We start from the raw sequence: 57,671 nt of genomic DNA, 5'->3' as shown, positions 1-57,671 counted from the left end.
TGCACTAATCTGGGCAACATAGTCAGCGACAGAGAATGTGCCGCCGCTATTTTGATATTGGGTACCCCAAGCAGGTTGTGCCCACTTAGCTCATCCAGATTGCATTCCAGCTGTTGCAGCAGACTACGGGTTTGTGAATGAAATAGCTTACCCTCCTCCGTGAGTTGCAGTGGGCTCGTCGTGCGATCAAAAAGCTGTACCCCCACGGCTGATTCGAGCGCCTTGATCCGCCTGCTAAATGCCGGTTGCGATATATTGCGTTCCTCAGCCGCCTGGGAAAAATGACGACACGCCTCCAGCGTCAGGAAATCATATAACCATTTTGTCTCAATATTTTTCATGCCTGTCACGCGGATGTTTAAATAGGGGTGATTAACCTAAAACATCATGCCAGAGGTGTTCCAGAGATGATATTGGCGATTAGCCACCGATGATTCGTTTTTTGCATCGAACCTTCGTTTTTGGCATTACCGTGCCTCCCTCCCCCTCGGCCACGACCGCTCACCTGCCGCGTATTGTCGGACCTCAGGCTCAATATCGGCCTGCTGAGGTGACAAACGAAGCCAAATCCATGCAGTTTTTGCATTAAACAAAACATTATTGCATTTCTCCTCTCGACTCGCTGCTGTTAAACATTAGGGCAAGACAAACACAGCCTGAATATTATTTAACGGTGAATTGAGGTATATATCGTGAAAGGTTTAATTGGCGTACTTGGTGGTATGGGTCCGGCGGCAACCGTCGATCTCTTTAATAAATTCGTCACCTTTACCGCGGCACAACGTGACCAGGAACATATCCCATTAATTATTTCATCTATTCCTGACATTCCTGACCGAACTGACGCGTTAATGCATCATGGTAATTCTCCACTCCCGGCAATGCGCGATTATATGCATAAACTCGAAGATGCTGGCGCTGAGTGTATTGTGATCCCCTGTAATACCGCCCACTTTTGGTTTAATGAATTAAAAGAGTGCTGTCACACAGAGCTGCTCAGTATCGTTGAAACGACCATCAACGAGGTCAAGAACTGTGGGAAATCACGTATCGGACTGCTGGCAACCAACGCCACGTTGTACATGGGTCTCTATCAAAAAGGCATTGAATCTCTTGGGCTAACCTGCATCAGTCCTGACTCTGCCAGTCAGGAAAAAGTGATGGAAAGCATCTATTGCTTAAAAGCCGGTGATGCTAAGCGGGCACAAATTCTAATGAATGAACAGGCTCAGGCACTCTTCTCTCGCGGCGCACAAGTTATCGTACTGGGCTGTACGGAAGTCCCCGTCATCCTGGCCGACGCGGTCAAACAGTCACCTGATAAATATATCGACTCAACCGGTTCGTTGGTTCGCGCCGGTATTAAATGGTACGAGAAACGCGTGGGTAAAAATCACCTTTTGGTGCAATGAAAATCTATGCCTGGCTAATTATTGCATTACATAAACACCCATTTTAATAACGAATTATTCTCTGGCGGAGGCCATTATGATTTGGCTGGAAATTATCGTAGTGTTAGGGGCAATATTTTTTGGTATCCGCCTCGGCGGAATTGGTATCGGTTTATGTGGCGGGCTGGGGCTGGCTATATTAACGTTGGGATTTGGGCTGCAAATTGGTTCGCCGCCCGTTGACGTTATTCTTATTATTATGACGGTTGTCGTGGCAGCATCGGCGCTACAGGCCGCAGGTGGTATGGATTATCTGGTTCGCGTTGCCGGGAATTTTATGCGGCGTAACCCTAAATATATCAATATCATTGCGCCCATTATTACCTGGTCGATGACCATTATGGCGGGGACCGGATTTATTGTCTTTTCTACCCTACCGGTCATTGCCGAAGTAGCAAAAGAGTCCGGTATCCGCCCCTCACGCACGCTCGCAGGGTCCGTCGTCGCCTCCCAGGTGGCAATATCCGGCTCGCCGATCAGTGCTGCGATGGCCGCAATGTTAACCATCATGGAAGGAAACGGCGTTAGCTTTATACAGGTCATGGCGGTATGCCTGCCCGCCTCGTTCGTTGCCGCAATGGTAGCCGCATTAATCGCTTCACGCCAGGGGTGCGAGCTACAGGATGATGAAGTGTATCTGGAACGCCTGCAAAAAGGTCTGGTCCGTAAATATGAAAGCCAGAGTAGTACGACGCCAGGTGCTGTGCTTTCCGTTGCCCTGTTTATGCTGGCAACCATCGTCATTGTCATCCTTGCCGCCTGCCCTCAGCTACGTCCAGGATTCGACGTCGGTAGTCCGATGAATACGCGGGATATTATTATTATCTGCATGCTATCTGCCGCTTGCCTGATGGTCGTGCTATGCAAAACATCTACAGATGCCATTGTACTGACATCCACTTTTCGGGCAGGGATGAGTTCACTGGCCGTCATTCTCGGCATTGTTACGCTGGGAACCACATTCATTGACGCACACTTAGCGGAAATTAAAGATATCGCGGGTAATATTCTACAGGCCTACCCAATGCTGTTGGCTCTGGTACTGTTTGGGACCTGTGCGCTGCTCTATTCGCAGGGAGCCACCACGCCGTTGATTATCCCGCTTGCCGTCGCGCTCGGCGTACCCACCTGGGCCATTCTGGCTTCTTATGTGGCAGTGACTGGCGTGTTTGTTCTACCCACCTACCCCACTTCACTGGCGGCAATGGAGTTCGACACCACCGGGACAACACGCGTGGGTAAGTATGTCTTAAACCATCCGTTTATGTTGCCCGGACTCGGCGGCATCATCGCTGGCGTTGCCTTTGGTTTTATCATTGCCCCAATGATTGCTTGAGATAATAAATGACGGTTTACATTGCGGTGATGTAAGACCGCTAGTCTCAACGACAGGAATGTGCAGATCAAAAAAAGGGCAGAGAAATCTCCGCCCTTTTATCCGTATTTAATTATGCCGCTTTAGCAACTGCATCCACTTCCGGGCGCTTCAGCACCGCGTAGGAGAGACCTGCCACCAGCGTACCGGCAACAATCGCCAGCAGGTAACCAAGCACAGGGGTAATGGCGCCGGGGATCAGCAGTACGAACAGTCCGCCGTGTGGCGCCATCAGCTTCGCGCCTACAGCCATTGAAATTGCCCCCGTCACCGCGCCACCGACGATACAGCATGGCAGAACACGCATCGGATCGCGGGCCGCGAACGGAATTGCACCTTCGGTGATAAAGCACAAACCCAGTACCAGCGCCGCTTTGCCACCTTCTTGTTGTGCTTTGTCGAACTTACGACGCGCAACCAGTGTAGCCAGGCCCAGAGCCAACGGTGGTACCATGCCTGCCGCCATAATGGCTGCCATCGGTGCATAAGTTTGCGTACTCAGCAGACCCACCCCAAAAGCGTAGGCCGCTTTGTTCACTGGACCGCCCATGTCGGTACACATCATGCCGCCAAGAATGGCACCAAGCAGAACCGCATTCGCCGTCCCCATGGTTTGCAGCCAGTGGGTCAGGCCTTCCAGAATGCCCGCAACCGGTTTACCAATCAGGTAAATCATTGCCAGACCCACTACCAGACTCGAAAGCAGCGGAATAATCAGAATCGGTTTCAGCGCTTCCATACTCTGTGGGAGTTTCAACTTCGTGCTGATGATCTTCGCCACATAACCGGCAAGGAAACCGGCGATAATCCCACCGATAAAGCCAGAACCGGTGCTCACTGCCAGCATACCGCCGATAAGACCCGGCGTCAGGCCAGGACGGTCAGCGATAGAAAATGCAATATAACCAGCCAGAACTGGCACCATCAGTGCGAAGGCCGATCCCCCACCAATCTGCATCAGTGCTGCAGCCAGCGTACCTTGCTCTTTGAATGCTTCAATACCAAAGGCGAATGACAGCGCAATACACAGGCCGCCCGCAACCACCATCGGCAGCATGTAAGACACACCGGTCAACAGGTGACGATACGCGCCCGCGCCCTCTTTTTTTCCTTCTGTAGCCGCAGCCTGATTCTTCCCGGCAGGCTGATACGGGGTCGCTTCATCCAGCGCTTTATCCAGTTCCTGCTTCGTTTTCTTCAGCGCCAGGCCCGTAGACGTGCGATACATCGGTTTTCCAGCAAATTTCGCCAGATCAACCTCAATATCAGCCGCCACAATCACCAGATCAGCCTCGGCAACCTCTTCCGGCGTAATGGCATTACCTGCCCCTACTGAGCCACGGGTTTCCACTTTCACCCACCAGCCACGTTTTTTCGCTTCGGTTTCAATGGCTTCAGCAGCCATAAACGTATGTGCGACACCTGTTGGACAAGCTGTCACTGCCACCACACGTTTTGGACCATTGCTTGCCACTGGCGTTGTCACAACCGGCGCGCTATATGGCTGCGCATGGCCTTTTGCTTCACTGAGAAAAAGCTCAGGATGCGCAACCGCGCGACCGATGTCACCCAGCCAGACCTTTTTGCCGTTCAGGGAACTGTCGACAGGCAGCTTATCGCCCAGGACAATGGCCAGCTCTGCATCATTTGGATTATCGATAATCTCCAGATGCGCTTTCTGTGCCGCCGCTCCAAGCAGGGTTTTCGCCATATAGGCGCGAGCCTGGCCGAGATTAGCGTCAATAATCAGCAGCGTTTTCATTATGCCTCTCCTGCTGTCAGTTAAACGGTTTTAAGTCGACACGCGCCATCATTGCGGCCAACTGAGGACGATCGGTAATGCCCACATTACTTTGGCTTACCGCCAGGGCGGCAACTGCCGTCGCCAGACGCAGGGTATGTTCGCTGGATTCACGCATCAGCAAGCCATAAATCAGACCGCCAACCATCGAATCACCCGCACCTACAGTACTGACCACCTCAACTGACGGTGGTTTAGCAATCCATTCACCCGAAGCGTTAACCCATAACGCGCCTTCCGCACCGAGTGAAATCACCACGTGTGCAATGCCTTGTTCACGCAGAGCATGTGCCGCATCGATAACATCTTTCATTTCTGGCAGCTTACGGCCAGCCCAGATTTCCAGTTCACGACGGTTTGGTTTCACCAGCCACGGAGCCGCTTTCAGGCCGGCGACCAGCGCTTCACGACTACTATCAAAGATAATGCATGGACACTGACTGCGCAGGCGCGTCATCCAGTCAGTGAATGCTTCAGGGCTCACGCCGGTCGGCAAGCTGCCACTGACGCACACCATATCGAATTGCCCCAGCCAGCTTAGCGAGTCATTCACAAAGCGTTCCCAGTCAGCCGGCGTGACTTCAAAACCGGAAAAATTGAAGTCAGAAACTTCACCATCTTTTTCAGTCAGCTTGACGTTAATACGGGTACGCCCCTGCACCACCTGAAAACGGTTAGCGATGCCCAGTTCACTGAACAACTGCTGAAAACCATCCTGGTTGTCCTTACCCAGAAAGCCGCCGACCGTTACGTCAATCCCCAGGTCCTTAAGCACTTTGGCGACGTTAATCCCTTTTCCCGCCGCATGCAGACCGGTCGTTTTCACCAGATTGACTTCACCGCGTTCAATTTCCGGGCAAAAACCGACCAGATCATAAGCTGGATTCAGGGTGATAGTTGCAACACGTCTGCTCATTATGCGCCCTCCCCAAGACCCGCCGCGATGGCATCGCCAATGGCCTTCAGCGCCTGTTCAGCATCTTCTCCCTGTGCGGTAAAGCGCAGGTGGTGTCCTTTTTTCACGCCCAATGCCACAACTTTCATCAAACTGCGTCCATTTGCCGGTTTTCCGGTTCCATCAAGATTTGTCACGGTTATTTCACTATTAAATTGTTTAATCGTATTCACCAGCATGGTGCCCGGACGGGCATGTAAACCATGCTCATTACGCACTACAAACTCGGCACTCAGTACATCATCAGTTAATGCATCATCGCTGGTCAGCAGCGCCAGCACAGTCGCAGCATCAGCCTTCAGCAAACGGTCAGCTTTATTGCTCAGCAACAGATCACCAAGACGCTTCAGCACCGCAACGGGTTGGTCATCATTCATCGCGACAGTAACCAGCAGCGCAGCCGCTTCGCCCTGCACGTCAAATGCGCTTGCCGCACGACTGACCGCGACGGCGCTGCGCACATTGCCTTCAGCACAGTCATTCAGCCAGATGCCCTGCCCAAGATTCATTGGTTGTTCGTTAATTGCTCTGGCCACAAAGGTGGCATCTACTGCACCGACCTCTTTCAGACGCGCGGCGTTTAGTGCCTGCAGCGTCACCAGCGAATTGGCGACGACGTCCAACGACAGCGTTTCGTTATCAAGCTTCAGTTGCTCGCTCTGCTTTTCGCCCATCAGCAATGCACGCAACTCTTCTGCCGTGGTGGCGGATTTCAACTGTTCCGCTACCGAGTCATCACTCAATACATGAGTCAGCTGACGCAGCAACCCAAGGTGCTCATCTGAGCTGGCTGCAATGCCGATCGCCACATACGCAACCTGACCTTCGCCCCACGTCACACCCTGCGGAAACTGAAACACCTGCACCCCGGTTTTCAGCACCTGATCGCGTGTGTCTGTCGTACCGTGAGGAATGGCAATACCATTGCCGAGAAACGTCGATGTTTGTTGTTCGCGCGCCAGCATGCCATTGACATAGCCGTCCGCAACGTTGCCCGCTTGCACCAGGGCTGCGGCAACCTGCCAAATAGCCTCTTCTTTATTCCCGGCCTGTTCGCCCGGGTGAATATCCTGAACAGATAACTGGAACATGATTCTCCTCTCCTGCCGAATTGAAACGATTCAGCTAACATGAGAAAAAAGGCGTCACCCGACTCCATCAGTTAAGGCAAGATGACGCTGAAACGTTTCAAGGAGTTTGGATCTTTCTGCTTCAGCACGCAAGTAAAGTTAACAATTAACTTGCTGAATTTAGATATGCCGCACATTTTCTCGGCATTTCTTTGAAACAAGCTGACGCAAAAACGTGTTCAGCTACTCAACTTCAGCATCGTCAGCATGTGGACTTCTCAGACTGAAATGACATTTTGATTTTCCATACCGATTTTGATTTAGTGCCCTGTTTATTTTCTGGCGAGCAGCGTAAACTCCGCCTCTCTTCACTCCACTGATAGCTAAACATGCATAACACCCCCGTAGCCGCCACACCCAAGGCGTTTGATTTAACGTCTTCGGCGTTCCTGCTTGTCGCTTTTCTCACGGGTATCGCCGGGGCATTACAGACCCCCACGCTCAGCCTTTTTCTGACCGATGAAGTCCATGCTCGTCCGGGAATGGTGGGGTTCTTTTTTACCGGTAGCGCCGTCATTGGCATTTTGGTAAGTCAGTTTCTGGCCGGACGCTCTGACAAAAAAGGCGATCGTAAAAACCTGATCGTTTTTTGCTGTGTACTGGGCATGCTGGCCTGCGTGCTGTTTGCCTGGAACCGTAACTATTATATTTTGCTGTTTGTCGGCGTATTCCTCAGTAGCTTTGGCTCCACCGCCAACCCGCAAATGTTTGCTCTCGCCCGTGAACATGCCGATCGCACGGGTCGGGAAGCCGTCATGTTCAGCTCTATTTTACGTGCTCAGGTTTCACTGGCCTGGGTGATCGGCCCACCGTTGGCCTACGCGCTGGCCATGGGGTTCAGCTTTACGGTGATGTATCTCAGCGCCGCGGTGGCATTTATTGTCTGCGGCGTGATGGTGTGGTTTTTCTTACCATCAATGAACAAAAGCATCCCTCTCGCGACAGGTGCGGTTGAAGCTCCACGCCGTAATCGTCGTGATACGCTGCTGCTTTTTGCTATCTGCACATTAATGTGGGGCACCAACAGCCTCTATATCATTAATATGCCGCTGTTTATCATCAACGAGCTGCATCTACCTGAAAAACTCGCCGGTATCATGATGGGTACCGCCGCAGGGTTGGAAATCCCAACCATGCTGATTGCCGGATATTTTGCGAAACGTCTGGGCAAACGTCTGTTGATGAGAATTGCCGCCATCGCCGGGTTCTTTTTTTATGCAGGCATGCTGTTGGCACATTCGCCAGCGGTTTTGCTCGGCTTACAGTTGCTGAACGCGATTTACATCGGCATCCTCGGCGGGATTGGCATGCTTTATTTTCAGGATTTAATGCCGGGACAGGCGGGATCAGCAACAACGCTGTACACCAATACCATCCGCGTAGGCTGGATTATTGCCGGGTCGTTGGCAGGTATTGCTGCAGAAATCTGGAACTACCACGCTGTATTCTGGTTTGCGCTGGTGATGATCGTCGCGACGGTTGTATGCCTGGTGCGCATCAAAGACGTTTAAGGTGCAGTCAACGCTTCAAGCTCAATAAGGTACAGCATGGCCTGGTGTGTCGTTTTACCGCACATTTCCGCACTGGGTTGCAAACCGGCACACACTTTTGGGCGCAACGGAGACGCAAAAATCTTACAGCGCAGGGATTCATCTAGCTGAACGCATGGCGTATTGGCGGGCTTGCCTAACATATAATTATTCACTGTTTAAAATTCACATTCCTGCTGTTAGCATCAGATCTATCTGATCAATCAATGCCATCCGAAGGGAATCTCAATCAATGAAACCCAAGCTGTATTCGTACGTGCGTTTTTCATCTGTGAAACAACGGGAAGGTAACTCCTTGGAGCGTCAGCAAGATACCGCTCTAAAAATTGCGGCCCGTTACAATCTCGAACTTGATACAACGGCTTTCCACGATCTCGGCATGTCCGCGTTCAAAGGTAAAAATGCTCATGAAGGGAAGCTATCTGAGTTCATCAAACAGATTGGGGGTAAAGTTCCCGTCGGCTCGTGGCTGGTCGTCGAAAATCTTGACCGCATTAGTCGTGATGACGCCTGGAGCGCGTTGGATATATTCAAGAACATACTTAGCAAGGGGATAGTCGTTGTTACTGGCATGGATGAAAAGGTCTATAAGTACGCTGACGTAAAGAATAATCCAACCGATTTAATCATTTCATTGTTGATGTTCACACGCGCCCACGACGAATCGTTGACAAAAAAGAATCGGGTTGAAGCCCAAGCCCGTTCGCTGATACGGCACAACCTGACAAGAGAACCGGGAACGCCAGCAAAAGCAATAGAATCAGTCGGTCAGAATGTTTGGTGGGTAGATACAAAATCAGGATTCGTTACTCCACACCCTATATATTTTACCGCAGCTCAGAAGATTATCGAACTTAAACAAAACGGTGAAACTCTTCTTGGAATCCAACGATATCTTAACGAACATTATCCAGCCCCTAAAAAGAGGGTTTATAAAGACCAGACAGGTCAAGCACTGAAACCCAAAACTGAACAATGGGGTAAACATTTGATCAGGACCTTTTTGAACCCCACTGTTCACGGACAAAAAACTTTTACGCTGGATAAACGCGATGAATCAGGTGCCATAATATACGATTCCGAATCAGATGAGCCGTTGAAAGAAATCTTCATTATTCCTGATTACTACCCCGCACTTATGCCGGAGGTGGATTACTTGACTCTTTCGAAATTAGATCGACACCGCGCCATCACTCGTAATTCATCAAAATATCCAGCAGGTAACCCTGAGCCAGAAATTCCGCTACTCTCAGGTATCGGTATTCTTTTTTGCGGCAAATGTGGTTCTTTTATGTTCAAATCTGGTTCATGTGAAAACAAGTACCGTTATATATGTGGTTCAAAAATTGTTCAGGGTAAACCTTGCGGTAAAAAAGGTTTTACGGCATACCAGCTTGAGCACACTGTTTTGCAACTAATCGCTGATCACGTCTGGAACAACCACAAAGAAGATAAAACGGCCTGGTACGAATATGAGATTGAAAAGGCATCTGAAGCTGTTAAAAAGCTGTTAAAGCTGGCAACTTTGACAGATGAGCTCGAAGAATTGGCAGATCAGATTAATGCCAATAAACAAAAAAAAATAACGCTTGAGCGAGAATTTCAACAGTACAAAATCAGCCGTTCAGAAATTCAAACTGCTGGCTGGGAGCAATTCCGAAATTTCGATGTTCATGACACTAAAAACCCTGACCGTAAGCGAATTAGGCTGAAGGTAAAGCAAGCTATCAAACGTATTGATTGCTATGACATTGATAGGCGGCATGGTCATTTTGAAGTAACTTTCGCCGACGAGACAAAACAAAGGATAGTGATTAAATTCAATCGAAACCGATCACCTGGTGTTGCGTATGTAGAAGTACAAACAGTTAATGATCATGACTTACTTAAAATGCAAGGACTTGTATTGCACTCATTCATTGATGAACTGATTTCGCCTGATAAATTTGCGCAGCATATTAAGGAAAAACACGAAGTAAGTCTTCTTAACCCAATGTATATCACCGAGTTAGAAAACGGCACAAGCCAAGATGAAGGTAATGGAATGGCTATCATAGTGGATGGATCTACAAGTAAAACTTATGCAACTGTGAACGGCACTAAGTACGAGATTAACTCCCTGGAAGACTTAGAAAAACTCTCACACTGAACAACTTTCCCCTTGCCTACCCGACAAGGGGAATCCCCTCAAAAACCCTACCATTTTTTCATTAAATTCGATGCAGTCTCAGAACTCTCACGCCCCAATCGATCGTTATTATAGATCAATAAAGCAATATTGATAGATTTTACAGATCGATGTAAGATCGAGTTTTCCAACCAGACTTCGATTCACAACCCACCAATTTTCGTCTTCTGAAGAAGAACAGTTTTTCGATAGCACAAGGAAAGACTTTGAAATGAAGCCAATAAAACTCATTAATATCATAATGTTGAATGCATTCTTATTGTCAGGCACCGCTACAGCAATCCCCGAAAACCGCATCAACTTCCATAACATGGATACTGTAGATGGCCTTCTGGCGCTCCCGGCAAGTGAGCTTTGTCTGAATGGTGGCCCTACATCAGAAGACATAGAACTCATATTGCTAAATGGCCCTCTGGCACGTTCTATGTATCAAAATGACCCTATGGCAGCACGGATGGTCATTAATGAACAGTCCGCAAACATTAAAGCCAGAATCAAAGAAAAGTGCTCAAATCCTGATAAGCCCGTGCATAAGTTAACAAAAGAATTGTTTAAAAATGAAGATGCCATGTGCAAACGTGGAGCACCGACGATAGAAGAAGTTAAGGTATTCATTAAAGAATCTGACGCCCCTGAACTGAATATTTATAAACAATTGCAAGCCATCCCTTATGACAATCGCTTGATAATGGAAGAAGGTGCGAAATTAAAAGGATATACCCTTCGTGAAATGATGATTGAAGACATAGCTACGAAAGTCTCAAAAAGTTGGGAAAGAACATGTGCTGATAAATCATATTTTCAGAAGAAAGCAAACAACATCACAACCGATCATGACAAGCTAACAACACCATTTTCCCCGGAAGAAGATTATCGTATTGCTGATAAAAAGCTTAATGATACATGGAAAGAACTGCCAACTGAAAAACGAAAATATTTACTACCATCTCAGCGGAAATGGATAAAACAACAAGCCATTTGCAACCAAGATACTCAATGTTTAATTGACATGACTAACGATCGCATTCGTGAACTGGAGTCTGAACATGGAAAATAATGCGCTGGCTTTGGTTTTAAAAAACGATTGGGTAGCTTTATCTTCTTCTAATGTCTATACCGGAAAATTCACGGTTGGACGGTTTCACCTGACAGAAGCGTTCATCGTTGAGTATATGAAACTGATACATGGAGTTGAAATACCTGATTCATGGATCAGTAGCAGCTTCACTAACATACCAGATACTAATACCCGTAGAGTTAAGTATATGGAAGGCTGCGATATGTTATCGAAAGATACAATGACCGAAATCCGTAATGCGGTGAAGTCCCCATCTGACAACATAAAAATATACCGCAATGGCAATCATGTTACCAAAATAGAATTCATGGAAGAACTAAATGAAATCAAATTATAAATGTTATATTAAAAGAACAGTCATAACCGTTGCTATAGCCTACGGCGTCTATCTCCTTTACGGGCTCGCGACTACCCCATATCAACCTAAAGCCCCCGAACTGAAAGTCGCGGTAAATCCGGATACCGAGACTCAGCAACAACCTGAGAAACAATCCAAACCATCGATAATCGATATACTTCCGAGGATGTACACTGCCGGGGAAGTTTATGCGCGGTTTGAACAAAATGAGTTCAGGGCAACAAATGACTTCAAAAAATGTCAGTTAATGGTAACAGGGAAAATAACTGATATCGGTACTGTTACTTTCAGTAAAAATCCTCTAGTAACCTTGGGTATTCCCAGTTCAGATGAAGGCCTGAAGTTCATATTTGAAGATACGAATTACAATAGCGAAAGAGTTGCTGCATTAAATATTGGGGATTTGATTGTACTCGCAGGGAAGAATGCACGACCAGGAACCTTTGGCGGTGTCTTTCTTGATGACTCGAAGATCATGACTGATATGATTTCAAAGAACAAAAGGCAAATGCTGGCTTTAAATGGTGGGGTTTATGACCGAGAGATCTGTCATAAGTAGCATTTTTATCGTCTAATATTATAAATAGTAGAAATCCACCTTCATAGAAGGTGGCATATACTCCTCCCTAGATAAGTATTGCAAACAGCTAAAAAGAAGTCTCTGCCAACCCTGTAAAGTTTTAGTATAAAATAGAAAAACCCAGAATCAAAACCAGCGAAAAATCACGACCTATAGGATTGATTACAAGTTGATAAAACAAAGGAAATAGAATTTTCTCTTTCAGAATAAAAACCCTTAATTTTAGTGAGTATGTGTTCATTGGCTATATTCACCACTTATCGATGATAACAAATTATTTCTTCTATCTTTTGCATAGGAACGCCAAGCCTAATCAATAGTGCCAGTTTTGTAAGTATCTCCGTAGCCTGCATATGTTTATAGATTTTGCTTGGTGTTTCTGAAAATAATGGCTGGTGTATAATTTGATTTCGTGACTTACATACTTCATTGATACTTATTTTTTTAAGATCTAACTTAATAACAACCGATTCAGGAAGGCTTTTTATAAAATGATGGATGCAACTTTCAGTATTATGCTTACTCTTATTTGTTCTCTTTATCGCACGAATGAAATCACTAAGTGGTGCGTCTGGAAATTTCTTGGCTAATAAACACCTTGATCTATTCAACAATTTTGATAATAACTCTTCATCGACATAACATGATTTTCTTATCGTCATGGATTCAATCATCCTATAAAAACCAAGAAACTTTTCTTCATTGCTGTGAACCATGGAGTAAGTCACATATTTTTTAACCAGTTCTTTGATCTCGTGGTTTTCAGGATTAAAATATCCCTCCCAAACAGAATCAGGAAAGTTTTTCTCTGAGTCATCGTGGTATATAGTCGAATAGGTTAAAAACATACCAGTATTGATAGTTTTATGATCTTCTTTTTTTTCTTTTATGTAAATCTGAATGTCTTCTCGCCCAAAGTTAGAAACACTATTAGTTTTGATATTTGATATCATTAGCGAACCACCAATGAAGAACCTTAATATCATATATAAATCAATATAGTTTTCGATTAACCTATCAAGTCCAACAGGCTTTTCAAAGGTAACCGTAACATGAGGTTCAACGTCCATTCCAACTGTATGCAAACCACTTAAGCCACCGTATCTATATGAATAATACAATCCAATCTTTCCGAGTCTGTCTATATTTTTCTCAAACTCAACACAATCATCATCATTAGGTAATTTATTTGAAAACCTAAGCCCACATTCTATTATTTTATCTAACTTACGAGTACTGCCAGACCATTTTTTTATGTTTTCTCCATGAATGCTTACACTGGTAAATAAAGAGTTAGTATTTACCCTTGATTTTGAATATAAGAAACCCTGAGCGGAGAATGTATAAGTATTGAATCTTCCATCAACCCCCATTCTCATAAAAGTGCTTTCATGTAATTCCAAACCAAACAAAAGATAATAGCGAGTGCCTTTCTGAAACAAAATTGAATTCAATGCCATAACTTCTGAGTATGCACGATTCATTTTACTATTAAAATCAAGCAATCGAATTTCTATTCCATCATCATCTATTGACAATTCTGAAACATAATTACCTCCATCTATTGTCACATACCCTGTAAGACACTCATTGACATTATCTGTATAATAATCAATCTCATCCATAATCAATCATCCTGTTCATGCATCAAACTTTAAACTCGTTAGATTATGTTTATAACAATAGCACGTAAAGATCATCACTTTTGATGATTTTAGTGAGAATAAACCCGTTGCTACACACAGAAGACAGCATCCCAATATTGATTTGTAGACATTATGAAGTATCTCGCTCATGTTTTATCCCATTGGCTATTTTAGCCAAGATTCAAACGGAAGTTGCTCATGATCACAAGATATCAATAGGGTATACCTGATAAAGACCATGACACAAAGTCTCAATAGGGTTAAATTCAACCCTATTGACAGCAAAACAACGTGATGTATCATATGGGTATTGATTTTATACTTAAAAGATAATCCATGATGAATGTCCGTATCTACTGCCGTGCATCTACTGAAGGCCAACATGCTGACCGTGCATTAGTTAGCGTGCGCGAATTTGCGCAAAGCAAAAACTGGTCGGTTGCCGGAGAATACATTGAGAATGCAAGTGGTGCGAAGCTAGAACGTGTTGAACTCATGCATCTACTGGCTGAAGCACAACCCGGTGATCTACTTCTTATTGAATCGATTGACCGTCTTAGTCGTCTTCAATATGAAGAATGGGCTGAACTCAAAGCTAAGCTGAACAGTAAAAGACTGGTTATTGTATCAATGGATTTACCAACAAGCTGGCAGATGGTTGAAATGTCCGGTAACGACCTTACCAGCAGCATTCTTCGGGCAGTCAATGCTATGCTGATCGATATCCTTGCGACAATGGCACGACAAGATTATGAGACCCGGCGTAAACGTCAGGCGCAGGGGATCGCGAAAGCAAAACAGGCAGGTTTGTATAAGGGGAAAGAAAAAGATCTGGAAGCCCGTGAGACAGTTCGCGAAATGCTGGTGCAGAACGTTAAACCAGCTCACATAATGAAAGCGGCAGGTATCAGTCGCGCCACGTTTTACCGAATCAAGAAGGAGTTAATAAGCTAATTATTTTAGCTCGGACTCGAACTGACAGTTTTAGCAGTCAAACTGCAATCAAATCTAACCGCCTACAATGAGTGATGAGCAGTCAGACTTTTCTATTGAATAGATTCTAGTTGGTGGCATCACTTAATAATGAAGTGAAGCAGACCAACGAATCGTAGTGGTCAACAAAAACTGGACACACCTTTAGTGTTTCCAGAAGAATCGTTCTGATTCATTCGGCCTCAAGCCACAATTACCTTTCAGTAATCGAAATTTGGTGAATACTTCACAGGAGACATTGACCCTTTCTTTCTGAGGTCATCAGGGATCTTCTTACCAAGATAGAGCTGTGCAACTTCAGGAGATGCTACGCCTCCCCGAAAACCAAAGCGTGAACTTTGAGTAGGTTCAAACTCATCATCTTCATCCCATTGGCGCATTTCAGGAAAGTTATCACGGGTAGATTTTAACCACTCATCAGCTATATATACCCCCCTGACAATTCCTTTTACTGTAGCCAGGATAACTTCAGCTTTGCTTGCGCGTTCGAGGTTTACACGCCAACTGAAGCGTACTGCGTCATAGAGATCAATATCCTTTGAACTTCTGTTAACAGATATCACCAGAGCTTTGTGCTTAAACTCAACTGTCTCAGGCTGGTATACTGCGATTAGTTCTTTGATATGTGCAGCACCATACTCGTTACTGCCAGCACCATTCATGATGTTGGTCAAACCTGGGTAAGCATCGATTAGAGCAGCCTCCACCTCGTAAGCAGTCTTTTCATCGGCAATACCATGCCGATGGATGACATGGATGACCTCCAGACCAGCTAATCTAATCTCACGAAGTTGCTTGAGTTTGTTACTAAGTAGTTCATCATCAGCGGCAGCCACTTCACCGCGCATGTGAGCAAAAACGCGATTACCTTTCCCCTTACCCACGTAAAAAGTACTTCCATCTCTTGGATCAATCAGTCGATATACATACCAGCCAAGATGTTCGATTACTCCCGGAGGGAACTCATTGATATCCATATCACAACACCTATCACTTAATTAATGGAGTATAAGTTATACTTTCAGCTGCCAATTGGCAATTTGTAAATCATCCTCCGGCGTTGTCACGTTCTGATAGCATCACCCTAACCAAGTCGCTATATCTGCCTCCCTTTCTCCTGGGGCGAGAGTCTTAAAAGGACTTACTTTTGAGATTATCAAATCACAACAGTGGCATGCGGCGCACATATGTCTTAAAAGTTTGATTTATCATTTCACCAGTGGTATAGCTTCTGGTTTACCTATTCCTGAAACGAAGAACAACCCATTATTAGAAAAAGAGCTAATTAGGGAATTTAAATTATTAGGTAAATATAACCCACTAATCATCAAGAGAATTAATATTAGAAATTTTGTTCAACTCTGTCAAAAAATCTGGCTTATGCTTTAGAAGCCACTGTAGGATTTTTGGGTTATCGAGCAGGCTAGTAATATGTGTTTTTACAATTACTAACTTGAGGGTGTTCACACCATAAGTCTCCTTGAGTTTCTGGGTGTCAACGTGAATTTGAGCCATTTCTCTTTCAAGCCTGTCTAACATCTTTCTGCGACCAGCAGTATCAGTATCTAAATTTCCAGATCGTTTCATTAACAAATTAGGAGGTGTATTATGAAGCAAAGAAAGTGCAAAATTACTACTAAAATTTTCAACATTCATCATTAATTTTGAACACTCAATCTGCCTCATTGGCTTCATTTTTTTCAGAATATAGAATGTTGCTTTAGGGACGTGGTGATTAGCGAATGTATGAATAACCTCGGGAGATATACCATTTAGCACTCTTATTTTCCCTCTAATAGCATCTACAGATATGTTTAGTGCCAGGCTTAATTTTTCGATTGGTATTCCGGAATTAAGAGCTTCTTTAATCATCCTCTGCTCTTGTATAATATTTATTCTATTTACTCGGCTATTAGGTGTGAATGTATCATAAACGCTTGATATTATACACTTAACTTTACTTTCACCTAAATCTTTCAGAGCCTCAACTCTGAGGTGACCATCAAGAATTTTCATATGATTTTGCACACTATCGACAAAAATAACTACAGGCTCTACCAACCCAACCACTTCTAGCGAGGATTTAATCTGCATATACTTTGTGCTTAGCTTAAAGTTAGAAGGAAGGACTTTAGTCTGTATAAGTGATTCAAGTTTGAAAAAAACTGCGTCATTATGAAAGCAGTAATTAATCATAATCATAATTCCTCATGTTTACTATTAATTATTAAGTTAACGTGCTCAAGCATACCTTCCTCTTTTACCAACTTTAGGAATCCTCCGTCATTCATAATCTCATGAATTATTTGTTGAGCTAGAATTATATTCCCCTCAACAAACAATGCCTTTTTCTTTATTTTCTTATGACTCTCAATGTTCTCCTGATAAAGTTTTGTTAGGTCGTCCGTTGTAAGCTCCCTCTTCTTCTTTCCATATCCAAAACTTGATCCAATAAAACCTTTCAGACCTTCATTTCTGGCATCAAGAATAGCTCGTATTTTTATAATATCTTTATGTTTTATCTCACCCTTTTCAAAGGCCTGGACAAAAAGTTCCTGTGCTCCTTGATGGTCTGTTTTAGCAATTTCTACAGCCAGAGAAATTGGTATTTTCCCTGACTCAACAGCAGCAAGTAGTTTGTTCTCCGCTTTATTAATGAGCATGGTTATACTGCTTATCCACCCATATGAAAACCCCGTAACTGTTGATATTGCTTTATCGGTTAACCCTTCTGCTTTCATCTCTTTAATTCGATTGAACTGTTCGCCAGCTCTTGGATTAACACGAGCCATATTTTCAATCAAACTCATTAGGTATGCCGTTTCATCATCAATATCGATGATGAAAGCCGGGATCATCTCCTCATTTAGATTAATCACAGCCTCAAGTCTCCCCTGACCACATACCAAGGCGTATTCATAATTTTTATCATTAATCCTTCTGACAGTAATTGGTTTTCTTAAACCACTCTTATCAATACTTTCAATTATCTCTCTATGTTTGAATTTATTCCTTGAGCGTGGATTTATAATTTTAATTAATGATGTTTTTATTAATGCAATTTCTTCAGGATGGTTATTCATCATGCTGCCCTCATAGGATAATGAGATAATAAATCTTTTAGAATGTGAAGGTCATCAAAACGAAATAACTCGAGTAAAAAACTGTTATTCTCTTTCAAAGAAAGGAGGTTTTCTATTTTTTCCAAATGAGGGAGGATGTAATAATCAACAACTTCAGTATTACGTTCATTCATTCTCATCACAATGCTGATATCAGGTGATAAGCTTCGCTCCAGCCTAACTACCCAAGTAAGCTTCCCTGACTTCATTGCCTTGCACCTAGATGGCACGACAGATATTTTAAGGTTACCGTTAATAGAAATTAAATTATCAGTAGTTACACTTATATTACGCAAGGATAAAAAATCATATATCTTTTTGATTTCTTCAGAGTGAAACTCACGCAGATTTTTATTAACACGAAGATAGCTATAATCCTTTTCTGGTGTATAACCTATCAACTGATAGGCATTAATCAAACCACCAAAGCGATGTGATATAGTGCAACTCGAAGGTCCAGTTGGATCTTCATTAATAATAAATCCAGAGAGTTTACCATGTTGCCGTAATTTATCCTTCAGGTAATCAAGTATATCATTATCAGAAAGATGGGCACTTCTATTAAAAATAATATGCTGTGCTAATTGAAATGTTTCTTCAGAAATTATAGGTTCTAAAAAACCTTCGTATTTAACCCATTCACTTTCAGGGTTAATTACCCGCTTGCTTTTCAATTTAGACGAAGCTTTGTTGTAAATATAGTCCCCAGTCAGTCTACGATTAGTCAATATTGCGTGAACCTTACTACGAGTCCACAACCTAGTCTCACAGCGAGTGCGTTCCTCACGATTAAGGGTTTCAGCGATAAGGTATTCATTAAAAGAATCAAGAATAAAGAGGTTGAATATTTTTTTTATGATGTTTATTTCTTCATTTGGACCATGTACCAACACGACTCTGTCGGTTTGCAGGCTTTTTCTTTCTCCAGCCTGGAGTACAAATTTATCTTTCCTTTCACTATCGACCAGTTTGCGTCGCAGCCCATAACCAGGTACCCCTCCCTGATAAAAACCTCTCCGGACCAAGTTTACATGTCCGGCAAAAACCTTGATAGATAAGTTTCGGCTGTAGGCTCCAGCAGCATACCTTAAAGCAGGTAGAGTAAGCATCTGAATTTCAGGCGAGTTTTCTGGCAGATTTTCTGCACAATAAATGATTTTTACACCATGAAACTTTAGAAGATAACTATAATATCCAGCTTCATCGTTGTCCTGAAACCGTCCGAATCGGCTGACATCATACACAAGAAGGGCTCCGACGTTTAATTCTCCGGTCACAACGTCTTTGATAAGCCTTTTGAAGTTATCTCTTCCGATAGCAGAGACACCGCTTTTGCCTTCATCATCATAGATCCTGACAATGTTCATATTGTGATCATCCGCATATTTCTGGATGAATTGGATCTGATTATCAATTGAATATTGTTGATGTTCAGTAGACATCCGAAGATAGGCAGCAACTTTAATACTTTGTTTATTATCACTTTTTATACTCATATCGCCAATCCTAACTTCATAGCATGCTGTGGGTTCAATTAAAAATTGATCATTTTTTAATCTATTGCAAATTTTTAAACCCAGTAAATCTTCACGAAGGCAAATTCACTACAAAAAGCCGTTCCTAGAACAACCAATACTGTTCAAAAACAGAGATCAGACCAAAACATCATCTAAGCTCCTGTCTTATGTGGGCCTGATGGGAGGTGAAATAGTTCACAATGTTCACAGATCTGATACCTAAGCATCTTGTTTTCGGTAGCAGCAGGCAACGGATAGTAGGCTATATGTTGCTGTATCGGGCGGCTTTACATGCCAGAGATGATGACTTCATATGCTGATGTTCAGGGAATGACTAGATAAGAGAAGATAGAACGCAAAGCTGATAATCGGTGCAACGATGAGGAATCGGGCGTAGTTACCGTCTGGAGTTCTGTATTTAGTACACCCGTTCAATGCCGCTCTGCATACGGAACATACTTCAGTCGCATTAGAGTACCTGTGGTGCTTCACGTTACACACAAGATATAATTCGTAACAGTGGTAACGGACCGATCATTATTTTTACCTCGATACGCCACCAGCCCACGATTCACTTATCAACCTGATTTCAGATATCGGAATTTCGATATGCGCTTTGTTGTGTAATAACGTTTAACGTTATGGGAAGTTGGCCTTGGTGAACACAAATTTTCGTATGCAGAGCTGATTGATTTATGCTTCTGCTCCTGATTAATCGGCCGGTATTAGTGACACCGCTAGAGCCATCTCTTTGCCGTTCCTCAGAAGTCGTGCGGGATGTTTAGCCAGAAGGTCAGAAAGGCCCTTTCGCCAAAGAGAGTAGTGAAAAGATCATTGACGATACCGGAAGCAAGTGCTGTAGTCTGCCTTCTTATAATCTTAGGGCGCAAGTCTACCCGATACTTGTATCTATACCTCGCTCAAAACAGACAACACGCTCTTTCATCAGATAGCCAAGAATGAACAGGTTGCTGCAAACTAACCATAATCGAAGATAAAGCAATGCTAACGTGTTATTCCCTTTTCTCTTAAAAATCATGTGTGGTTAACATTTTTTCGATAGGATTTCAAATCTAAGTCAATAATAAATATTGACTTTCCGATTTGACAATGTCCCCTTATCGCTCATATCCTATATACCAACAACGTAATTTTCACGGGGCGCAGCAACCTCTCCAAGCTGGACTGTGATGCCAGGAAGTGATGACCTGGTCCAAGGGAGCAAACTTATTGCTTCTCGTAGTACACGATGTACTACTGTTTATCCGCAACTCCCTTCTATTGATCCCTTTCTAGATCAGCTTTCTTGACCTTAACGGTAAACCCTTTGCCTTTATTGCGTCTTGAAATCAGCGAATGAATAATCTTTACAACAACATTTTATTCTTATCACTGATCTGAACGATGTTTTATATCTTTTTTCGTTTTTTCCCGAAAGGGGGGGGAGGGGCAAGAGAAGAAGGGACACCAGTAATATGTTGCATAAATACTACTAACAAACTATCGGAAACCCGTGTATAGCAAGGCCTCCAGCCCATTTCACGGTTTTGTAAAACGAGAATGTAATATGAACCTGAAACCACGAAACTTTGATGAAGTCATTGAAACTGTATTAGTTGATAAAGGTGTTTGCACTTCTGAGGTATTGAATAGATATTCAAAAAAAGAGAAATCTTATTATTTCAATCAATTTCTGATCGGAGCCGTCAACAGGCGAAAGCATCCCAAAGATGAGTACGTTTTCTCACTTTATTCCTATGAAAGACGAAAACATATACCGAGCGCTTCTAGATTTGAGGACATGATAAAAGATATTCCTTTAATCACAAAAAGTTGTAATTACTGGGCAGATCATTGGCCTAACGGATATAGAGTGACTAGTGCTGGGTATGACATTTTTTCGGCATGTTGCAATGCAGTTCCTAGCAAATGTGGTCTCTATAACGAAGGAAAACCATACAACCCACCTCGGAATGGCATACGCTCCCAATTAAAAAATAGCAATAAATGTTATGTAGAAGTCAAGGTTCCTAAAGAAATTCCTCTTAATGAGATGTCTCTTTGGCGATACATGAAGAGACTTAAGCAGAGCGGCAACCATAGAAATATGGTTAGTCAAATTGAATACCTATTAGCGCTTACGAAGTCGAGTAAAAGTGGTTTATTACCGATAACATATGTGCAAAGTAATGGGGGACGGTTGTATGCAGAAGGCCCTGTAAATCTTCAAAATTGTAAGAGAGAGATTCGTAAAACTGCGTTGACTGGCATGTTCGATGTGGATATCGAGAATTGTCACTACAACTTACTAGAACAGATGTGCGATCGGATCGGTATAAAAACGCCCTACATAAGCCATTATGTCCGTAACAAAAAACAGGTCCGTAAAGAAATAGCCTCTACGTTACAATGCGCAGAAGAACAAGCAAAGGTGGTTTTGATTGCTCTTATCTATGGCTCAAATCTCAGTCCTCGCGGGGTGCTAAAAAAGCTGGGTATTGATACCAGTAAAGTGACTTTCAAGGATACTTGGATTAGTAAACTAGCTCAGGAGATCACCAATGTGAGACGTTATGTGATTGAAGATTATACAGCACGGACTAGAGGGAGTTGCAAAATCAAAAACGACGCAGGGATGATTGTAAAGACCAGAACAGAAAATGGAGAATGCGTTAAAGAGTCAAAATTATTAGCACATCTTCTCCATGGTGCGGAATCACTGATACTTCAACACATAATTAACTTTCTAGGTGATAATGTTGTTTTGCTTCAGCATGATGGTGTCACTTGCCCCAATCCTGTAGATACAGATGAACTCAGTGATTATATTGCAGAGAAAACAGGCTATCGTGTTCAATTTGATATTGAGCAGCTGAAACCAGACTTTAATGTCGATGCCACTGATAGAATTCAACAAAATGAATTGGAAGACATTTTTGAAAGTGAAATGGCTGCATGATAGCTATCCTATAAGAGAATGAGAGCCCCCTTATCTTATTGATATAAAGACAAAATATGCTTCACCGGAAATTGTGTGCTACAAATAATTATGGTGTTGTACTGGACTCCAAATGAAGCAGATAAGTCATAGCGGCATCACGGTCCGTTGAACACATATCTAGTGAAGGCTGAAGATTACCGCACACTTTTGGTCGTAGTTCCGAACCGAAAATATTACATAAGTTGTCATCAGTTAATTGAACACACCTTACATTTGCGGGTTTCCCCTCAGGCATGCCAGGAATTGGGCTTGATATAGAAGGAGCAATACAACAAGCCCCACAATCAATACGACACTGCATTAGACATGCCTCACGCTACCTTGTACTTCCCATGACATTAACAGAAGGCCTCATAATCAGATAGTCTAACCATACATGCCAGTTGCATACTATGAATAATTGACAATTAGGCTGCCGTCAGGCATTCAGGGGATGGGTTTGAGATGGACGGCGCGGAGCAACAGGCCCCACTGTCGATTCGGTATTCTATGAGGACCTCTCAATTTCTCTGAATTTGAATTAAACATTAACACACTACACAATCGGATCGATAGCATGCAACCAGCATCTATTCCTCTATAAATAATCATCGGCCCTCTTACATGGCTTAATGTTCCTTTAACATTGCAGTAAAATTGATGAGTTACACCGCCCGAGATTAGGATGAATAAGCCCCTCGTTTTACAAGGAGTTACTATGAGTTTCTACATAAAGAAAAGCATTCGCGTTGGACCAATGAGATTTAACCTATCCAAATCAGGAGTCGGTGCATCTATTGGTATTAAAGGACTTAGGCTTGGTACTGGCCCAAGAGGAAATTACATCCACATCGGTGCTGGCGGAGTCTATTATCGTGCTTCGCTTTCACCAAGCCTTGTCCCACAGAACAGAAAGAAGGTTCAACATGTTTCAGACGAATTTCCAATAGAACATGACACTACACATGCGTCTCTTGAGGAAATCGAGTCATCCCATATCTCGGAAATCGTTGATTCAAGTTCCCGAGAACTGCTTGAAGAGTTGAACAGCAAACGTAAGAAGTCACAAATATGGCCATTGGTCATGTGCTTTTCAATTGCGCTGTTACTTTACGGTTTTTCACAGGCATTGCCTGAGTGGTGCCTCGCTATAGGACTTATCGTAGGGGTAGCAATCTCTGTTTTTACTTACATGTACGATCAGCTAAGAAAGACTACTGTTCTTTTTTATGACTTTGATGATCAAATGATGGCATGTTACCAGCAACTTCATGATAGTGGAGCCAAGCTCGCAAGCTGCTCAAAAGTATGGCATATCGAAGCTTCTGGTGCCGTTTATGACCCCAAGTATCATGCCGGGGCTGGTAACTTATTACGCAGAAAAGTAACCTCTATCAGCAAATCAAAGCCTCCCTTTGTGAAAACAAATATTGAGACGATTGCTATCAATGTCGGCCGCCAAACATTACATTTTTTTCCAGACAGAGTACTCGTTTATGACCGTGAAGGTGTAGGCGCTGTTGGTTATAACCAGCTATTCGTTAATGTTGGTGATAGTCGATTCATTGAAAGCGAAGGTGTACCTGGAGATGCCATAGTCGTTGGCAGGACATGGAAGTATGTGAACAAGTCTGGAGGCCCAGACAGAAGATTTAAAGACAATTCAGAACTTCCTATATGTCTGTATGAAAACCTTTCGTTTACAAGTCATTCTGGACTAAATGAGTTATTACAACTGTCTAAAATTGGCTATGGAGAAAGCTTTTCACATTCAATTGAAACACTTAGCAAAAAAGTCATTTCTGCTTAGCTATGTCATTTTTATACTGCGAATAATTGACTATTAGGCTTGCCATCAGGCATGCCGGGGATAGGGCTGGAGATAGAAGGCGCAGTGCAACATGCGCCACAATCCGGACGGCATTCCATACAGTATTCTCTTTAGCGTAAACCATCGGATTGTTCAGGTAGCGAACAGTATACACAAATTCATTCGGCGTGCCTCAAGATGGCAGACGCACAGCCAACAACGAGGCAACCAGAAGGGCGAAGTGTATACCCCCTTTTTTGCACCAGCAAAAGTGTGAATTCCGCTTGCCTGAATGCCCCGGCGCGAGTAGTTTGACGCGATATTTTAGACACTCCTCACTACAGGATTTTTTCGATGCCAAGAGCGAACGAAATTAAAAAAGGTATGGTACTGAATTACAACGGCAAGCTGCTGATTGTAAAAGATATCGATATTCAATCACCGTCCGCACGTGGTGCAGCTACGCTGTACAAAATGCGTTTTTCTGATGTCCGTACGGGTCTGAAAGTTGAAGAGCGCTTCAAAGGCGACGATATTGTAGATACTGTCACCCTGAGCCGCCGCGGGGTTGATTTCTCCTACGTCGATGGCAACGAATATGTCTTTATGGATAAAGAAGACTATACCCCGTATACCTTCACCAAAGACCAGATTGAAGAAGAGCTGCTGTTCATCCCGGAAGGCGGGATGCCGGACATGCAGGTACTGCTCTGGGACGGCCAATTACTGGCGCTTGAACTGCCGCAGACCGTAGATCTGGAAATCGTTGAAACCGCACCGGGTATTAAAGGTGCTTCAGCGAGTGCGCGCAACAAGCCAGCAACTATGAGCACCGGCCTGGTGATCCAGGTTCCTGAGTATCTGAGTGCAGGTGAGAAAATCCGTATTCATATCGAAGAACGCCGCTATATGGGTCGCGCAGACTAATACCTCTGCCGCACAGTGACGTTCAGGGACAGCACAGGCTGTCCCTTTGTCATTTTCAGCGTTGGCTACTGAGATAAAAATCATCCATCAACAGTGATTCCAGATACTGCTCATCTTCCCGTATAAAACCCACAATTACGCTAACCGCCCGCGCATAGAATCCCTCCTCATCACGCTGCTGGCAGCTATCACGAAACAAGGGTGCCCAACACATAATGTGATGATGCAAAAAGTAATATTGTGCAGATAGCGTTTCCTCTTTGGTCACCATCCTCGCCATCAACGCCAGCTGTATAGCGATATGATCTGAGGGCTCATTTTCCTGCACAGCCAGTCCGTGTTCAACCAACAGTACATTCATTTGTCGACGTTCTTCAGCCGCCGTTGTATGCGGATAATGTCCCGCATACGGGGAAACACCGCCAGGCGGCACCAGCAGAAATAACGTTGCAAAATCTGCGGCCAGCTCCAGTTGTCGGCTTTCACGACGCAGAACCTGCGTAAGGCTGCGTTCCAGTTTTTTGACATCCAGCGAAAGCCCGGGGATACCCGCCAGCGACGCAAGCCACTGCCGGTTTTCCTCGCTTGCAAGACGAGCGAGTTGTTTCTGGTCCAGCTCACGAAACAGCAATTGCGAAAACCACTGATAGACCGCGGCACGTTGCTGACAAATAAGGTTATGCTGCATTTTCCCCCTCCTCTTTCACTCTCTCCGGCCCACCAAATCCCGTCACCGGTGGAACGTGTTGCTGATAGCGCTCAACATCCACCAGCACGGTATGCGCTGAAGGCCCTTGCGCCAGTTGAGACGTACCAATATCCGCGCTCAGAACATTAGGATCGCCATAGGTACAGAGCGTCCCTGCTTTCCCACCTTCCCGTGGGGAATACCATGCCCCTTCATGAATGCGGATCACGCCAGGGGTAAAATCAGGGCTAATCACCACCCCCGCCAGCACCTGACCGCGCGCGTTAAAGACCCGCGCAATATCCCCGGCTTTTAACCCCCGCGCGGCAGCATCTTGCTCGCTGATGTAAAGCGGTTCTCTTCCGGCTACTGCATATGTGCTGCGAAACGCATCACTTGAGCACAACTGGGAGTGCAGACGTTTATCCGGGTGACAGGATTGCAGGTGCAGTGGATATTTGTCTTTCCTGCCCTGATGGCTACGTTCAAACGGCTCCATCCACACCGGATGCCCTGGGCAATCCTCATACTGAAAACCAGCGATCGTTTTGCTGTAAATTTCAATCAGACCTGATGGTGTACCCAGAGGATTAAGATCGGGCTGATCGCGAAATTCGCCATGACGAACCCACGGTTGTCCCGCGGGATATTCAACATACCCTTCACCTTTCCAGAACGTGTCAAAGTCTGGCAACGTGACACCGAGCGAGGCCCCCATTTTGACCCCTTCGTCATAGAGTGTTTGTACCCACTGCATTTCATCGCGGTTTTCCCGGTATACCGCCTCCTTGTCAAAACGTTTACAGAGTCCGGCAAATACGTCGAAATCATGCCGCGCTTCATATTGCGGTTTGACGATCTGATGCAGTGCCATCAGTCCCTTATTCGAATGAGTGCCAAACTGCTCAATATCATTGCGTTCAAAGCGTGTAGTCACAGGCAGGACAATATCGGCAAAACGACAGGATGCGGTCCATTGGTGATCTAACACCACCACAGTCTCCAGTTTCTTCCACGCCTCGATCATTCGGTTACGATCCTGCTGGGCGTGGAACGGGTTAGCCGCGCTGAAGATCGCCATTTTGATGTCAGGGTAGATTAACGTCTCACCGTTAAAGGCGATTTTTTTGCCCGGTTCCAGCAGGCAATCAACAATACGTGAGGTAGGAATATGCTCAGATACACCGCGAAAATCCGGTTTATACTTCGCCTCTGGCGGATTGTTAATGCTCCCCAGCCCAGATAGTACCGGTCCGGCTGACGTCACCGTCCCTCCGCCGTTGTAGTGCCAGCCGAACCCCACACCACCGCCCGGTAAGCCAATTTGACCGACCATACTGGCCAGCACCACCAGCATCCAGGGATACTGTTCGCCGTGGTGCATACGCTGTACGCACCAGCCGCCCATAAACTGCGTCCGGCCTTTCACCAACAGCCGGGCAAAATCACGGATCTGATCCGCCGTCAGCCCACAGATTTCCGCGGCCCACTCGGCATTTTTCGGTTGCTTGTCTGTTTCTCCCATCAGGTAGGGTAAAAACTGCTCGAAGCCGACGGTGTAGTCGTTAATGAATACCGTGTCGTACAGTTTTTCTTCATACAGGGTATGTGCGAGTGCCAGCAGTAACGCAACGTCGGTTTGTGGTCGTAACGCCAGCTGTTCACACCCCAGAAAATTTTGCGATTTGCTCCGCACCGGATCAACACTGATGACGCGCATTTTGCCTTGGGCGACGGCCTCTTTGATCTGCTGCCAGTAGCCAAACGCGTCGTGATCGGGAACCAAAAATTCAATCTGCAAATTCTTAATGGGATCACAGCCCCACAGTACGATGGTATTGCTGTTCTCGATAACCAGCGGCAGCGAGGTTTGCTGTTCATAGACTTCAAGCGAACCAATAACATGAGGCAAAATCACCTGTGCTGCAGCCGCTGAGTAGTCGCCTACGGTCGTCACATAGCTACCATGCAAACCGAGCCCTCTGTCCATTGCACCGCCAGCCTTATGGTATTTGCCCACCATTTGCCAATCCGCCAGCCCGGTAAAGACGCCGGATGAACCATAGGTTTTTTGCACCCGTTCAAGCTCTTCATAAAACAGGTCCAACGCCTGATCCCAACTAACCCGCACAAAACGATTATCTCCCCGCTGGCTACGATCCGACTTCTCACGCTTGCGTAACCAGTCCAGTCGAACCATAGGATAGCGAACCCGTGAAGGGTTATAGACGATTTCACGTACCGCATTGAGCATATCGCACGGGTATTTATCATGTTTGAACGGACGCGTTTCCGTCCACTCGCCGTTAACCACTTTGGCTTCAAAAGCACCATAATGGGAGCCAGACTGGATCCATTGTTCGGGGTTTTCCCCCGCCGCCCATACTTTTGATATCAGCGGGTTAGGCGCCAGCGCACTGGCAGCGCCAACCGCCAGCATTCCGGTCAGAAAACGACGGCGGGACGGATTAAAGTCATGAATATCCATATCTTATCCTTATTATTTGTTGGGTTCAGACACATCGCTGGCATGGGTCTGGAGGTATTTCAACAACGTACGTTCTTCCACCGGATTGAGTCGATAATAGGTCGACATCGCTTTCAGTCCGGCAATCCAGCCATTGGCGGTGTATCGGGTAGCTGGCGGCGTGCTGTGACAGGCGCTACACGTCGATTGCAACATCTGATCTGAGTACTCCCACACCGGTGTAATGCTATCGATGAGTCCCTGCGCGGAGGTCCATGCGGTCACGCTCACCTGCTGCCATTCCTGATGTGAAGCAGGGTCAGTCTGGGTTTGCAGAACTTTCACGGCTTCCATCAGTGAAGCATCAAGGACCGCGGAAAATACGCGTTTGCCCATATACTGGGTGATCACCCGCCCACGCCCCTTGCTTTCACGCCAGCCCGTCACTTCCAGCTGGACGTTGCTCCCCTCTTTTTGCAGCACCTTGACCTGGGTTGCCGGAAATAACAGTGCTTTCCCTGCTGGCGCCCCCGCCGTCGCTGTCAGTGTTTTTTCGCTTAACAAAAACAGCATCGTCGCAGTTGATCGTTTTTCTCCCTGCTGTTGTAGTTGCTTGTAGCGTTCGCGAAAGCCACTGCTCATGTCCGGTTTGTGGTGCGCGATCCCTTTGTGACAGTCAATGCAGTTGCTGTCCTTCGCCGCTGCCGCCGTCATCTGCGCCGCGGCATTGGCGGATTGTTTTCCATGATCCATCGCCTCATAGCTGTGACACGATTTACAGGCTGCCGAATTGTTGGCGCTCATCCGCGCCCACTCTCGCTGGGCGAGCTCAGCCCGTTTGGCATTGAACTTTTCCGGGGTATCAATCGAAGGTGAGATAACGGTGTGGTAGAGATCGTTTAAGGCTTCCGTTTTGCGGATAAGCGTCGGGAAGACTCCCGGGGGAATGTGGCAATCCTTGCACTCCGCTCGCACACCAGAGGCATTACGAAAATGCACACTGGTTTTATACTCCTCTCCTGGTGTGCGCATCGAGTGGCACGATAAACAAAACTCCGTAGTGCTGGTGTAATGTACGCCCTGCCATGTTCCCCAAATGACAATGGCCATTACGACTGCGCCACCTAACGCACACCAGAGCGCGTTCTTTTTTATCCACGACATACCTGCCTCCATTTTTTTAATAACGTCACGCTAAGGGATATTAAAAATCAAAAATAGAGACAGCGATTTCATATTATAGGAACAGCATTAACTCTATGAGGTTTATCAAAACAGTAATATTCTGAAACATGTAATATGCCGTTATTGTTTAAACAAGGAATTTCCTCATGCTGACACTGTCTCTCAATAGGGAAAGTCGCACCCCGCTACAATTACAGATTTTTCAATTTTACTTTCAGGCAATTCAGCAAGGCGATTTGCTTTGCGGGGATAAACTGCCCTCTATCCGCGAGCAGGCACAGACACTAAATGTGGCCAAAATCACGGTGGTCATGGCGTATGAAAAATTGATGGCGGCCGGTTTTATTAAAAGCAGGCAGGGTATCGGCTATGAAGTCACATTTACGGCACCTATGCGTAGTCCCCCGGTACACGTGCCGTCTGCGGAAGGATCACCGCCGATAAAGCCTAAGCCTGCCGGTGTTTCTACCGATGTTTACGGTGAAATGGGGCGTGAGTGCTATTGCCGGATGGGAGTCCCCGATCCCAATGCGTTTCCCTGGTCAAGCTGGCGTAAATGGAATAATGCCCCCAGCGTACTTAAAGAGCAGCTACTGACTCGATATCATTCACCAAACGGGTTATTTTCATTACGTGAGCAAATTGTCAGATACCTTAATTTATCCCGCGGCATTAATACCAGTGCACAAAACATCATCATTACTGATGGAATTCAGGAAGGATTATCACTGCTCAGTCAAATATTTATTATCCATCATGCGCTAAGTCAGAATAAAAAGTGTCACGTGGTCGCCGAATCACCTTGTTATTCTGGTGCATGGCATCTGTTTAATTATTATGGTGCCGATATTACGTCTATTGCCGTGGATAATCACGGGCTGTGTACCGATAATTTACCTGAGATTGAAACCCAGCTTTGTTATGTGACACCTGCTCATCAGTATCCAATGGGCAGTATTCTGTCACTTGAACGACGTAAGTCATTACTCACGTGGGCACAGCGAGTGGGCGCCTGGATTATTGAAGACGATTACGACGCTGTATTTACGTATGGTGAGAATCCCTTTCCGGCACTGAAAGCCATGGATTACCACAACCGGGTTATCTACATGGGGACCTTCTCAAAAACGCTGGGACCGGGGGCACGTCTCGGTTACCTCATTTGCCCTGATGAACTGCTACCCGCCGTTCAAAATATGAAAGCGCTGAACAACAATGGTAGCCAGTGGTTATTGCAGCAGTTTTTAGCCGAGTTAATGCAAAACCAGGTTTTTTATACCCATCTCGGCAAGCTAGCCTGCAACTACGCAGCACGCCTTGCATTACTGCGTGATGGCTTATCAGCCCTGTTCCCTGAAGGAAAGATCGATGGTGCCACGGCAGGGTTACATCTCTCATTACGCATTAACTGGTCGCCTGACGTCATCGCGAAACTACGCCAGCGCTGCCTGCTGGCAGGGGTACGCTTTGATACATTACAGGAAATTGAAAACGGCTCAGAAACAGCCTGGCGGCAAAAAAATTCCGATGCGGTGATGTTCTTTGGCTTTGGCGGGTTGCAGGTGCCGCACCTCAGAAAGGTATTAAACGTACTGGAGCAGGAGATGTGTGCGTTATTGCAGCAATAACAACGCACCTGAGTATTGCCGGGGGCGGGACAAGCGCCATCCGGCAATTTATGGCCTCGTGTTGAACGAATTACAGCAGATCGCGGAACTGCGTTTTTTTCAGCGCCAGCTCCACGCCGCGAACTTCTGCCAGCCCTTTCAGGCGACCAATCGCGGAGTAGCCCGGATTCGTTTTCTTGTGCAGATCGTCAAGCATCTGATGTCCATGATCCGGGCGCATTGGGATCGGACGCAAATCGCCCGCTTTCTTACGGCGTTGCTCTTCGCTCAAAATGGCTGCCACCACCGATACCATATCCACGTCGCCCTGCAAGTGTGCACCTTCGTGAAAGGTTTTCGGGTTTTCTTCACGGCAGGTTGAACGCAAGTGTGTGAAGTGAATACGATCGCCAAAGGTTTCAATCATTTTTACCAGGTCGTTGTCGGCGCGCACGCCATACGAGCCGGTACACATGGTGAAACCATTATTGATGCTATCTACCGTTTCTTTCAGCCATTGCATATCTTCGATAGTCGAAACAATGCGCGGCAGGCCAAGGATCGGACGCGGCGGATCGTCAGGATGCACCGCCAGGCGTACGCCAACTTCCTCAGCAACAGGCACAATCGCCCGCAGGAATACAGCCATGTTATTGCGCAGATCGTCTTTGCTGATCCCATCATATTCCGCCAGGCGCGCGCGGAATTGATCCAGCGTATAACCTTCTTCGGCACCAGGCAGGCCAGCTATAATATTGCGGGTCAGCTTTTCAATATCGGCAGCGGTCATTGCATTGAAATAATCCCGCGCCTGGCGCTGTTCTTCAGCGGTGTAATCGGCTTCGGCACCCGGACGTTGCAGAATGTGCAATTCAAAAGCCGCAAACGCAATCTGGTCAAAGCGCAGCGCTTTGGACCCATCCGGTAACTGATATTCAAGGTCGGTACGCGTCCAGTCCAGGATCGGCATGAAGTTGTAGCACACGGTATCAATGCCACAGGTCGCCAGGTTTCGAATACTTTGCTGGTAGTTTGCAATCCACGTCTGATATTGGCCGGACTGTGTTTTGATGTCTTCGTGGACAGGGATACTTTCCACCACCGACCAGGTCAGCCCTTTTTCGGCCAGAATCGCCTGGCGCTTTTGAATTTCTTCTACAGGCCACACTTCACCGTTTGGAATGTGGTGCAAGGCGGTCACAACACCCGTTGCGCCAGCCTGACGCACATCATCAAGCGACACTGGATCGTTTGGTCCGTACCAACGCCAGGTTTGTTCCATTGCTTCACCTCACAAGTTGTTATACCAAATTAAACGACTGTTATGATGACTACCATACAGGCATCCGGTCCACGATCAACACATCGCCCATCATTGATTGATCCAGCTCACATTACCCGGATAAATGAGGCACACCAATTCAATTTGTTGTCATATAACTTTATACTGCCATTGTTAATTAATGGTTAATCAGGTGTATTTAATGAAGACTATTGCCTCAGCGTCTCTTGCGGAAAATGTCGTGATACCTCAGTACGATCGCCAACAGCTAAAAACGCGGATCGTACATTTTGGTTTCGGTGCATTTCATCGTGCCCATCAGGCGTTATTGACCGACCGGGTATTAAATTTGCAGGGCGGAGACTGGGGGATTTGTGAGATCAGCCTGTTCAGCGGCGACCGACTGATGAGTCAGCTACGCGAGCAGGATCATTTATTTACCGTGCTGGAAAAAGGTGCAGCCGGTAACCAGCCGATTATCGTCGGGGCCGTCAACGAGTGCCTGAATGCAAAGCTGGATTCACTGGCTGCCATTATCGAAAAATTTTGCGAGCCTCAGGTCGCGATTGTCTCGTTAACCATTACGGAAAAAGGCTACTGTATTGATCCTGCCACCGGGTCACTCGATATCGCTAACCCGCGTATTATTCACGATCTGCAAGTACCCGATGAACCACACTCTGCGCCGGGTATTATTGTTGAGGCACTGCACCGCCGACGTCAACGTGGGCTGCAACCGTTTACTGTTCTCTCCTGTGATAACATCCCGGACAATGGTCATGTGGTAAAAAACGCCGTACTGGGAATGGCGGAGAAACGCTCGCCTGAGTTGGCTAACTGGATACAGGAGCACGTCAGTTTCCCGGGAACCATGGTAGACCGGATTGTCCCGGCTGCGACTGAAGAATCCCTGAATGAAATTGCCCGCGAATTAGGCGTGGCAGACCCTTGCGCAATCAGCTGCGAGCCGTTTATTCAGTGGGTCATTGAAGACCATTTTGTCAGCGGCCGTCCGCAATGGGAAACTGCCGGTGTACAGATGGTTGATGATGTTTTGCCGTGGGAGCAAATGAAACTACGGATGCTGAACGGTAGCCATTCGTTTCTCGCTTACCTCGGTTATCTGGCGGGATTCCAGCATATCAGCGACTGTATGCAGGACAGCGCATTTCGCGAAGCGGCTCACCGCCTGATGCTCAGCGAACAAGCCCCAACGCTGCGCATCACCAATGTTGATTTAGACCAGTATGCAGACAGCCTGCTGGAACGCTTTGCCAATCCGGCGCTAAAACATAAAACCTGGCAAATCGCGATGGATGGCAGTCAAAAATTACCCCAACGTATGCTGGACGGGATTCGCGTTCATTTAGCACGTCAAAGCGAGTGGCCGCTGCTGGCACTCGGCATTGCGGGCTGGATGCGCTACGTAAGCGGGATTGATGATTCCGGTGCAATGATTGATATTCGTGACCCTATGAGTGACAAAATCCGCACTATCGTCGAACAGAGTACGGAATCAGAACGTGTCAGCGCGCTGCTTTCACTGCACGAAATCTTCGCCACTGACCTCGCACAGAACCCACAATTCGTCGATACCGTGGAACGAGCCTGGCAACGTATCGCCCAATACGGTGCACATCAGGCTGTCATCGAGACGTTAAAACGTTAACGATTTCTGCCATTAAACAGGACGAAGCTCGTCTTCGTCCTCTCTACCCTTCTCTTTTCCCCCGTTTTTCGCCAGGATTGTTAAGAGCCATTACGGTAATTTATGATTCTGGAGTAAACGTGACTAAAACCAATCTCATCACGGGTTTTCTCGGCAGTGGCAAAACCACATCTATTCTTCATCTACTGGCCAACAAAGATCCCGCAGAGAAGTGGGCCGTTCTGGTCAATGAGTTTGGCGAAGTGGGTATCGACGGTGCTCTGCTCGCCGACAGCGGCGCATTGCTCAAAGAGATCCCTGGCGGCTGTATGTGCTGCGTTAATGGTTTGCCCATGCAGGTTGGTCTCAATACGTTGTTACGTCAGGGAAAACCGGATCGACTGCTGATTGAGCCCACCGGTCTCGGGCATCCCAAACAGATTCTGGATTTACTGACCGCGCCGGTTTATGAACCGTGGATCGACTTGCGCGCGACGATCTGTATCCTTGATCCGCGCCTGTTGCTGGATGAAAAAAGCGTAGCGAATGAGAATTTCCGCGATCAGTTGGCATCTGCCGATATCATCGTTGCCAATAAATCCGATCGTGCCACAACAGAAAGCGAAATTGCTCTGCAAACCTGGTGGCAGCACTACGGTGGCAACCGCCAGTTAGTTCACGCCGATCATGGACAAATCGACGGACAACTACTGGATTTGCCCCGGCTGAATCTGACGGAGCTTCCCTCCAGCGCGGCACATACTCACCAGCATGCTGATAAAAAAGGGCTGGCAGCCCTAAGCCTGCCTGCGCAGCAACGCTGGCGTCGCAGTCTGAACAGCGGTCAGGGACATCAGGCCTGCGGCTGGATTTTTGACGCTGACACGGTGTTCGATACCATCGGCCTGCTGGAATGGTCACGTCTCGCCCCTGTTGGGCGTGTGAAGGGAGTGATGCGTATTAAAGAGGGGCTGGTGCGCATCAACCGTCAGGGTGAGGACTGGCATATTGAGACTCAAAACGTCGCTCCTCCTGATAGCCGTATTGAACTCATCTCCGATACCGAGACCGACTGGAATGCATTACAGAGTGCATTGTTGAGGCTTCGTTTAGACGTTGGCGCGTAAGGTTGCCTCCGTTTTATGGCAATGGTAAACGACGATGAAAACCCGATACCCTCTGATACTCCTGCTTAATATTGCTGGTCTGGCGCTGTTTCTGTCCTGGTACCTTCCACACGGGCATGGGTTCTGGTTTTCTCTTGATTCGGGCATTTTCCACTTCTTCAATCATAAGCTGGTTGAGAGCCCGCTGTTCCTGTGGATTGTCGCTGTCACCAATAACCGGGCCTTTGACGGCTGTTCATTATTGGCGATGGGGACATTAATGCTGAGTTTTTGGCTAAAAGAAACGCAGGAAGGTCGTCGCCGTATTGTAGCAATTGGGCTGGTGATGCTGCTAACAGCGGTGATATTAAACCAGTTGGGCCAGGCGCTTATTCCGGTTAAGCGCGCCAGCCCCACTCTCACATTCGATAATATTAATCGCGTCAGCGAGCTGCTGCATATTTCAACAAAAGATGCGTCCAGAGACAGTTTTCCAGGCGATCACGGTATGATGCTGCTTATTTTTTCCGCATTTATGCTGCGTTATTTCGGAAAAGTCGCAGGAATAATCGGCCTTATTATCACTGTGGTTTTTGCCTTTCCACGCGTAATGATCGGCGCACATTGGCTCACAGATATCGTGGTAGGTTCAATGACCGTCGTATTGATTGGCTTGCCCTGGTGGTTAATGACGCCATTAAGCGACCGCCTGGTTACGCTGTTTACCCATTATCTTCCCGGCAAAAAAAACAATTTTTAAACAAATAACGCAGAGTAATTAACATAATCAGAGATACTTCTGATTCCCTGATGATATCTGCCGGGAAATTATCATTCTGACTGTCATTCTCCTGTCATATTATTCTTGTTTAAAATGAATGAATTGCGTATTTTTTACCCTATCTGTTCTTAATTTAGCCAATGCCGTTTATTCACTTTCTGTATCACTTTTTCTTATAAGAAATCACGTAAAATCACTCGCAATGACCAGAGCGATCGGGTAATCTCGGACTCGTTTTGCCTCGCGGGATAATTATTCTCTATAAGAATAAATTTGTGCGTTCTGCCACAGATTTGACCTTAAGGAATTGTCTCATCATGCGTTGGTAATTAGTCTCGTCACGTTTGGCATTTTTTATAACGATATTTATCGTTAAGGACTTCAAGGGAAAACAAACAAAATGGTCAAATCTCAACCGATTTTGAGATATATCTTGCGGGGGATACCCGCGATAGCAGTGGCGGTTCTGCTTTCTGCATGTAGCACAACGAACACCGCGAAGAATATGCATTCTGAGACGCATGCTGTGGGCAATGGAGATAACTCTTCACTGCAAGCCTCTCAGGATGAATTTGAAAGTATGGTACGTAATATCGATGTTAAATCACGTATTATGGATCAATACGCTGACTGGAAAGGCGTGCGTTACCGCCTTGGCGGCAGCACTAAAAAAGGTATTGATTGTTCAAGTTTCGTACAACGTACGTTCCGCGAACAATTTGGTTTAGAGCTTCCACGCTCAACCTACGAACAACAGGAAACGGGTAAATCCGTTTCGCGCACTAACCTGCGCACAGGCGATCTGGTTCTGTTCCGTGCTGGCTCCACTGGACGTCACGTCGGTATCTATATCGGTAATAACCAGTTCGTACATGCCTCGACCAGCAGTGGCGTTATCATTTCCAGCATGAACGAGCCTTACTGGAATAAACGTTACAACGAAGCTCGCCGGGTCCTGAGCCGCAGTTAATTTCGTTTGGCAGCTATCCCTTGGCTATCCTGATGAGACTTATCAAAAGCACTGCTTCGGCAGTGCTTTTTGCGTTGCGCTATGTTTAAGAAAAATCTCACTATGCAAATCAATCCAGGTTATAGTTTTACAGATCAAGCAGTTTAATAATAAGCGGATACCCCAGGTAAACATAAGGAACTATGTTCAGACGTCCCTCATCTTCCAGTCGAAATCTCCTTTTTACCTGTATTTTTACGGGGGTAGTCGTCGCGGTACTTGTCAGCGCCCTGCAGTTTTTTACCACCTGGCACAAACGAGATACTAAGTACGAGACGCTTCTTTCCGATATCGATTACTACATCAGCAGTTACCTCTCAGACCTCAAAAACACAACTGATGCCCTGCAGCCGCTGGTCTCATACAATTGCCAACAAGTTGCCGCCAGGCTGACCTCCAGCGCAGCTTTTAACCTCAATGTACGCGCTTTTTTATTGGTAAAAGACGGTATTGCTTTCTGTTCCTCCGCAACTGGCGCGATGGACTCGCCTATTCTGTCGCTGATTCCGAAGCTGGATATCCACAAAGATGTCGATGTGGAATTACTGTCCGGTACCCCGATGATGCCTGACAATCCGGCGATCATGATTTGGCACCGGAATCCTTCATTTAATAATAGCGGCGTGTTTTCCTCACTGAATATCAATCTGGCGCCTTACCTGCTCTATACCGCCCGGGAAGATGATTTTGACGGTATTGCGATTATTGTCGGTGATACCGCTATCACGACATTTTCACCCCGACTGATGGACGTCTCCGCGCTTCCGGATACCACCTGGCGCGAGACGACACTGAAAGGGATCCCCATGAAGATTCGGCTTTACGCGCAAGAGTGGACGTACACTGACGTCTGGTATGCCGTCATGTTGGGATGTATGGCCGGGATCATGACTGGGTTGCTTTTGTGGTACTACATCTACGCCATTCGTTTACGCCCGGGGAAAGATATTCTCAACGCCATCAAGCACGATCAGTTTTATGTGGTTTACCAACCGGTCGTTGAAATGGAGACGCTGGAAGTAAAAGGCGTAGAAGTATTGTTACGCTGGCGCCACCCGACCACAGGTGAGATCCCGCCAGATGCGTTTATTCACTACGCTGAATCACAACAAATGATTGTGCCGCTGACGCAGCATCTGTTCAAACTGGTGGCCCGTGACGCCCCTGCATTAAAAAAAGTGTTACCGCAAGGTGCAAAACTCGGGCTCAACATCGCTCCAACGCATCTGCATGGTGAGGGCTTTAAAGACGATATTCAGCACCTGAATGCTTCCCTGCCGCCACACCATTTCCAGGTTGTACTGGAAATCACCGAACGCGACATGCTCAATCAGCACGAGGCATCAAAGCTTTTTGAGTGGCTACACTCTGCCGGATTCGAAATTGCCATTGATGATTTCGGCACTGGCCACAGCGCCCTCATTTATCTGGAACGCTTTACCGTTGACTATCTGAAAATCGACCGAGGATTTATCAACGCCATTGGGACAGAAACGCTAACATCTCCGGTACTGGATGCTGTATTGACTCTGTCTAAGCGTCTTAATATGCTGACGGTTGCTGAAGGGGTAGAAACGCCAGAGCAAGCCCGATGGCTGCGCGATCGCGGGGTTCATTTCTTCCAGGGATACTGGATCAGCCGCCCATTAACGCTTGATGATTTTGTGCGTTGGATGGCGCAACCCGATAAGCCCACGTGGTGATCGCACCAGGCGATTCATATATTTTCACTCGCCACCCCAACCTCTATTACTCAGGCAAGAAGCCTGTGCGGTTGTGGCAGGACAAGGAAACCTCTGTGATATGATTCCTCGCGTACTGCTTCTGTTTATCGCCCTTACCGGGCTTAGCGTTCATGCCCAATCCATCAAAGAAAGCTACGCCTTTGCCGTGTTGGGCGAACCTAAGTACGCGTTTAATTTTAATCACTTTGATTATGTTAACCCTGCGGCCCCCAAAGGCGGGCAGCTCACCCTCTCCGCCCTTGGTACCTTCGACAACTTCAACCGCTACTCGATGCGTGGCAACCCTGGCGCACGCACCGAAACGCTCTACGATACGCTGTTTACCACCTCGGATGACGAACCCGGCAGCTACTACCCGCTCATCGCTGACAGAGCGCGTTACGCCGATGATTATTCATGGGTAGAAATCGCGATTAATCCGCGGGCCCGTTTTCACGATGGTTCACCCATTACCGCACGCGATGTCGAATTCACCTTCCATAAATTTATGACCGAAGGCGTACCGCAGTTTCGTTTGGTCTACAAAGGAACAACGGTAAAGGCAATTGCTCCGTTAACAGTGCGAATTGAACTCGCCAAACCGGGCAAAGAGGATATGCTCAGCCTGTTTTCCTTACCCGTTATGCCCGAAAAATACTGGAAAGATCACAAACTCAGCGACCCCTTGTCCTCTCCACCACTTGCCAGTGGCCCTTATCGCATCAGTCAATGGAAAATGGGACAGTACATTGTTTATTCGCGCGTTAAAGATTATTGGGCGGCAAACCTGCCCGTCAATCGCGGACGCTGGAACTTTGATACCATCCGCTACGATTACTATTTAGATGATAACGTCGCTTTTGAAGCGTTTAAGGCCGGAGCATTCGACCTGCGACTTGAAAACGATGCAAAAAATTGGGCAACCCGTTATACCGGTAAGAATTTCGCGAATCATTACATTGTCAAAGACGAACAAAAGAATGAGTCTGCACAGGACACTCGATGGTTAGCCTTTAATATTCAACGACCAATGTTTAGTGACCGACGTGTACGGGAAGCGATTACGCTGGCCTTCGATTTTGAATGGATGAATAAGGCCCTGTTTTATCATGCCTGGAGTCGGACAAACAGCTATTTCCAGAACACCGAGTATGCAGCCAGAAGTTATCCCGATGCGGACGAACTGGTGATCCTTGCGCCAATGAGAAATGAGCTGCCACCGGAGGTCTTTAGTCAAATCTATCAACCACCGATGTCGAAAGGCGATGGCTACGATCGTGAAAACCTGTTGAAAGCCGATGCGTTACTACAACAGGCGGGGTGGATACTGAAAGGGCAACAACGGATAAATAGCACCAGCGGAAAACCGCTGACCTTCGAGTTATTACTCCCGGCTGGCAGCAACAGCCAGTGGGTATTGCCATTCCAGCATAACCTTCAGCGATTAGGTATTACGATGAATATCCGCCAGGTCGATAACTCGCAAATCACTAACCGCTTGCGCAGCCGTGACTATGACATGATGCCCAGGCTCTATCGCGCGATGCCGTGGCCAAGCTCAGACCTGCAAATTCTCTGGGCCTCTGAATATATAGACTCCAGCTATAACGCGCCCGGTGTGCAAAGCCCGGTCATTGATAAACTGATTAGCCAGATCATTGCCGCCCAAGGGAATAAGGCCAAACTGATCCCGTTGGGGCGGGCACTGGACCGGGTATTAACCTGGAACTACTATATGTTACCGATGTGGTATATGGCAGAAGATCGTATAGCCTGGTGGGATAAGTTTTCGCATCCGGCGATCCGTCCGATTTATACCATTGGCATCGACAACTGGTGGTATGACGTCAACAAAGCGGCGAAACTTCCCGCAGCCAGACGACAGGGAGAGTAAATGGGCGCTTATCTGATTCGACGTCTGCTGCTGGTGATCCCAACGCTCTGGGCCATCATTACGATCAACTTTTTCATCGTACAGATTGCACCTGGCGGTCCTGTTGAGCAGGCCGTCGCCGCCATTGAGTTCGGACAAAACGGTGCGTTGCCCGGTGCGGGCAGCGAAGGTGTTCGCGCCAGCCACGCGCAAACCGGCGTTGGGAATATCAGCGACAGTAACTACCGTGGCGGCCGGGGACTTGACCCGGAGGTTATTGCGGAAATTACCCGTCGCTACGGATTCGATAAACCCATTCATGAACGCTATTTCAAGATGCTCTGGGACTATATCCGTTTTGATTTTGGCGACAGTCTGTTTCGCAGCGCCTCTGTTCTTACGCTCATCAAAGACAGCCTCCCGGTGTCTGTTACCCTGGGGCTCTGGAGTACACTCATCATCTATCTGGTGTCGATTCCACTTGGTATCCGCAAAGCAGTCCACAACGGCAGTCGTTTTGACGTCTGGAGCAGCGCATTTATTATCATCGGCTATGCCATCCCCGCCTTCCTGTTTGCCATTTTATTGATCGTCTTTTTTGCCGGGGGCAGCTATTACGACCTGTTCCCGCTACGTGGGCTCGTTTCCGCTAATTTTGACGCCCTGCCCTGGTATCAAAAAATGACCGATTATCTGTGGCACATTACCCTGCCGGTGCTGGCAACCGTGGTGGGTGGGTTCGCCGCGCTGACCATGCTGACTAAAAACTCATTTCTGGATGAGGTACGTAAGCAGTATGTCGTGACTGCGCGTGCCAAAGGCGTTAGTGAGAAAAATATTCTATGGAAGCATGTGTTCCGCAATGCCATGTTGCTGGTAATCGCAGGATTTCCCGCCACATTTATCAGCATGTTTTTCACCGGTTCACTGCTGATTGAAGTGATGTTTTCGCTTAATGGTCTGGGATTACTGGGGTATGAATCTACCGTATCGCGCGACTATCCCGTGATGTTCGGCACACTCTACATCTTCACCCTGATCGGCCTGTTGCTCAATATCCTCAGTGATATCAGCTATACGTTGGTCGATCCTCGTATTGATTTTGAGGGACGCTAATGTCGCGATTAAGCCCCGTCAATCAGGCCCGCTGGGCGCGTTTTCGTCATAACCGCCGCGGCTACTGGTCATTATGGATTTTTTTGGTGTTGTTTGGCCTTAGCATGTGTTCCGAGCTGATCGCTAATGATAAGCCGCTGTTGGTACGCTATGACGGCAGCTGGTATTTCCCTCTGGTTAAAAACTACAGTGAGAGCGATTTCGGCGGCCCGTTAGCAACAAAGGCTGATTACCAGGATCCGTGGCTGCAACACCGTCTGGAGAACCAGGGTTGGATACTATGGGCCCCCATTCGGTTCGGCGCGACCAGCATCAACTTTGCCACCGATAAGCCCTTCCCTTCTCCGCCCTCTGCACAAAACTGGCTGGGTACTGACGCAAATGGTGGTGACGTGCTGGCGCGTATCCTTTACGGCACCCGCATCTCAATTCTGTTTGGCTTGATGCTGACCCTGTGCTCCAGCGTCATGGGGGTGATGGCTGGCGCACTACAGGGATATTATGGCGGTAAGGTAGACCTGTGGGGACAACGGTTCATCGAAGTGTGGTCCGGTATGCCAACGCTGTTTCTGATTATATTGCTATCCAGCGTCGTTCAGCCTAACTTCTGGTGGCTATTAGCTATCACCGTGCTGTTTGGCTGGATGAGTCTGGTTGGCGTGGTACGCGCAGAATTTCTGCGCACCCGAAACTTTGATTACATTCGCGCAGCGCAAGCGCTCGGAGTTAGCGATCGCAGTATTATTTTGCGTCATATGTTGCCGAATGCGATGGTTGCCGCCCTGACCTTTTTACCGTTTATTTTATGCGCCTCAATCACCACGCTCACCTCGCTGGATTTTCTCGGGTTCGGATTACCGCTCGGCTCTCCATCGCTGGGAGAATTGCTGTTGCAGGGTAAAAATAACCTTCAGGCCCCGTGGCTTGGGATCACCGCGTTTGTCTCCGTTGCCCTCTTATTATCGCTACTGATTTTTATTGGTGAAGCGGTACGTGACGCATTTGATCCCAATAAGGCGATTTAAGATGACACAACCTCTGTTAGCCATTGAGAATTTATCAGTCGGTTTTCGTCAACAAGATACCGTACGCACTGTAGTCAACACACTTTCTTTGCGCGTTGATGCCGGGCAAACGCTGGCGCTGGTGGGTGAATCGGGTTCAGGTAAAAGCGTCACCGCGCTTTCGGTGTTGCGTCTGTTGCCCACGCCACCTGCGGTGTACCTCTCCGGTGATATCCGCTTTCACGGTGAATCATTACTTCACGCTAACGAGCAGACGCTTCGGGGTGTACGGGGAAATAAAATTGCCATGATTTTCCAGGAGCCAATGGTGTCGTTGAACCCATTGCATAACCTTGAAAAACAGCTCTATGAAGTCTTGTCTTTACATAGGGGAATGCGTCGGGAAGCCGCACGGGCAGAAATTCTGACCTGTCTGGATCGTGTAGGCATTCACCATGCAGCGAAACGCCTTACTGATTATCCTCACCAGCTTTCCGGCGGCGAGCGCCAGCGCGTAATGATTGCTATGGCGCTGTTAACCCGCCCGGAGCTGTTGATTGCCGACGAACCCACAACCGCGCTGGATGTCTCTGTGCAGGCGCAAATTCTGCAGCTGCTGCGAGAATTGCAGCGTGAGCTGAACATGGGATTGCTGTTCATCACTCATAATCTCAGCATCGTGAGAAAGCTGGCCGATTCCATTGCCGTCATGCAGAACGGTCAATGCGTTGAACAAAACCGTGCCGAGCCACTGCTTGCTGCACCAACACATGCCTACACACAGAAACTGTTAAATAGTGAACCCTCTGGCGCTCCAGTCCCTTTACCCGCCGGACAACCGCCATTACTGGAAGTGAATGGGCTCAGCGTCGCCTTTCCTGTACGTAAGGGTATCCTCAAGCGCGTGGTGGATCATAACGTGGTGGTTAACAACGTCAGTTTTTCCCTCAGGCCCGGTGAAACACTGGGGCTGGTGGGAGAATCAGGATCCGGGAAAAGTACCACCGGTCTGGCGCTGCTGCGATTAATCACATCGCAAGGCAGTATTGTGTTCGATGGTCTGGCGCTGCATACCTTAAATCGTCGCCAACTGTTGCCAGTACGTCACCGCATGCAGGTTGTCTTTCAGGACCCCAACTCTTCACTGAATCCGCGTTTGAGCGTATTACAAATTATTGAAGAGGGATTGCGCGTTCACCAGCCAACACTTTCGGCTGAACAGCGAGAAGCGCAGGTAAAAACAGTGATGGCTGAAGTCGGACTCGATAGCGAAACCCGCCATCGTTATCCTGCAGAGTTTTCCGGTGGTCAACGCCAGCGCATAGCCATTGCCAGGGCATTGATTCTCAAACCCTCGCTGATCATTCTGGATGAGCCGACATCCTCGCTCGACAGAACCGTACAGGCGCAAATCCTTACACTGCTAAAGTCCTTACAGGAAAAGCATCGTCTGGCCTATATCTTTATCAGCCATGATTTGCATGTTGTACGTGCGTTATGCCATCAGGTTATTGTGTTGCGGCAGGGAGAGGTCGTGGAGCAGGGGCAATGCGAGCACGTATTTAACGCGCCACAACAGGCCTATACGCGTCAGCTGCTCGCGCTAAGCTGACGCTCAAAACGGATTGTTGTTTGAAAAAGGTTCTGCAATGGCCACGCCGAAATTTTTCAGCCTGCAGGTCGCGGCAAACTCATCCTGGCGATTCACAAACAGACACGGTTCCCCTTCACATTCCAGTACGGAACAAGGAACTTCAATATCGCTAAGCGCCTGGCTGAGTTTATGCATGACTGACCACGCACTGTCACCATCGGGACTGAGTAATTTTAACGCTACCAGACTATTTTCTGTACTTTGGCCATTTTGCGGAATCGGTTCAACCTTTGAACCTGCGAAACCCACCGACCAACGATAGCACTGTGGCAGGCGATGAACGATTGAGAGTTGTAATGTAGTCACTTTCTTTCCCCGGAAGCACAATTACTTCACAATTATTTTACACCAATATTAACACATCATTGACAACACGTCTTTAGCAGTTCGTAAACGTTTACATCCAGTCCGCATGCGGCTTACTTAGCCAGATAGTTAAATTTATTCGTCGTTTCGGACATCTTTGCGGGCTATATGTACTCGTTTCTGCGATCTAACTCAACCTTTTTAACTACAATGATGTGACTTTTTACATAAATTGATTTTACATAAAATAAACATTACTGGGGAGAATGATGGATTTGGGGTTGATATGCATCAACTCCGGAGGCTTTACGGCCCCCAGGTTGTGTATTAGATCACCGTTTTTTAGCGCGACTGGCGTAAAGATAGAAGAGAATTGAGCTGGTGGCGCAAAACGCAATCGACCAAATCATTGGCCAGGCTGAGTTAAAGGTCGCCAGCGACAAGAGCGCGCCAACAATAGCGCCGATGCCAAAACGAAACGTCCCTGCTAACGATGAGGCCGTACCGGCCATGTGTGGAAACTCATCCAGAATGACCGCCATCGCATTTGATGACACCATCGACACGCAACCTACAAACGCCGCAACACCGACAACCAGTGCCCAGAATCCAATGCCGAACAGCGCGCTGAATACCATCCAGCACGCCATCACAAACTGGATCCACAGCCCGGTACGGAACATATTTAGGGCACCAACCCGACGAACAAAGCGACTGTTAATGATCGTCATCACAAACAGGAAAACGATGTTCAGTGCAAAGTAATAACCGAAATGCTGCGGTGAAACATTGTTGATTTCAATATAGACAAAGGGACCTGCGCTCAGGAAAGAAAACATCCCGGCAAAGCTAAACCCACTGGCCAGCATGTAACTCAGGACGCGCTTGTGGCGAAACAGCGAGGCAAAGTTGCCCAGAGTAGTACGCAAGCGAAACGGCTGACGACGCTCAACGGGCAAGGTCTCTTTGATCAGCGTAAAGACCATCCCCGAGGCCAGAATCGCCGCCACAGCGAGGATCCAGAAGATATAGTGCCAACTTAGCCATACCAGCACCCAACCGCCCACAATAGGCGCCATCAGTGGTGCAATCGTCGTTACCAGCATGACAAATGACATCATGCGCGAGAATTCTTCCTTCGGATAGATGTCGCGCATCAGGGCATTGATGACCACGCTTGCCGCCGCTGCCGCCAGACCGTGGAAGAAACGCATAGTGATCAACTGATCGATAGTTTGCGCCAACGCACAGGCGACCGCTGCCGCCGCAAACACCAGAGTCCCTCCCAGTATCACGGGTTTACGCCCGATGCTGTCGGCCATCGGCCCATAGATCAACTGCCCCACCGCGAACCCCAGAATATAGGTACTGAGGGTCATTTGCGCGCTGCCTGCCGGTACGCCAAATTGAGCAGAGATCACCGGCAGTGCCGGAAGATACATATCGATCGACAACGGCATCAACATGGCCAACAAGCCAAGAATAAAAACAATGGCAATTGAAGAGTTCTGCCGGGTGGTCACATTTAGCTCCTGATATTAACGCGGGGTTAAGTTAACGCTGGCGATTTCTTCTTCAGTCAATGGACGGTATTCACCGGGCTCCAGATCCTCATCAAGCTTGATGGCACCGATGCGTTCACGATGCAGTTCCACAACGTGATTCCCGACAGCGGCAAACATGCGTTTAACCTGATGATAGCGCCCTTCACTGATGGTCAAACGTACCTGAGTCGGCGTAATCACTTCCAGCACAGCCGGCTTCGTCAGATCTTTCTCGTTATGCAATTGCACACCACGGGCAAACTGCTCAGCGGTATCGTCTGCCACCGGTGATTCCAGTGTCACCCGATAAGTCTTCTCACAATGGTGGCGCGGAGAGGTAATGCGATGTGACCACTGACCGTCGTCGGTCATTAACACCAGTCCGGTGGTGTCGATATCCAGACGTCCTGCCGCATGCAGTTTGTGCGCGACAGGTTCGTCGAGAAAATAGAGAACTGTCGGGTGATCCGGGTCATCCGTGGAGCAAACATAGCCCTGAGGCTTATTCAGCATAAAATAGCGTGGGCCAGTCTGTTGAACCAGAAAATTGCCGTCATATTCAACGTCATGTTCTGGCAGCAGCTTAAAGGCACTATTTCTGACGATTTCGCCGTCGACGGTAACACGGTTACCACGGATCTCACGCCCGGCAATAGCGCGGCTGACGCCGAGTTGCTGAGCGATAAATTTATCAAGTCGCATGAGTGTGATTTTGCCTGTAACAATACGGAAATCGGGCGTTATGCCCGAAAAGTGGAGCCGTTTTCCGCTCAGTATAACGAGCTAACAACTTCCCTCAAGGGAAAAAGATTCGTGGCATACTATACGCGAGACTGTTACATATTGTGAGCCCATGATTTTTACTCTTCGTCCTTACCAAAAAGAAGCCGTGGATGCCACGCTCAACCATTTTCGCCATCACCGCACTCCGGCAGTTATCGTCCTCCCCACTGGCGCGGGCAAAAGCCTGGTTATTGCTGAACTGGCGCGGGTTGCACGTGGGCGCGTATTGGTACTGGCGCATGTCAAAGAGCTGGTTGCGCAGAATCATGCCAAGTACTGCGCTCTGGGGTTAGAAGCCGATATCTTTGCCGCCGGGTTAAAGCGCAAAGAGAGCCACGGGAAAGTGGTTTTTGGCAGCGTTCAGTCGGTGGCACGTAATCTGGATGCCTTCCAGGGAGAATTCTCCCTGCTCATCGTCGATGAATGCCATCGCATTGGTGATGATGAAGAGAGCCAGTATCAACAGATCCTGACACACCTGACCAACGTAAATCCTCATCTACGCCTGCTCGGGCTCACCGCCACGCCTTTTCGCCTGGGCAAAGGCTGGATTTATCATTTCCATTATCACGGTATGGTACGCGGCGATGAAAAAGCGTTATTTCGCGATTGCATTTATGAATTGCCGCTGCGCTACATGATAAAGCACGGTTATCTGACGCCGCCTGAGCGCCTCGATATGCCGGTCGTACAATATGATTTCAGCCGCCTGCAGGCGCAGAGTAATGGCCTGTTCAGTGAAGCCGACCTTAATCGGGAGCTGAAAAAACAACAACGAATAACACCGCATATTATCAGTCAGATTGTTGAGTTTGCTCAGACGCGCAAAGGGGTAATGATTTTCGCCGCTACCGTTGAGCACGCCAAAGAGATTGTCGGCCTGCTGCCTGCTGATGATGCGGCGCTTATCACCGGAGAGACACCGGGATCGGAACGTGATGTATTAATCGAAGACTTCAAATCACAGCGCTTTCGCTATCTGGTTAACGTTGCGGTCTTAACCACCGGATTTGACGCCCCACATGTTGATCTGATAGCCATCCTGCGCCCAACCGAGTCGGTCAGCTTGTACCAACAAATCGTTGGACGCGGGTTGCGCCTGGCTCCGGGGAAAACTGACTGTCTGATCCTTGATTACGCCGGGAATCCGCACGATCTGTACGCCCCGGAAGTGGGGGCGCCCAAAGGGAAAAGTGACAACGTTCCGGTGCAGGTATTCTGCCCTGCCTGCGGATTTGCTAACACTTTCTGGGGGAAAACAACCGCTGATGGCACACTGATCGAACACTTTGGCCGTCGCTGCCAGGGATGGTTTGAAGATGATGACGGTCATCGCGAGCAGTGCGATTTCCGCTTTCGTTTTAAAAACTGTCCGCAGTGTAATGCGGAAAATGATATTGCTGCTCGCCGCTGCCGCGAGTGCAATACGGTACTGGTCGATCCGGATGATATGCTGAAAGCCGCGCTCAGGCTCAAAGATGCGCTGGTTCTGCGCTGTAGCGGCATGGTGTTACAAAACGGCCAGGATGAAAAAGGCGAATGGCTGAAAATCACCTATTACGATGAAGATGGCGCCGACGTCAGCGAGCGCTTTCGCTTACACTCGCCCGCGCAGCGAACGGCCTTTGAACAGCTGTTTATTCGCCCACATACCCGTACCCCCGGAGTGCCTTTACGCTGGATAACCGCCGCCGATATCCTCGCCCAACAGGCCCTACTGCGGCATCCTGATTTTGTGGTGGCGCGCATGAAAGGCCAGTACTGGCAGGTACGTGAAAAGGTCTTCGACTATGAAGGTCGTTTCCGGCGGGCACATGAATTACGCGGTTAATCGTACTTTTGATTGATGTACCAGCCGTTTGAGTATAGAATCTCGCCCGCTTTTGCATACGCAAAGCAGATCACTTACCTGTTGCTGGGTCGCCTGTAGCAGGAATTATTAAAGAGAGATTTAAATGTTTACTATCAACGCTGAAGTACGTAAAGAGCAGGGTAAGGGTGCGAGCCGCCGCCTGCGTGCCGCTAACAAGTTCCCGGCAATCATCTACGGTGGCGCAGAAGCCCCGATTGCTATCGAACTGGATCACGATGCAGTTATGAACATGCAAGCTAAAGCTGAATTTTACAGCGAAGTTCTGACCCTCGTTGTTGACGGTAAAGAAGTGAAAGTTAAAGCTCAGGCTGTACAGCGTCACCCGTTCAAGCCGAAGCTGTCTCACATCGACTTCGTTCGCGCGTAATCGCCAACAAGTTGAAGAAAATCTGCCCTCACACAATGCCCTTTGCTTATCAGCAATAGGTTTGGAGTCGGTAGCAGATTTTCGAAAACAAAAAACGGCTCTTTTAGGGCCGTTTTTTATTAACTGTCTAACATTGTTTCCAGTTGTTGATAGCGATACATATTCTGATACCATCCACTTTCTGCAACCAGCTCATCATGTTTCCCCCGCTGTACAATATATCCTTCCTGCAAAACCAATATTTCACTGGCATCCAGCAAACCACTAAGGCGGTGAGTACAAATAATTAACGAGCGTTCTTTCCCCCACAACCTTATATTTTTCAATATTTGAGACTCAGTCTGAACATCGACAGAGGAAAGCGCGGAGTCCAGAATCAAAATCTCACTACGCATTAGTAACGCTCTGGCAATAGCGATCCGCTGCTTTTGTCCACCCGATAATCTCACTCCCCGCTCGCCCACCTGAGTCTGATACCCCTGCGCCAGCTCGAGAATGTCCTGGTGTATACACGCGAGGCTGGCAGCGTACTCAATATCCTTTTGTGTCGCTTGTGGATTACCCAGGGCAATATTTTCCGCGATTGTAGCGGAAAACAGGAATGCAGTTTGATTAACGACAGATAAACGGGCACGCCATTCATTCAGTTTAATCTTATCAACGGGTATGGAGTGATAACGAATATTGCCCTCAGAAATATCAAAATGCCGCTGAATCAACGCCAACAGCGTACTTTTACCCGCCCCTGTTGGTCCACATACACCTAAATTCTTACCTGGTTTCAGGCAACAAAAAATATTATTCAGCGAAAAACCTTTCCCCACTGGATAATTAAAATAGCGTATATTTACCTCAAGAACGCCACGACCCGCAGGTAACCTCAAATGACCATCCAAAACAACCGGGTCTTCTTTCAGCAATATTGTAATTCGTTCATAAGCCACATTTCCCCTCTCAATAATGTTAAACATCCAGGCCAAAGCCAGCATTGGCCAAATCATTAATCCCAGATACATCATGAAACTGGTTAACTTGCCGGGCGTCAGCAAATCATGACTTATCATCCAACAACCCGCCCCTACGGCCAGTAAGTTGGAGCATGCAACAGCCAGGTATATGGTCGGTGCAAACAACGCATTTATCCTGGCAACACGCATGTTCTGTTTACCTGCACGGGCCGCCGTTTCAGTAAATAGAGCCGACTGGCGACTTTCCAGTCCAAATGCTTTAATCAACCGGATATTGGTCAGGCAATCTAGCGTATCATCGTTTAGTGAGGAAAAGGCTGTCTGTGCAGAGCTAAAACGCTGCTGTAACGCGTTACGATACTGTTTAATACAAAAAGCCATAACAGGTAGCGGAATCAACGAAAATAAGGTTAACTGCCAGCCACATTGAACAATCATAACCACCAGTACAGCGCCCCCGGTCACCAATGTATCCACCAGAGAAAATACACCTTCACCAGCAGCAAATGCGACTTTATCCACATCACTGGTGGTCCTGGCGATTAAATCACCGGTACGATAACGTTGATAAAACCCAGCAGACTGCTGACTAAATCGCTGATATAACTGATTACGCAACACAGTGGCCAGATAATAAGAAGCACCAAATAGTAATACTCGCCATATATAATGTAAGATGTAAATTGCAAGCGCTAAACCAGCGATTAATGAAATCCATATTATTATCGTGGTGCGATTAGCCTGATGGTACATTCCCTCATCGATAATTCGCTCCACGATGGTAGGTGGTAATAATTGTAGAAAAGTAATGATACCAAGAATAACGACAGCACCTAAATAACGTTTCCAGTGCAAGACAAAGAACCAGCGTAATTGGATAAACATTTTCACAAGAGTAATCCAACCACCAAAAAGTGATAAGCGGGAATGATTGCATAATGATTAAACGTCATCAGTAACAGAGTTCCTGTTACTGATGACGGGAACCTTTTCCTTAAAATTAAGAGAAAGGTTATTTAATTTTCACATCAAACTGATGGCAATTATTACAATATAATTCCTCAGGTTCTTTTTTATGTAACGTATGGCATACCGTACAACGGATTTCGCCGCCATGAGAGTCATGAAATGAGGCCGTACGGGTTTTACCTGATTCAGGATACTCTTTTAAGATCGTACCTCCAGAAGCATCTTTTTTACCATGATAATAACGTTCACCAGGAGCATGACAACTAACGCAAGCTGGTGTCATATCTTTGTTCGCATTGGTATGGTCGACGTGGCAGTTCCTACATTCGAGACCAATTGTCTTATGCATTTTCATGCCGACAATATCCTGAGCGCTTGCTGAAAAAACACCGATAACACTGCAAAGCACACAGGTAACAAAGGCTATGACAATTTTATTCAGTAGCGTATTCATTTATCACCACCTGCATTCTGCATTCTTGTGCTAATGATATGCTTGGCCGCTATACGACCAGACGTTAATGCAAAACCGGAAGCTGAGCCTTCCAATATCAAATCATAAGAACTGTCATATAAGCCGCCCATATCTTGCCCGACAACATATAAACCGGGGATGATTTTTTCGCTGGTATCATAAACCTGTAGATCGCTATTCATTTTCAGCCCCCCTAACGTCAGGAAGTAGGCTCGAATACCTTTAACCGCGTAATAAGGTCCGGTAACCTGAAATTTAAAGAGATGTTCTTTCTTACGGCCCCAATCAGGATCAAATCCGTCATCAGTATATTTGTTAACCTTGGCCACTGTTGCTTTTAAGGCATCAGCCGGTACATTAATCTGTTTAGCCAGATCGTCCAGAGTTTGCCCTTTAAATAACCAGCCTTCTTTCATACCAATTTCAATAGCTTGATCCAACGCTTTCATCGGTTGACCGGGAACGACAATCGCATTAAAAGCAGTGACGGGTCCCTCGTTAATCATTTTTTGACGCATCGCATCATCCCAAACGGAGTACATTACTCCTCCGTTCATAGTGATTGCGTTATAAACGAGGGTAAAACTGGAACCCAGAGATTCATCAAAGAAACGTTCGCCTTGCCTGTTGATCCACAGAAACGGCTGGCTTAATGATGTTCTGGCCTGTTTTTGATAATCAGCGCCATTAAATTGCCTGATAGGAGGATCCTGATCGACGTAGGGACTATTACCGGCAATAGTTTGCATCCCTGCTACGTCCGCGCCGATCTCCATGCTCATTTTAATCCCATCGCCTTCACGCCCATCAATCAAAGGACCACGAAGTTTTACAGGAACCATATTTTTCTGGTTTACATCCGTTATGTATTTTTCAATCATGTCACGGTTATTAGCAAAACCACCTGTTGCCACAATGACCCCTTTGCCATAGGCAATAATTTTTTCACCCGTGACACTGTTAACTGCTTCTACGCCAACCACCTCGCCACTCTTTTGGTCGCGTAAAATTTTTCTGACCGGTGTTTCCAGGAAAATTTGTCCTCCACCGTCCAAAATTCTTTTATAAAAACTCTTTGTGACCGAGGCTCCGTTATGCTTATACATGTGCCATGTCCACAACGAGTCACTCTCAGGGTAAATGGTGGTCTTTAACTTTGTAAACTCCACACCGTTGCTGGCGACCCAATCAATTGTCTCACCAGAATTTGCCATTAACGTATGCAAAGCGCTGGCGTTGGCTCGCCAGTGGTGAAAATCAATAGCTTTACCAAAAGCCTGATTCAGCGTTGCCCCCTTACCCTCTTTCTTTTGCATCAGGGTACCAATACCGAGACTGCCTTCCGGGTAGACACCCGCACCGCCTAAGCTCGGAAGCTTCTCAAATATAACAACTTTAGCGCCCCCCTGAACTGCAGTTAGCCCGGCAGACATGCCGGATAATCCGCCCCCGATAACAACAATATCGGTTTGTATAATCTTCTCGCTCACTGGCTCAACGGAGGGATTAGACAGATTTATATGTGGAATCTTATTCATATTTCTGTCTGCATAAGCACTCACAGAGAGCGATGCTACTATCCCAGCTAATAAGAGACCTCTTTGTATTTTCCTCATAACACGGTCCTTTTCCATGAAGTTTTAAATCACGTTAAAACATTTATTTTATTTATGTAAAAGTTAGATAGAAGTAACAACCAGAAATACCTAATTAATCCTATTGACGTGTACTTTAATTTGCTAACTTGTGAGCAATTCCTTTATGACAATCGATACACGTTTGACCTTCTTTATGTGAGGCCTCATGAAAAGGAGCCATAAATTTTTTGGTCAATTTAGAAACATCATGGCAATTCCTGCACACCTGAGAGTCATTGGATTTCATTCTCGCCCATTCCTTTCTTGCCATTTCATCACGATGCGCTGCAAATTTTTCTGGTGTATCGATTACTCCGTTTACATGCCCCCAGACCTCTTTAAGTGCATCTGCTTTTCTCACCATTCGGGGGAAGAATTCTTCAGGAATATGGCAATCTGCGCAAGCCACTTTGATACCGGTGCGATTAGCTTTATGAATAGATTTGTTATAACTGTCGGTAAGTATGTTATCTTTCATTTCATGACAACTCAGACAAAAAGTATCTGTACTCGTAACGTGGATAACTGTATTAAAAGCAGCCAGTAGTCCCCCTCCAGCCAAAATAAAAAGTACCAGTACACATCCTACGAGTTGTTTTCTGCTTAAGGACGACAGAAAGAACATTATTTTACCTGTAACACCATTTGCTTTATCATCAGAGTTTCCTTTCTCCATACCATTACTCTCTCAATATATTTCCGATATAAATACATGAACACTCCAAATCATGTAAAATAATATAATTAGCAAATTTTATACAGTTACAATATGAATAATAATACAAAAATAATAATACAACATATGCACCGCGCTGCGCACAAGGAGTATAAATTAACAACCATTATTTTCTCGTGTTGCAAATCACAAACAAGAAGAAAAGAAAGATTAATTAAACCATAAAAATACAGAAACCATTTATACCGAATAAAAATATAATTAAATATGTTTATTTATATAACCATCAACCATGCAAAAATTATATATAAATAAACCTGATTTCATTCTTTTGATTGACCGTATTCCTTATCATTATTTTTAGGCCTGAGCCAGCGCACTCCCCAGCCATGTTCATGACGCCATGACCAGGGAGATAATGTATCAACGCGATTAACTCCCACCCGAAGTCCGACGCTGTAACTGATCGCGCAGATTCGGCGGTGTACCTTTGATGGTTAAGGTATCCGTTGCCGGATCCCAAAAAATACGCTCACCCAACAGCATGGCATCAAAGTTAATCGTCAACCCACCGCCGCTCCCGGCAAACTTGGTTAACTGACGCAGTGTACTGCGATCCGCCGGGAAGCTCTCTTCCAGCTCATACCCTTTATCAGCAGTAAACTCACTGAAACTGACTTCACTGACGCCGGAAAGCTCTTTAGACAGCGACTCCAGTTCGATCTCTTCGCCAGCCTGCAGCTGCTCGTTACAGTAGCTGTAGACCTGCTGGCGCACGTTCTGACGCTCAGCTTTATCGAGCTGCGCCTCAGCGGTAAAGTCGTCCACGGCCTGCAGCAGGCCGCGGTTTTGCGCTTTGGCATTCAGACCTTCGCTGGCGCCGAGGAAATCCATAAAGAAATCGGCAACTTTACGCCCAACCCGCCCTTTCAGGAACGTCAGGTATCGCGTGGACTCCGGGTTGGTTTCCCACTCGGTTAAATCAATACGCGCGACGATGTCCGCATGATTGATATCCAGGTAGTGTGTCGGATTGATATCCAGGTTTTCATTGACGCGCATACTGCTTAAATTATTCAGCACCGCGACCAGAAGATACTCTACCGCCAGATAGCGATAATGGCAGAACAGTACGACACCACCGTCGGCAAAAGGATATTTCGCCAGTTCGTCGCGCAGACGTCCCGTCGCAGCACGACTAAAAGCCAGAAAATCTTCTTCACCCTGACGCTGTAAGCGCAGCGTTTGCGCCAGCTCGCTCTCTTCGCTAAAGAGGCCATAGGCTTTATTTTTGGCGCTATAAACCCGGTGCAACTCAGCCATCATCTCGACAACTGTCGCTGTCGGTTCCAGTAATGAATCGCGCAAGACCAGCTCAAGATTCTGCTCGTCACGTTTGATAAGCTGGTGCAGGGCAATCTGGTTGATATCCAGACTCATGATAAACTCTCCTTTTAGACCGGGCGGTATTCAACCACCTGCCGGGCAGTGACGCAATAGAAGATAAAAAAGCAGAAAAAAAACTGTCTCTACGGTAATATGTTGCCCTTTCATGAACAGACTGATTTCGATTTATGCCACAAATTTCCCGCTATAGTGACGAACACGTTGAACAATTGCTGAATGAGATGCTCAACGTACTGGAAAAACATAAGGCACCAACCGATCTTTCCCTGATGGTTTTGGGAAATATGGTGACTAACCTTATCAATACAAGCATCGCACCGGCCCAGCGCCAGGCGATTGCGAACTCTTTTGCACGCGCATTGCAGTCTTCGGTAAACGACGACCAAGCGCACTAAGAGCCTGCTCCGGGGAAACGAACAACAGTTTATGGTAACTCATCATCAGCGCTACCGTGAGAAAGTCTCCCAGATGGTTAGCTGGGGGCACTGGTTTGCCCTGTTCAACATGTTGTTGGCCATGGTACTCGGTAGCCGTTACCTGTTTGTCGCCGACTGGCCGACGACGCTTGCAGGGCGTGTTTATTCTTACCTGAGCGTTGTCGGGCATTTTAGCTTCCTGGTGTTTGCCACCTATCTGCTAATCCTGTTTCCTCTGACGTTTATCGTCATGTCCCAGAGGCTGATGCGATTCTTATCAGCCATTCTGGCGACAGCAGGTATGACGCTGTTGTTGATTGACAGCGAAGTGTTCACGCGCTTCCACCTGCATCTCAACCCCATAGTTTGGGAGCTGGTCATTAACCCTGACCAGAATGAAGCGGCCCGCGACTGGCAGTTGATGTTTATCAGCGTGCCAATCATTCTGCTAATCGAAATGCTGTTTGCGACCTGGAGCTGGCAGAAACTGCGCAGCCTGACGCGTCGCCGCCATTTTGCCAAACCATTAGCAGCTTTCTTTTTTGTTTCATTTATCGCCTCGCATGTGGTGTATATCTGGGCTGATGCCAACTTCTATCGCCCGATTACCATGCAGCGTGCAAACCTGCCACTTTCCTATCCTATGACCGCACGTAAGTTTCTGGAAAAACACGGTCTGTTGGATGCACAAGAGTATCAGCGCCGCCTGATTGAACAGGGTAATCCGGAAGCGGTCTCAGTCCAGTATCCGCTCAGTGAGCTGCGTTACCGTGATATGGGAACGGGTCAGAATGTCCTGTTGATCACCGTTGACGGTCTGAATTACTCGCGCTTTGAACAGCAGATGCCTGCTCTGGCAGAATTTGCCGGGCAGAATATCTCCTTTACGCGTCACATGAGTTCGGGAAATACCGCAGACAACGGGATTTTTGGCCTGTTTTATGGCGTCTCTCCAAGCTACATGGACGGCATTTTGTCGACCCGAACGCCTGCCGCGCTGATCTCTGCGCTGAATCAACAAGGTTATCAGTTGGGATTGTTCTCCTCTGATGGCTTCACCAGCCCACTGTATCGCCAGGCATTGCTGTCGGACTTCTCGATGCCAAGCGTGCAAACGCAATCTGATGAACAAACTGCAAACCAGTGGATCAACTGGCTGGGCCGCTACGCGCAAGAAGATAACCGCTGGTTCTCATGGGTCTCCTTTAACGGGACCAACCTTGATGACAGCAACCAGAAGAATTTTGCCAAACGCTACGCCAGCGCGGCGCAAGATGTGGATGCAAACATCAACCGTATACTCAGCGCACTGCGTGATTCCGGGAAGCTGAACAATACGGTGGTCATTATTACCGCAGGCCGGGGCGTGCCGCTGACGCAGGAAGAGAATAACTTCGACTGGTCGCGCGGTCATCTCCAGGTCCCCCTGGTTATTCACTGGCCAGGAACACCCGCGCAGCGTATTAATAGTCTGACCGATCATACTGACTTGATGACGACGCTCATGCAGCGCCTGCTTCACGTCAGCACCCCAGCAAGCGAGTACTCACAGGGACAGGATTTGTTTAATGCAACACGTCGCCATTACTGGGTCACAGCAGCTGACAGCAGCACAATGGCGATTACCACGCCAGAGATGACGCTG

General features: G+C 46.9%; 46 protein-coding genes and 4 pseudogenes (2 of these 50 cut by a window edge). 26 read left to right on the top strand and 24 right to left on the bottom strand.

The window, feature by feature from the left end:
* Positions 1 to 341, bottom strand: partial view of a hypochlorite stress DNA-binding transcriptional regulator HypT gene (gene hypT, locus OGX95_RS08605; RefSeq protein ID WP_286629144.1) — the beginning only. It extends 571 nt beyond the left edge of the window; the window shows 341 of its 912 coding nt (coding positions 1-341); it begins with the start codon at positions 339 to 341; its stop codon lies beyond the left edge, outside the window.
* 351 nt (positions 342 to 692) lie between these two features.
* Between hypT and cuyB the strand changes: the two genes are divergently transcribed.
* Both cuyB and OGX95_RS08595 read left to right on the top strand, forming a co-directional pair.
* Positions 693 to 1,412 (top strand): cysteate racemase, encoded by a 720-nt coding sequence (cuyB, locus tag OGX95_RS08600; RefSeq protein WP_286629143.1) that lies wholly within the window; start codon positions 693 to 695, stop codon positions 1,410 to 1,412.
* Between the two features lie 76 nt (positions 1,413 to 1,488).
* Positions 1,489 to 2,787 (top strand): anaerobic C4-dicarboxylate transporter, encoded by a 1,299-nt coding sequence (locus OGX95_RS08595; protein WP_286629142.1) that lies wholly within the window; start codon positions 1,489 to 1,491, stop codon positions 2,785 to 2,787.
* Positions 2,788 to 2,899: 112 nt separating this feature from the next.
* Here OGX95_RS08595 and fruA read toward each other — a convergent pair whose 3' ends face one another.
* The 3 genes from fruA to fruB are packed head-to-tail and all read right to left on the bottom strand — an operon-like array spanning position 2,900 to position 6,673.
* The gene (fruA, locus tag OGX95_RS08590; RefSeq protein WP_286629141.1) at positions 2,900 to 4,588 is read right to left on the bottom strand and encodes a PTS fructose transporter subunit IIBC; all 1,689 of its coding nucleotides are present in this window, start codon (positions 4,586 to 4,588) and stop codon (positions 2,900 to 2,902) included.
* A gap of 16 nt (positions 4,589 to 4,604) precedes the next feature.
* Positions 4,605 to 5,543: a 1-phosphofructokinase gene (gene fruK, locus OGX95_RS08585; protein ID WP_003027446.1), complete on the bottom strand. Its 939-nt coding sequence runs from the start codon at positions 5,541 to 5,543 to the stop codon at positions 4,605 to 4,607.
* The gene (gene fruB / locus OGX95_RS08580; protein ID WP_286629140.1) at positions 5,543 to 6,673 is read right to left on the bottom strand and encodes a fused PTS fructose transporter subunit IIA/HPr protein; all 1,131 of its coding nucleotides are present in this window, start codon (positions 6,671 to 6,673) and stop codon (positions 5,543 to 5,545) included. The genes fruK and fruB overlap by 1 nt, the downstream gene beginning before the upstream one ends.
* 368 nt (positions 6,674 to 7,041) lie before the next feature.
* Here fruB and setB point away from each other — a divergent pair, with 368 nt between their 5' ends.
* Positions 7,042 to 8,223, top strand: a complete 1,182-nt coding sequence (gene setB, locus OGX95_RS08575) for a sugar efflux transporter SetB (protein WP_286629139.1) — start codon at positions 7,042 to 7,044, stop codon at positions 8,221 to 8,223.
* Here setB and OGX95_RS08570 read toward each other — a convergent pair.
* Positions 8,220 to 8,399 (bottom strand): annotated as a pseudogene (locus OGX95_RS08570) (YkgJ family cysteine cluster protein); the annotation flags it as partial. The gene setB and the pseudogene OGX95_RS08570 sit on opposite strands and share 4 nt — an antisense overlap.
* Positions 8,400 to 8,494: 95 nt before the next feature.
* Here OGX95_RS08570 and OGX95_RS08565 point away from each other — a divergent pair.
* From OGX95_RS08565 to OGX95_RS08550, 4 genes are all read left to right on the top strand, one after another.
* Positions 8,495 to 10,411 carry a recombinase family protein gene (locus OGX95_RS08565; protein WP_286629138.1) on the top strand — a complete coding sequence of 639 codons (1,917 nt, stop codon included), beginning with the start codon at positions 8,495 to 8,497 and terminating at the stop codon, positions 10,409 to 10,411.
* 250 nt (positions 10,412 to 10,661) lie between these two features.
* Positions 10,662 to 11,507: a lysozyme inhibitor LprI family protein gene (locus OGX95_RS08560; RefSeq protein ID WP_286629137.1), complete on the top strand. Its 846-nt coding sequence runs from the start codon at positions 10,662 to 10,664 to the stop codon at positions 11,505 to 11,507.
* Entirely contained in the window at positions 11,497 to 11,865 is a 369-nt protein-coding gene (locus OGX95_RS08555) for a hypothetical protein (RefSeq protein WP_286629136.1), read from the top strand. The genes OGX95_RS08560 and OGX95_RS08555 overlap by 11 nt, the downstream gene beginning before the upstream one ends.
* Complete coding sequence (locus OGX95_RS08550; protein WP_286629135.1) at positions 11,849 to 12,445, top strand: OB-fold protein; 597 nt, start codon at positions 11,849 to 11,851, stop codon at positions 12,443 to 12,445. The genes OGX95_RS08555 and OGX95_RS08550 overlap by 17 nt, the downstream gene beginning before the upstream one ends.
* 278 nt (positions 12,446 to 12,723) lie before the next feature.
* Here OGX95_RS08550 and OGX95_RS08545 read toward each other — a convergent pair whose 3' ends face one another.
* Entirely contained in the window at positions 12,724 to 14,091 is a 1,368-nt protein-coding gene (locus tag OGX95_RS08545) for an ApeA N-terminal domain 1-containing protein (protein ID WP_286629134.1), read from the bottom strand.
* 360 nt (positions 14,092 to 14,451) lie between these two features.
* Here OGX95_RS08545 and OGX95_RS08540 point away from each other — a divergent pair, with 360 nt between their 5' ends.
* The gene (locus OGX95_RS08540) at positions 14,452 to 15,066 is read left to right on the top strand and encodes a recombinase family protein (RefSeq protein WP_286629320.1); all 615 of its coding nucleotides are present in this window, start codon (positions 14,452 to 14,454) and stop codon (positions 15,064 to 15,066) included.
* Positions 15,067 to 15,305: 239 nt separating this feature from the next.
* On the opposite strand, the gene OGX95_RS08535 is transcribed toward OGX95_RS08540, so the two are convergent.
* The 4 genes from OGX95_RS08535 to OGX95_RS08520 all read right to left on the bottom strand — a co-directional run bounded on the left by OGX95_RS08535 (position 15,306) and on the right by OGX95_RS08520 (position 19,723).
* The gene (locus OGX95_RS08535; protein WP_286629133.1) at positions 15,306 to 16,082 is read right to left on the bottom strand and encodes an LEM-3-like GIY-YIG domain-containing protein; all 777 of its coding nucleotides are present in this window, start codon (positions 16,080 to 16,082) and stop codon (positions 15,306 to 15,308) included.
* A gap of 343 nt (positions 16,083 to 16,425) precedes the next feature.
* Positions 16,426 to 17,307 carry a plasmid partitioning protein RepB C-terminal domain-containing protein gene (locus tag OGX95_RS08530; RefSeq protein ID WP_286629132.1) on the bottom strand — a complete coding sequence of 294 codons (882 nt, stop codon included), beginning with the start codon at positions 17,305 to 17,307 and terminating at the stop codon, positions 16,426 to 16,428.
* Positions 17,304 to 18,191, bottom strand: coding sequence for a ParB/RepB/Spo0J family partition protein (locus OGX95_RS08525; protein ID WP_286629131.1), 888 nt, complete (start codon positions 18,189 to 18,191; stop codon positions 17,304 to 17,306). Before OGX95_RS08525 ends, OGX95_RS08530 begins: the two co-directional genes overlap by 4 nt.
* Positions 18,188 to 19,723, bottom strand: coding sequence for a recombinase family protein (locus tag OGX95_RS08520; RefSeq protein WP_286629130.1), 1,536 nt, complete (start codon positions 19,721 to 19,723; stop codon positions 18,188 to 18,190). The genes OGX95_RS08525 and OGX95_RS08520 overlap by 4 nt, the downstream gene beginning before the upstream one ends.
* A gap of 527 nt (positions 19,724 to 20,250) precedes the next feature.
* On the opposite strand from OGX95_RS08520, the pseudogene OGX95_RS08515 reads away from it, so the two are divergent.
* Positions 20,251 to 20,598, top strand: a pseudogene (locus OGX95_RS08515) (thioredoxin domain-containing protein); the annotation flags it as partial.
* 713 nt (positions 20,599 to 21,311) lie between these two features.
* On the top strand, positions 21,312 to 22,703 hold the full coding sequence (locus tag OGX95_RS08510; protein WP_286629129.1) for a hypothetical protein: 1,392 nt from the start codon (positions 21,312 to 21,314) through the stop codon (positions 22,701 to 22,703).
* Between the two features lie 88 nt (positions 22,704 to 22,791).
* Here the strand turns inward: OGX95_RS08510 and OGX95_RS08505 are convergent, their stop codons facing one another.
* The gene (locus tag OGX95_RS08505; RefSeq protein WP_286629128.1) at positions 22,792 to 23,046 is read right to left on the bottom strand and encodes a YkgJ family cysteine cluster protein; all 255 of its coding nucleotides are present in this window, start codon (positions 23,044 to 23,046) and stop codon (positions 22,792 to 22,794) included.
* A 396-nt stretch (positions 23,047 to 23,442) separates the two neighbouring features.
* Between OGX95_RS08505 and OGX95_RS08500 the strand changes: the two genes are divergently transcribed.
* Entirely contained in the window at positions 23,443 to 24,534 is a 1,092-nt protein-coding gene (locus OGX95_RS08500) for a DUF4236 domain-containing protein (protein WP_286629127.1), read from the top strand.
* A gap of 35 nt (positions 24,535 to 24,569) precedes the next feature.
* Here OGX95_RS08500 and OGX95_RS08495 read toward each other — a convergent pair.
* Positions 24,570 to 24,653: pseudogene (locus OGX95_RS08495) on the bottom strand (YkgJ family cysteine cluster protein); the annotation flags it as partial.
* A 235-nt stretch (positions 24,654 to 24,888) separates the two neighbouring features.
* Here OGX95_RS08495 and yeiP point away from each other — a divergent pair.
* Positions 24,889 to 25,461, top strand: a complete 573-nt coding sequence (gene yeiP / locus OGX95_RS08490) for an elongation factor P-like protein YeiP (protein WP_286629126.1) — start codon at positions 24,889 to 24,891, stop codon at positions 25,459 to 25,461.
* 55 nt (positions 25,462 to 25,516) lie between these two features.
* Here yeiP and torD read toward each other — a convergent pair whose 3' ends face one another.
* The 3 genes from torD to torC are packed head-to-tail and all read right to left on the bottom strand — an operon-like array spanning position 25,517 to position 29,780.
* Positions 25,517 to 26,149, bottom strand: a complete 633-nt coding sequence (torD, locus tag OGX95_RS08485) for a molecular chaperone TorD (protein WP_286629125.1) — start codon at positions 26,147 to 26,149, stop codon at positions 25,517 to 25,519.
* Complete coding sequence (gene torA / locus OGX95_RS08480) at positions 26,139 to 28,637, bottom strand: trimethylamine-N-oxide reductase TorA (RefSeq protein ID WP_286629124.1); 2,499 nt, start codon at positions 28,635 to 28,637, stop codon at positions 26,139 to 26,141. The genes torD and torA overlap by 11 nt, the downstream gene beginning before the upstream one ends.
* A gap of 12 nt (positions 28,638 to 28,649) precedes the next feature.
* Positions 28,650 to 29,780, bottom strand: a complete 1,131-nt coding sequence (torC, locus tag OGX95_RS08475) for a pentaheme c-type cytochrome TorC (protein WP_286629123.1) — start codon at positions 29,778 to 29,780, stop codon at positions 28,650 to 28,652.
* Positions 29,781 to 29,947: 167 nt separating this feature from the next.
* Between torC and pdxR the strand changes: the two genes are divergently transcribed.
* A complete protein-coding gene (gene pdxR, locus OGX95_RS08470) occupies positions 29,948 to 31,429 on the top strand; it encodes a MocR-like pyridoxine biosynthesis transcription factor PdxR (RefSeq protein ID WP_286629122.1) in 1,482 nt (493 codons plus the stop codon).
* A gap of 70 nt (positions 31,430 to 31,499) precedes the next feature.
* On the opposite strand, the gene uxuA is transcribed toward pdxR, so the two are convergent.
* Positions 31,500 to 32,690 (bottom strand): mannonate dehydratase, encoded by a 1,191-nt coding sequence (gene uxuA, locus OGX95_RS08465; RefSeq protein WP_286629121.1) that lies wholly within the window; start codon positions 32,688 to 32,690, stop codon positions 31,500 to 31,502.
* A gap of 202 nt (positions 32,691 to 32,892) precedes the next feature.
* Here uxuA and OGX95_RS08460 point away from each other — a divergent pair, with 202 nt between their 5' ends.
* The 9 genes and pseudogenes from OGX95_RS08460 (at position 32,893) to yejF (ending at position 44,563) form a co-directional block, all read left to right on the top strand.
* Positions 32,893 to 34,359: a mannitol dehydrogenase family protein gene (locus OGX95_RS08460; protein WP_286629120.1), complete on the top strand. Its 1,467-nt coding sequence runs from the start codon at positions 32,893 to 32,895 to the stop codon at positions 34,357 to 34,359.
* A 119-nt stretch (positions 34,360 to 34,478) separates the two neighbouring features.
* Positions 34,479 to 35,465 (top strand): CobW family GTP-binding protein, encoded by a 987-nt coding sequence (locus OGX95_RS08455; protein ID WP_271440084.1) that lies wholly within the window; start codon positions 34,479 to 34,481, stop codon positions 35,463 to 35,465.
* Between the two features lie 34 nt (positions 35,466 to 35,499).
* A pseudogene (locus tag OGX95_RS08450) lies at positions 35,500 to 36,212 on the top strand (phosphatase PAP2 family protein).
* A gap of 413 nt (positions 36,213 to 36,625) precedes the next feature.
* Entirely contained in the window at positions 36,626 to 37,195 is a 570-nt protein-coding gene (gene mepS / locus OGX95_RS08445; protein ID WP_286629119.1) for a bifunctional murein DD-endopeptidase/murein LD-carboxypeptidase, read from the top strand.
* A gap of 182 nt (positions 37,196 to 37,377) precedes the next feature.
* Positions 37,378 to 38,937: a cyclic di-GMP phosphodiesterase gene (locus OGX95_RS08440; protein ID WP_286629118.1), complete on the top strand. Its 1,560-nt coding sequence runs from the start codon at positions 37,378 to 37,380 to the stop codon at positions 38,935 to 38,937.
* A 100-nt stretch (positions 38,938 to 39,037) separates the two neighbouring features.
* Positions 39,038 to 40,852, top strand: a complete 1,815-nt coding sequence (locus OGX95_RS08435) for an extracellular solute-binding protein (protein ID WP_286629117.1) — start codon at positions 39,038 to 39,040, stop codon at positions 40,850 to 40,852.
* Positions 40,853 to 41,947, top strand: a complete 1,095-nt coding sequence (locus tag OGX95_RS08430) for a microcin C ABC transporter permease YejB (RefSeq protein WP_286629116.1) — start codon at positions 40,853 to 40,855, stop codon at positions 41,945 to 41,947.
* Positions 41,947 to 42,972 (top strand): ABC transporter permease, encoded by a 1,026-nt coding sequence (locus OGX95_RS08425; RefSeq protein WP_286629115.1) that lies wholly within the window; start codon positions 41,947 to 41,949, stop codon positions 42,970 to 42,972. The genes OGX95_RS08430 and OGX95_RS08425 overlap by 1 nt, the downstream gene beginning before the upstream one ends.
* A gap of 1 nt (position 42,973) precedes the next feature.
* The gene (gene yejF / locus OGX95_RS08420) at positions 42,974 to 44,563 is read left to right on the top strand and encodes a microcin C ABC transporter ATP-binding protein YejF (RefSeq protein WP_286629114.1); all 1,590 of its coding nucleotides are present in this window, start codon (positions 42,974 to 42,976) and stop codon (positions 44,561 to 44,563) included.
* 3 nt (positions 44,564 to 44,566) lie between these two features.
* On the opposite strand, the gene OGX95_RS08415 is transcribed toward yejF, so the two are convergent.
* The 3 genes from OGX95_RS08415 to rsuA all read right to left on the bottom strand — a co-directional run bounded on the left by OGX95_RS08415 (position 44,567) and on the right by rsuA (position 47,157).
* Entirely contained in the window at positions 44,567 to 44,911 is a 345-nt protein-coding gene (locus OGX95_RS08415) for a YejG family protein (RefSeq protein ID WP_045445119.1), read from the bottom strand.
* 332 nt (positions 44,912 to 45,243) lie between these two features.
* The gene (locus OGX95_RS08410) at positions 45,244 to 46,434 is read right to left on the bottom strand and encodes a Bcr/CflA family multidrug efflux MFS transporter (RefSeq protein WP_286629113.1); all 1,191 of its coding nucleotides are present in this window, start codon (positions 46,432 to 46,434) and stop codon (positions 45,244 to 45,246) included.
* A 15-nt stretch (positions 46,435 to 46,449) separates the two neighbouring features.
* The gene (rsuA, locus tag OGX95_RS08405; RefSeq protein ID WP_286629112.1) at positions 46,450 to 47,157 is read right to left on the bottom strand and encodes a 16S rRNA pseudouridine(516) synthase RsuA; all 708 of its coding nucleotides are present in this window, start codon (positions 47,155 to 47,157) and stop codon (positions 46,450 to 46,452) included.
* A gap of 151 nt (positions 47,158 to 47,308) precedes the next feature.
* On the opposite strand from rsuA, the gene radD reads away from it, so the two are divergent.
* Entirely contained in the window at positions 47,309 to 49,069 is a 1,761-nt protein-coding gene (radD, locus tag OGX95_RS08400) for a DNA repair helicase RadD (protein ID WP_286629111.1), read from the top strand.
* Between the two features lie 124 nt (positions 49,070 to 49,193).
* Positions 49,194 to 49,478, top strand: coding sequence for a 50S ribosomal protein L25 (gene rplY, locus OGX95_RS08395; protein ID WP_286629110.1), 285 nt, complete (start codon positions 49,194 to 49,196; stop codon positions 49,476 to 49,478).
* Positions 49,479 to 49,597: 119 nt separating this feature from the next.
* Here rplY and OGX95_RS08390 read toward each other — a convergent pair whose 3' ends face one another.
* The 5 genes from OGX95_RS08390 to yejK all read right to left on the bottom strand — a co-directional run bounded on the left by OGX95_RS08390 (position 49,598) and on the right by yejK (position 55,643).
* The gene (locus OGX95_RS08390) at positions 49,598 to 51,337 is read right to left on the bottom strand and encodes a SmdA family multidrug ABC transporter permease/ATP-binding protein (RefSeq protein ID WP_286629109.1); all 1,740 of its coding nucleotides are present in this window, start codon (positions 51,335 to 51,337) and stop codon (positions 49,598 to 49,600) included.
* A 121-nt stretch (positions 51,338 to 51,458) separates the two neighbouring features.
* Entirely contained in the window at positions 51,459 to 51,869 is a 411-nt protein-coding gene (locus OGX95_RS08385; RefSeq protein ID WP_286629108.1) for a cytochrome c3 family protein, read from the bottom strand.
* The gene (locus OGX95_RS08380) at positions 51,866 to 53,506 is read right to left on the bottom strand and encodes an FAD-dependent oxidoreductase (RefSeq protein WP_286629107.1); all 1,641 of its coding nucleotides are present in this window, start codon (positions 53,504 to 53,506) and stop codon (positions 51,866 to 51,868) included. Before OGX95_RS08380 ends, OGX95_RS08385 begins: the two co-directional genes overlap by 4 nt.
* Positions 53,507 to 53,621: 115 nt before the next feature.
* Positions 53,622 to 54,203 carry a NapC/NirT family cytochrome c gene (locus OGX95_RS08375; RefSeq protein WP_286629106.1) on the bottom strand — a complete coding sequence of 194 codons (582 nt, stop codon included), beginning with the start codon at positions 54,201 to 54,203 and terminating at the stop codon, positions 53,622 to 53,624.
* Positions 54,204 to 54,635: 432 nt separating this feature from the next.
* Positions 54,636 to 55,643: a nucleoid-associated protein YejK gene (gene yejK, locus OGX95_RS08370; RefSeq protein ID WP_286629105.1), complete on the bottom strand. Its 1,008-nt coding sequence runs from the start codon at positions 55,641 to 55,643 to the stop codon at positions 54,636 to 54,638.
* Positions 55,644 to 55,777: 134 nt separating this feature from the next.
* Between yejK and OGX95_RS08365 the strand changes: the two genes are divergently transcribed.
* Positions 55,778 to 56,005, top strand: coding sequence for a YejL family protein (locus tag OGX95_RS08365; RefSeq protein ID WP_003027506.1), 228 nt, complete (start codon positions 55,778 to 55,780; stop codon positions 56,003 to 56,005).
* 31 nt (positions 56,006 to 56,036) lie between these two features.
* A protein-coding gene (gene yejM, locus OGX95_RS08360) for an LPS biosynthesis-modulating metalloenzyme YejM (RefSeq protein ID WP_286629104.1) crosses the window boundary here: on the top strand, positions 56,037 to 57,671 show its 5' portion. 126 nt of this gene lie beyond the right edge of the window; 1,635 of the gene's 1,761 nt are visible here — the first part of the coding sequence; it begins with the start codon at positions 56,037 to 56,039; the stop codon falls past the right edge of the window.

Source organism: Citrobacter sp. Cu233 (assembly GCF_030332225.1).
Taxonomy (GTDB): Bacteria; Pseudomonadota; Gammaproteobacteria; order Enterobacterales; family Enterobacteriaceae; genus Citrobacter.
This window is presented reverse-complemented; position numbering and strand designations above follow the sequence as displayed.

Excerpts from the sequence above, each read along its gene's own strand:
- OGX95_RS08425 (WP_286629115.1), top strand. The coding sequence starts at position 41,947 with ATGTCGCGATTAAGCCCCGTCAATCAGGCCCGCTGGGCGCGTTTTCGT.
- yejF (WP_286629114.1), top strand. The coding sequence starts at position 42,974 with ATGACACAACCTCTGTTAGCCATTGAGAATTTATCAGTCGGTTTTCGT.
- OGX95_RS08380 (WP_286629107.1), bottom strand. The coding sequence starts at position 53,506 with ATGAGGAAAATACAAAGAGGTCTCTTATTAGCTGGGATAGTAGCATCG.
- fruK (WP_003027446.1), bottom strand. The coding sequence starts at position 5,543 with ATGAGCAGACGTGTTGCAACTATCACCCTGAATCCAGCTTATGATCTG.
- torC (WP_286629123.1), bottom strand. The coding sequence starts at position 29,780 with ATGTCGTGGATAAAAAAGAACGCGCTCTGGTGTGCGTTAGGTGGCGCA.
- torD (WP_286629125.1), bottom strand. The coding sequence starts at position 26,149 with ATGCAGCATAACCTTATTTGTCAGCAACGTGCCGCGGTCTATCAGTGG.
- OGX95_RS08505 (WP_286629128.1), bottom strand. The coding sequence starts at position 23,046 with ATGCAGTGTCGTATTGATTGTGGGGCTTGTTGTATTGCTCCTTCTATA.
- OGX95_RS08550 (WP_286629135.1), top strand. The coding sequence starts at position 11,849 with ATGAAATCAAATTATAAATGTTATATTAAAAGAACAGTCATAACCGTT.
- OGX95_RS08440 (WP_286629118.1), top strand. The coding sequence starts at position 37,378 with ATGTTCAGACGTCCCTCATCTTCCAGTCGAAATCTCCTTTTTACCTGT.
- OGX95_RS08560 (WP_286629137.1), top strand. The coding sequence starts at position 10,662 with ATGAAGCCAATAAAACTCATTAATATCATAATGTTGAATGCATTCTTA.
- rsuA (WP_286629112.1), bottom strand. The coding sequence starts at position 47,157 with ATGCGACTTGATAAATTTATCGCTCAGCAACTCGGCGTCAGCCGCGCT.
- OGX95_RS08545 (WP_286629134.1), bottom strand. The coding sequence starts at position 14,091 with ATGGATGAGATTGATTATTATACAGATAATGTCAATGAGTGTCTTACA.
- mepS (WP_286629119.1), top strand. The coding sequence starts at position 36,626 with ATGGTCAAATCTCAACCGATTTTGAGATATATCTTGCGGGGGATACCC.
- setB (WP_286629139.1), top strand. The coding sequence starts at position 7,042 with ATGCATAACACCCCCGTAGCCGCCACACCCAAGGCGTTTGATTTAACG.
- OGX95_RS08435 (WP_286629117.1), top strand. The coding sequence starts at position 39,038 with ATGATTCCTCGCGTACTGCTTCTGTTTATCGCCCTTACCGGGCTTAGC.
- OGX95_RS08530 (WP_286629132.1), bottom strand. The coding sequence starts at position 17,307 with ATGATTATGATTAATTACTGCTTTCATAATGACGCAGTTTTTTTCAAA.
- OGX95_RS08555 (WP_286629136.1), top strand. The coding sequence starts at position 11,497 with ATGGAAAATAATGCGCTGGCTTTGGTTTTAAAAAACGATTGGGTAGCT.
- OGX95_RS08365 (WP_003027506.1), top strand. The coding sequence starts at position 55,778 with ATGCCACAAATTTCCCGCTATAGTGACGAACACGTTGAACAATTGCTG.
- OGX95_RS08460 (WP_286629120.1), top strand. The coding sequence starts at position 32,893 with ATGAAGACTATTGCCTCAGCGTCTCTTGCGGAAAATGTCGTGATACCT.
- torA (WP_286629124.1), bottom strand. The coding sequence starts at position 28,637 with ATGGATATTCATGACTTTAATCCGTCCCGCCGTCGTTTTCTGACCGGA.
- radD (WP_286629111.1), top strand. The coding sequence starts at position 47,309 with ATGATTTTTACTCTTCGTCCTTACCAAAAAGAAGCCGTGGATGCCACG.
- OGX95_RS08565 (WP_286629138.1), top strand. The coding sequence starts at position 8,495 with ATGAAACCCAAGCTGTATTCGTACGTGCGTTTTTCATCTGTGAAACAA.
- OGX95_RS08535 (WP_286629133.1), bottom strand. The coding sequence starts at position 16,082 with ATGGATATCAATGAGTTCCCTCCGGGAGTAATCGAACATCTTGGCTGG.
- OGX95_RS08595 (WP_286629142.1), top strand. The coding sequence starts at position 1,489 with ATGATTTGGCTGGAAATTATCGTAGTGTTAGGGGCAATATTTTTTGGT.
- yeiP (WP_286629126.1), top strand. The coding sequence starts at position 24,889 with ATGCCAAGAGCGAACGAAATTAAAAAAGGTATGGTACTGAATTACAAC.
- OGX95_RS08540 (WP_286629320.1), top strand. The coding sequence starts at position 14,452 with ATGAATGTCCGTATCTACTGCCGTGCATCTACTGAAGGCCAACATGCT.
- OGX95_RS08520 (WP_286629130.1), bottom strand. The coding sequence starts at position 19,723 with ATGAGTATAAAAAGTGATAATAAACAAAGTATTAAAGTTGCTGCCTAT.
- OGX95_RS08525 (WP_286629131.1), bottom strand. The coding sequence starts at position 18,191 with ATGATGAATAACCATCCTGAAGAAATTGCATTAATAAAAACATCATTA.
- fruB (WP_286629140.1), bottom strand. The coding sequence starts at position 6,673 with ATGTTCCAGTTATCTGTTCAGGATATTCACCCGGGCGAACAGGCCGGG.
- pdxR (WP_286629122.1), top strand. The coding sequence starts at position 29,948 with ATGCTGACACTGTCTCTCAATAGGGAAAGTCGCACCCCGCTACAATTA.
- fruA (WP_286629141.1), bottom strand. The coding sequence starts at position 4,588 with ATGAAAACGCTGCTGATTATTGACGCTAATCTCGGCCAGGCTCGCGCC.
- OGX95_RS08500 (WP_286629127.1), top strand. The coding sequence starts at position 23,443 with ATGAGTTTCTACATAAAGAAAAGCATTCGCGTTGGACCAATGAGATTT.
- OGX95_RS08430 (WP_286629116.1), top strand. The coding sequence starts at position 40,853 with ATGGGCGCTTATCTGATTCGACGTCTGCTGCTGGTGATCCCAACGCTC.
- rplY (WP_286629110.1), top strand. The coding sequence starts at position 49,194 with ATGTTTACTATCAACGCTGAAGTACGTAAAGAGCAGGGTAAGGGTGCG.
- yejK (WP_286629105.1), bottom strand. The coding sequence starts at position 55,643 with ATGAGTCTGGATATCAACCAGATTGCCCTGCACCAGCTTATCAAACGT.
- OGX95_RS08385 (WP_286629108.1), bottom strand. The coding sequence starts at position 51,869 with ATGAATACGCTACTGAATAAAATTGTCATAGCCTTTGTTACCTGTGTG.
- OGX95_RS08510 (WP_286629129.1), top strand. The coding sequence starts at position 21,312 with ATGAACCTGAAACCACGAAACTTTGATGAAGTCATTGAAACTGTATTA.
- OGX95_RS08375 (WP_286629106.1), bottom strand. The coding sequence starts at position 54,203 with ATGGAGAAAGGAAACTCTGATGATAAAGCAAATGGTGTTACAGGTAAA.
- uxuA (WP_286629121.1), bottom strand. The coding sequence starts at position 32,690 with ATGGAACAAACCTGGCGTTGGTACGGACCAAACGATCCAGTGTCGCTT.